The 56423-nt window shown below is 68.3% G+C and carries 54 protein-coding genes (2 of these 54 only partly in view); 27 read left to right on the top strand and 27 right to left on the bottom strand.

Features of this window, described 5'->3' with window-relative positions:
- Both AC1DBD_RS07320 and AC1DBD_RS07315 read left to right on the top strand, forming a co-directional pair.
- On the top strand, window positions 1-120 hold the 3' end of the coding sequence (locus tag AC1DBD_RS07320) for a hypothetical protein (RefSeq protein ID WP_476917263.1). Its footprint begins 690 nt before the window's first position; only the last 120 of its 810 coding nucleotides appear in the window; its start codon lies beyond the left edge, outside the window; the stop codon is at window positions 118-120.
- Window positions 121-152: 32 nt separating this feature from the next.
- Complete coding sequence (locus tag AC1DBD_RS07315; protein WP_476917262.1) at window positions 153-941, top strand: SDR family NAD(P)-dependent oxidoreductase; 789 nt, start codon at window positions 153-155, stop codon at window positions 939-941.
- An 11-nt stretch (window positions 942-952) separates the two neighbouring features.
- On the opposite strand, the gene AC1DBD_RS07310 is transcribed toward AC1DBD_RS07315, so the two are convergent.
- Together AC1DBD_RS07310 and AC1DBD_RS07305 are read right to left on the bottom strand one after the other, a co-directional pair.
- Window positions 953-2020 (bottom strand): FUSC family protein, encoded by a 1068-nt coding sequence (locus AC1DBD_RS07310; RefSeq protein ID WP_476981742.1) that lies wholly within the window; start codon window positions 2018-2020, stop codon window positions 953-955.
- Window positions 2021-2164: 144 nt separating this feature from the next.
- Window positions 2165-3754 carry an MFS transporter gene (locus AC1DBD_RS07305; RefSeq protein WP_441418089.1) on the bottom strand — a complete coding sequence of 530 codons (1590 nt, stop codon included), beginning with the start codon at window positions 3752-3754 and terminating at the stop codon, window positions 2165-2167.
- A gap of 363 nt (window positions 3755-4117) precedes the next feature.
- Between AC1DBD_RS07305 and AC1DBD_RS07300 the strand changes: the two genes are divergently transcribed.
- Together AC1DBD_RS07300 and AC1DBD_RS07295 are read left to right on the top strand one after the other, a co-directional pair.
- Window positions 4118-4363: a hypothetical protein gene (locus AC1DBD_RS07300; protein WP_441418088.1), complete on the top strand. Its 246-nt coding sequence runs from the start codon at window positions 4118-4120 to the stop codon at window positions 4361-4363.
- Between the two features lie 72 nt (window positions 4364-4435).
- Window positions 4436-4693 (top strand): hypothetical protein, encoded by a 258-nt coding sequence (locus AC1DBD_RS07295; RefSeq protein ID WP_441418087.1) that lies wholly within the window; start codon window positions 4436-4438, stop codon window positions 4691-4693.
- A gap of 29 nt (window positions 4694-4722) precedes the next feature.
- On the opposite strand, the gene AC1DBD_RS07290 is transcribed toward AC1DBD_RS07295, so the two are convergent.
- Window positions 4723-7248, bottom strand: coding sequence for an ATP-dependent DNA ligase (locus AC1DBD_RS07290; RefSeq protein WP_441418086.1), 2526 nt, complete (start codon window positions 7246-7248; stop codon window positions 4723-4725).
- 40 nt (window positions 7249-7288) lie between these two features.
- On the opposite strand from AC1DBD_RS07290, the gene ku reads away from it, so the two are divergent.
- Window positions 7289-8389, top strand: a complete 1101-nt coding sequence (gene ku / locus AC1DBD_RS07285) for a non-homologous end joining protein Ku (protein ID WP_476981741.1) — start codon at window positions 7289-7291, stop codon at window positions 8387-8389.
- A gap of 43 nt (window positions 8390-8432) precedes the next feature.
- Here ku and AC1DBD_RS07280 read toward each other — a convergent pair whose 3' ends face one another.
- The 7 genes from AC1DBD_RS07280 to AC1DBD_RS07250 form a co-directional block, all read right to left on the bottom strand.
- The gene (locus tag AC1DBD_RS07280) at window positions 8433-8720 is read right to left on the bottom strand and encodes a DUF7218 family protein (protein ID WP_441418084.1); all 288 of its coding nucleotides are present in this window, start codon (window positions 8718-8720) and stop codon (window positions 8433-8435) included.
- A gap of 2 nt (window positions 8721-8722) precedes the next feature.
- Entirely contained in the window at window positions 8723-9253 is a 531-nt protein-coding gene (locus AC1DBD_RS07275; protein WP_441418083.1) for an SRPBCC family protein, read from the bottom strand.
- 204 nt (window positions 9254-9457) lie between these two features.
- A complete protein-coding gene (locus AC1DBD_RS07270; protein WP_138767728.1) occupies window positions 9458-9736 on the bottom strand; it encodes an HPr family phosphocarrier protein in 279 nt (92 codons plus the stop codon).
- A 59-nt stretch (window positions 9737-9795) separates the two neighbouring features.
- Window positions 9796-11862, bottom strand: a complete 2067-nt coding sequence (locus AC1DBD_RS07265; RefSeq protein ID WP_441418082.1) for a PTS fructose transporter subunit IIABC — start codon at window positions 11860-11862, stop codon at window positions 9796-9798.
- Window positions 11863-11864: 2 nt separating this feature from the next.
- Window positions 11865-12851, bottom strand: coding sequence for a 1-phosphofructokinase family hexose kinase (locus tag AC1DBD_RS07260; protein ID WP_441418081.1), 987 nt, complete (start codon window positions 12849-12851; stop codon window positions 11865-11867).
- Window positions 12848-13660 (bottom strand): DeoR/GlpR family DNA-binding transcription regulator, encoded by an 813-nt coding sequence (locus AC1DBD_RS07255; RefSeq protein ID WP_441418080.1) that lies wholly within the window; start codon window positions 13658-13660, stop codon window positions 12848-12850. The genes AC1DBD_RS07260 and AC1DBD_RS07255 overlap by 4 nt, the downstream gene beginning before the upstream one ends.
- A 677-nt stretch (window positions 13661-14337) precedes the next feature.
- Complete coding sequence (locus tag AC1DBD_RS07250) at window positions 14338-14601, bottom strand: DUF6458 family protein (protein ID WP_138767724.1); 264 nt, start codon at window positions 14599-14601, stop codon at window positions 14338-14340.
- 416 nt (window positions 14602-15017) lie between these two features.
- Between AC1DBD_RS07250 and AC1DBD_RS07245 the strand changes: the two genes are divergently transcribed.
- From AC1DBD_RS07245 to AC1DBD_RS07225, 5 genes are all read left to right on the top strand, one after another.
- Window positions 15018-15635 (top strand): alpha/beta hydrolase, encoded by a 618-nt coding sequence (locus AC1DBD_RS07245; RefSeq protein ID WP_441418079.1) that lies wholly within the window; start codon window positions 15018-15020, stop codon window positions 15633-15635.
- Between the two features lie 184 nt (window positions 15636-15819).
- Window positions 15820-16830, top strand: coding sequence for a LacI family DNA-binding transcriptional regulator (locus AC1DBD_RS07240; RefSeq protein WP_476926016.1), 1011 nt, complete (start codon window positions 15820-15822; stop codon window positions 16828-16830).
- A gap of 95 nt (window positions 16831-16925) precedes the next feature.
- Entirely contained in the window at window positions 16926-17672 is a 747-nt protein-coding gene (locus AC1DBD_RS07235; protein ID WP_476981740.1) for an HAD family hydrolase, read from the top strand.
- Window positions 17673-17726: 54 nt separating this feature from the next.
- Entirely contained in the window at window positions 17727-20063 is a 2337-nt protein-coding gene (locus AC1DBD_RS07230) for a glycoside hydrolase family 65 protein (protein WP_441418076.1), read from the top strand.
- Window positions 20064-20191: 128 nt separating this feature from the next.
- Entirely contained in the window at window positions 20192-20497 is a 306-nt protein-coding gene (locus AC1DBD_RS07225; RefSeq protein ID WP_441418075.1) for a putative quinol monooxygenase, read from the top strand.
- A 19-nt stretch (window positions 20498-20516) separates the two neighbouring features.
- On the opposite strand, the gene AC1DBD_RS07220 is transcribed toward AC1DBD_RS07225, so the two are convergent.
- Window positions 20517-21239, bottom strand: a complete 723-nt coding sequence (locus AC1DBD_RS07220; RefSeq protein WP_476981739.1) for an HAD family hydrolase — start codon at window positions 21237-21239, stop codon at window positions 20517-20519.
- Between the two features lie 73 nt (window positions 21240-21312).
- Here AC1DBD_RS07220 and AC1DBD_RS07215 point away from each other — a divergent pair, with 73 nt between their 5' ends.
- On the top strand, window positions 21313-22008 hold the full coding sequence (locus AC1DBD_RS07215) for a FadR/GntR family transcriptional regulator (RefSeq protein WP_441418073.1): 696 nt from the start codon (window positions 21313-21315) through the stop codon (window positions 22006-22008).
- Here AC1DBD_RS07215 and AC1DBD_RS07210 read toward each other — a convergent pair.
- The 4 genes from AC1DBD_RS07210 to AC1DBD_RS07195 are packed head-to-tail and all read right to left on the bottom strand — an operon-like array spanning window position 22005 to window position 24879.
- A complete protein-coding gene (locus AC1DBD_RS07210) occupies window positions 22005-22664 on the bottom strand; it encodes a transaldolase family protein (protein WP_476908897.1) in 660 nt (219 codons plus the stop codon). The genes AC1DBD_RS07215 and AC1DBD_RS07210 overlap by 4 nt on opposite strands.
- 8 nt (window positions 22665-22672) lie before the next feature.
- Complete coding sequence (rbsD, locus tag AC1DBD_RS07205; protein WP_441418071.1) at window positions 22673-23092, bottom strand: D-ribose pyranase; 420 nt, start codon at window positions 23090-23092, stop codon at window positions 22673-22675.
- A gap of 10 nt (window positions 23093-23102) precedes the next feature.
- The gene (locus AC1DBD_RS07200; RefSeq protein ID WP_441418070.1) at window positions 23103-24056 is read right to left on the bottom strand and encodes a ribokinase; all 954 of its coding nucleotides are present in this window, start codon (window positions 24054-24056) and stop codon (window positions 23103-23105) included.
- A gap of 25 nt (window positions 24057-24081) precedes the next feature.
- A complete protein-coding gene (locus AC1DBD_RS07195) occupies window positions 24082-24879 on the bottom strand; it encodes a sugar phosphate isomerase/epimerase family protein (protein WP_441418069.1) in 798 nt (265 codons plus the stop codon).
- Between the two features lie 271 nt (window positions 24880-25150).
- On the opposite strand from AC1DBD_RS07195, the gene AC1DBD_RS07190 reads away from it, so the two are divergent.
- The 3 genes from AC1DBD_RS07190 to AC1DBD_RS07180 all read left to right on the top strand — a co-directional run bounded on the left by AC1DBD_RS07190 (window position 25151) and on the right by AC1DBD_RS07180 (window position 28828).
- Window positions 25151-26677: a sugar ABC transporter ATP-binding protein gene (locus AC1DBD_RS07190; RefSeq protein ID WP_441418068.1), complete on the top strand. Its 1527-nt coding sequence runs from the start codon at window positions 25151-25153 to the stop codon at window positions 26675-26677.
- Window positions 26674-27690, top strand: coding sequence for an ABC transporter permease (locus tag AC1DBD_RS07185; RefSeq protein ID WP_441418067.1), 1017 nt, complete (start codon window positions 26674-26676; stop codon window positions 27688-27690). Before AC1DBD_RS07190 ends, AC1DBD_RS07185 begins: the two co-directional genes overlap by 4 nt.
- Before the next feature lie 154 nt (window positions 27691-27844).
- Window positions 27845-28828 (top strand): ABC transporter substrate-binding protein, encoded by a 984-nt coding sequence (locus AC1DBD_RS07180; RefSeq protein WP_441418066.1) that lies wholly within the window; start codon window positions 27845-27847, stop codon window positions 28826-28828.
- A 116-nt stretch (window positions 28829-28944) separates the two neighbouring features.
- On the opposite strand, the gene AC1DBD_RS07175 is transcribed toward AC1DBD_RS07180, so the two are convergent.
- The 11 genes from AC1DBD_RS07175 to AC1DBD_RS07125 all read right to left on the bottom strand — a co-directional run bounded on the left by AC1DBD_RS07175 (window position 28945) and on the right by AC1DBD_RS07125 (window position 39056).
- Window positions 28945-29940: a phosphotriesterase family protein gene (locus AC1DBD_RS07175; RefSeq protein WP_441418065.1), complete on the bottom strand. Its 996-nt coding sequence runs from the start codon at window positions 29938-29940 to the stop codon at window positions 28945-28947.
- Window positions 29937-30851, bottom strand: coding sequence for a shikimate dehydrogenase family protein (locus AC1DBD_RS07170; protein WP_476892968.1), 915 nt, complete (start codon window positions 30849-30851; stop codon window positions 29937-29939). Before AC1DBD_RS07170 ends, AC1DBD_RS07175 begins: the two co-directional genes overlap by 4 nt.
- Window positions 30848-31483 carry a bifunctional 4-hydroxy-2-oxoglutarate aldolase/2-dehydro-3-deoxy-phosphogluconate aldolase gene (locus AC1DBD_RS07165; protein ID WP_441418063.1) on the bottom strand — a complete coding sequence of 212 codons (636 nt, stop codon included), beginning with the start codon at window positions 31481-31483 and terminating at the stop codon, window positions 30848-30850. Before AC1DBD_RS07165 ends, AC1DBD_RS07170 begins: the two co-directional genes overlap by 4 nt.
- Window positions 31483-32451, bottom strand: coding sequence for an NAD(P)-dependent oxidoreductase (locus AC1DBD_RS07160; protein WP_441418062.1), 969 nt, complete (start codon window positions 32449-32451; stop codon window positions 31483-31485). The genes AC1DBD_RS07165 and AC1DBD_RS07160 overlap by 1 nt, the downstream gene beginning before the upstream one ends.
- Window positions 32451-33953 (bottom strand): xylulokinase, encoded by a 1503-nt coding sequence (gene xylB, locus AC1DBD_RS07155; protein WP_476908903.1) that lies wholly within the window; start codon window positions 33951-33953, stop codon window positions 32451-32453. The genes AC1DBD_RS07160 and xylB overlap by 1 nt, the downstream gene beginning before the upstream one ends.
- Before the next feature lie 18 nt (window positions 33954-33971).
- A complete protein-coding gene (locus tag AC1DBD_RS07150; RefSeq protein WP_441418060.1) occupies window positions 33972-34556 on the bottom strand; it encodes a glucose-6-phosphate isomerase family protein in 585 nt (194 codons plus the stop codon).
- A gap of 125 nt (window positions 34557-34681) precedes the next feature.
- Window positions 34682-35518 carry a GntR family transcriptional regulator gene (locus AC1DBD_RS07145; RefSeq protein WP_441418059.1) on the bottom strand — a complete coding sequence of 279 codons (837 nt, stop codon included), beginning with the start codon at window positions 35516-35518 and terminating at the stop codon, window positions 34682-34684.
- Window positions 35519-35601: 83 nt separating this feature from the next.
- Window positions 35602-36453, bottom strand: coding sequence for an amidohydrolase family protein (locus AC1DBD_RS07140; RefSeq protein ID WP_476981738.1), 852 nt, complete (start codon window positions 36451-36453; stop codon window positions 35602-35604).
- Window positions 36450-37406 carry an aldo/keto reductase gene (locus tag AC1DBD_RS07135; RefSeq protein ID WP_476917257.1) on the bottom strand — a complete coding sequence of 319 codons (957 nt, stop codon included), beginning with the start codon at window positions 37404-37406 and terminating at the stop codon, window positions 36450-36452. The genes AC1DBD_RS07140 and AC1DBD_RS07135 overlap by 4 nt, the downstream gene beginning before the upstream one ends.
- Window positions 37403-37732 (bottom strand): L-rhamnose mutarotase, encoded by a 330-nt coding sequence (locus tag AC1DBD_RS07130; protein ID WP_441418056.1) that lies wholly within the window; start codon window positions 37730-37732, stop codon window positions 37403-37405. The genes AC1DBD_RS07135 and AC1DBD_RS07130 overlap by 4 nt, the downstream gene beginning before the upstream one ends.
- Window positions 37733-37736: 4 nt before the next feature.
- Complete coding sequence (locus AC1DBD_RS07125) at window positions 37737-39056, bottom strand: enolase C-terminal domain-like protein (RefSeq protein WP_476908905.1); 1320 nt, start codon at window positions 39054-39056, stop codon at window positions 37737-37739.
- A gap of 193 nt (window positions 39057-39249) precedes the next feature.
- On the opposite strand from AC1DBD_RS07125, the gene AC1DBD_RS07120 reads away from it, so the two are divergent.
- From AC1DBD_RS07120 to AC1DBD_RS07060, 13 genes are all read left to right on the top strand, one after another.
- Window positions 39250-40110, top strand: a complete 861-nt coding sequence (locus AC1DBD_RS07120; protein WP_476981737.1) for a fumarylacetoacetate hydrolase family protein — start codon at window positions 39250-39252, stop codon at window positions 40108-40110.
- Between the two features lie 111 nt (window positions 40111-40221).
- A complete protein-coding gene (locus tag AC1DBD_RS07115; RefSeq protein ID WP_441418053.1) occupies window positions 40222-40977 on the top strand; it encodes an SDR family NAD(P)-dependent oxidoreductase in 756 nt (251 codons plus the stop codon).
- A complete protein-coding gene (locus AC1DBD_RS07110; protein WP_441418052.1) occupies window positions 40974-42506 on the top strand; it encodes an FGGY-family carbohydrate kinase in 1533 nt (510 codons plus the stop codon). Before AC1DBD_RS07115 ends, AC1DBD_RS07110 begins: the two co-directional genes overlap by 4 nt.
- A complete protein-coding gene (locus tag AC1DBD_RS07105) occupies window positions 42503-44137 on the top strand; it encodes a fucose isomerase (protein ID WP_441418051.1) in 1635 nt (544 codons plus the stop codon). The genes AC1DBD_RS07110 and AC1DBD_RS07105 overlap by 4 nt, the downstream gene beginning before the upstream one ends.
- 231 nt (window positions 44138-44368) lie before the next feature.
- A complete protein-coding gene (locus AC1DBD_RS07100; RefSeq protein WP_476892962.1) occupies window positions 44369-45742 on the top strand; it encodes an NAD-dependent succinate-semialdehyde dehydrogenase in 1374 nt (457 codons plus the stop codon).
- 129 nt (window positions 45743-45871) lie between these two features.
- Window positions 45872-46462: a hypothetical protein gene (locus AC1DBD_RS07095; RefSeq protein WP_476926009.1), complete on the top strand. Its 591-nt coding sequence runs from the start codon at window positions 45872-45874 to the stop codon at window positions 46460-46462.
- A gap of 117 nt (window positions 46463-46579) precedes the next feature.
- Window positions 46580-47395 carry a hypothetical protein gene (locus AC1DBD_RS07090; RefSeq protein WP_441418179.1) on the top strand — a complete coding sequence of 272 codons (816 nt, stop codon included), beginning with the start codon at window positions 46580-46582 and terminating at the stop codon, window positions 47393-47395.
- Entirely contained in the window at window positions 47379-48128 is a 750-nt protein-coding gene (locus tag AC1DBD_RS07085) for a LamB/YcsF family protein (RefSeq protein ID WP_476917252.1), read from the top strand. The genes AC1DBD_RS07090 and AC1DBD_RS07085 overlap by 17 nt, the downstream gene beginning before the upstream one ends.
- A gap of 99 nt (window positions 48129-48227) precedes the next feature.
- The gene (locus AC1DBD_RS07080) at window positions 48228-51938 is read left to right on the top strand and encodes a nitrate reductase subunit alpha (RefSeq protein ID WP_476981736.1); all 3711 of its coding nucleotides are present in this window, start codon (window positions 48228-48230) and stop codon (window positions 51936-51938) included.
- Window positions 51938-53632: a nitrate reductase subunit beta gene (gene narH, locus AC1DBD_RS07075; protein ID WP_476981735.1), complete on the top strand. Its 1695-nt coding sequence runs from the start codon at window positions 51938-51940 to the stop codon at window positions 53630-53632. Before AC1DBD_RS07080 ends, narH begins: the two co-directional genes overlap by 1 nt.
- Entirely contained in the window at window positions 53629-54249 is a 621-nt protein-coding gene (gene narJ, locus AC1DBD_RS07070; protein WP_441418045.1) for a nitrate reductase molybdenum cofactor assembly chaperone, read from the top strand. Before narH ends, narJ begins: the two co-directional genes overlap by 4 nt.
- Window positions 54250-54251: 2 nt before the next feature.
- Window positions 54252-55085 (top strand): respiratory nitrate reductase subunit gamma, encoded by an 834-nt coding sequence (narI, locus tag AC1DBD_RS07065; RefSeq protein ID WP_476892957.1) that lies wholly within the window; start codon window positions 54252-54254, stop codon window positions 55083-55085.
- 66 nt (window positions 55086-55151) lie between these two features.
- Complete coding sequence (locus AC1DBD_RS07060; protein WP_476981734.1) at window positions 55152-56375, top strand: MFS transporter; 1224 nt, start codon at window positions 55152-55154, stop codon at window positions 56373-56375.
- Between the two features lie 33 nt (window positions 56376-56408).
- On the opposite strand, the gene AC1DBD_RS07055 is transcribed toward AC1DBD_RS07060, so the two are convergent.
- Window positions 56409-56423 carry the final stretch of a GNAT family N-acetyltransferase gene (locus tag AC1DBD_RS07055; RefSeq protein ID WP_476981733.1) on the bottom strand. It continues 525 nt past the right edge of the window, so 15 of the gene's 540 nt are visible here — the last part of the coding sequence; the start codon falls outside the window, past its right edge — the gene reads right to left on this strand; its stop codon occupies window positions 56409-56411.

Genomic DNA, 56423 nt, shown 5'->3' with positions numbered 1-56423 from the left:
GACGAGGCTGAGCTGGACGGGGTTGCGCTGGACGTTGCTGGGCCGGTAGGCGCCGCCTTGGATAGCGCTCCGGACGGCCCGGCCGAAGGCGAACTCGCCCCGGGGCCGGCCCTGGCCTGAGGCCCAGAACGCGGCGGCGCTAGGCTGTGGCTATGAACACAACCGCTCACGGCCCATCGGCCCCGGCCCTCACCGCCCTGATCACCGGTGCAACAGCCGGCCTCGGGGCCGAGTTCGCCCGCCAGCTGGCCCAGCAGGGACACAACGTGGTCCTGGTGGCACGCGATGAGGCGCGGCTCCTGGCCCGAGCGGCGGAGCTGGAAAACAATTACGGCGTCCGGGCGGAGGTGCTGGCGGCTGACCTGGCGGACGACGGCGGAGTGGCCGCCGTCGTCGAACGCCTGAGCGATCCGGCGCGCCCGGTCGAGATCCTGGTCAACAACGCGGGGATCGGCCTGCTTCACTCCTTCGCGGACAATGACATTGCGGACGAAAAACGGCACCTCAAGCTGCACGTCGAAACGGCGATGGAACTGACGCACGCCGCGCTGCAGGGCATGCTGCAACGCCGTTCGGGCCGGGTGATCAACGTGGCGAGCGTGGCGGCCTTCCTGCCGCGGGAAACCTATTCCGCCGCGAAGGCATGGCTGCTCAGCTTCAGCCGCTGGGCCAACCTCGCCTATGCCGGGCGCGGGGTAAAGGTGACAGCCGTCTGCCCAGGCTTCACGCACACTGAATTCCACGACCGGATGGGCATGGACAAAGCGGTGACCCCGGGCTGGATGTGGCTGCAGGCCGAACAGGTTGTCCGCGAAGGCCTTGCCGACAACGAAAAGGGCAAGGCCGTCTCGATCCCGAGCAAACGCTACAAGCTCCTCACGGCAGCGGCGCGCGTGCTGCCCGCGCGGCTCGTCGCGGGGCCGCCGCGGCGCGCGAAGTAGAGGCAGCCGGGCTAGGCGTTCGGCGTCGCGGCCAGCGGCCGCCGGCGCCGGATCAGAACCACGACGGCGATGCCGGTGCACGCGCCGATCAGGGTCTCCACCGCCCGTTCGGCCACGAGGAACCGGGGATCGGCGGGGAACGCCAGTTGTGTCATCAGCAGGATGACGGGCGTGAATGACACCATCGCGAGCCCGTAGTGCCGTGCCATGAAGAGCTCGGTGGTGAATTGCAGGACGATCACCAGCACCGCCAGGAGGGCGGTCTCGTGGCCGGGGAAGAGCCGCAGCGGCGAGCCCGCCCACGGAAACAGCACCACGGCCACCACGACCAGGCCCAGCAGGGTGCCGACGATCCGGTGCAGCCCGCGGTAGACGCTGCTGGGCAGGTCCGCGCCCGCCAGGGGTACCGCCGCGGCGGCCATCGCCCAGTGCGGGTGCGCGCTGCCGCTGAGCACCCCGACGCTGCCGGCGGCTGCTACCGCGGCCAGGTACCGGGCCGCGTGGATCCAGGCGGCCCGACGGCGGATCCCGCGCAGCGGCGGCACAACGCGGGCGGCGCCGCGCTCCCAGGCCCGGCCGCGGACCCAGCCGCCGAATCCGACCGCCATGGAGAAGGCGGCGGACGCCGCACCGATCAGCAGGGCGAGTTGCCACGGCACCGCGGTGGGAATGGAGGCGCAGGCACCCAACGCCAGGATGCCAAAGAACGGGCCGTTGGGCGTGAGCCCGACCTTGTCCGCGAAGAGTGATCCGGCGGCCGCGAGGGTCGCTTCCACGGCCACGAGAGTCCACGAATGGAGGTGGTTCACCGAGAGCGCCACGCCGACTCCCAGGCCGCCAACGAGGACGAAGGCCGCCTGAAGCTGGTGCTTGAGCCTGAGCTGGTGGGGTTCGGAGCGGCCGTACATCCCGGTGAGGGCGCCGAACACGGCGTAGATGATGAGGTCCGGGCGCCCGGCGGCGAGCAGCACCAGCGAAGGGACCGCCACACCGACGGCGACGCGCAGCGCGGAGACGCTGTCTCGGTTCGCCGGGCCAAGCCGGTGCAAAACACGGACATGCCGCAACAGGGACTGCACGCGGACCTCCTGGGGTTGCGGGTGGGTGGGGGCTGGGGACGCGCCAGAGGCCTGCCCCGCGCGCTTCCCCCAATGGAAAAGCGTGCGGGACAGGCCTCTACGGGCGGGGCGCTGGGCTACGCGGTCCGGACCGGCGGGCCTGGACTAGGCGCGGGCGGGAACCTTCCCGGCGTCCCCGTCGGCTGCTTCGGCCGAGGTGAGCGGCATATCCATGTGCTCAAGGTCGATCAGCGGGTTCTCATCCTGCGTCGCGACCAGTTCCCGGGCCTCGGCCTGGGTGTCCACGCTCGGCATGGAGCCCGGCAGCGGCATCTGGGCGGATTCCTTGAGGAAGTAGATCGCCACGGCGCCGATCGCCGAAGTGGCCATCAGGTAGTAAGCCGGCATCATGTCGTTGCCGGTGGCGTTGATCAGGGCGGCGACGATGAACGGGGTGGTTCCGCCGAAGATGGCCACCGAGAAGTTGTACGCGATGCCCATGGCGCCATAGCGGCTGGCCGTCGGGAACTGGGCCGGCAGGGCCGACGCCAGGTTGGCCACGTAGAACGTCACCGGGAAGGCGATCAGGGCGAGGCCGGCCAGCGTGGACCAGATTTCACCGACGCCGATCAGCAGGAATGCCGGGGTGGCCAGGACGACGGTGCTGATGGCACCGATCCACAGCACGGGGCGGCGGCCGATCCGGTCGGAGAGCTTGCCGGTCAGCGGGATGCACAGGCTCATGATGACCAGCACAGGGATGGTCAGCAGGGTCCCGTGCACCTCGTCGTAGCCCTTGGACTCGGTCAGATAGGTCGGCATGTACGACGTCAGGGCGTAGCCGGCGGTGTTGGCTGCGGCTACCAGGATCATTGCGACGATGATGGAGCGCCAGTAGGCCTTCACAATGCCCACCGGTCCCTTGGACGCAGACGTGTCAGCGGCGGTGGCGTCCTTGGCGAGGTTCTCCTGGGCATCCAGGGTGGCCTGGAACTGGGGGGATTCCTCGATCTTGCTCCGGAAGTAAACAGCGATCAGGCCCAACGGACCGGCCAGCAGGAACGGAATACGCCAGCCCCACTGCTCCATGGTGTCCTGGCCGAGGGTCAGCTGCAGCACGGAAACGAGCGCGGCGCCGGCGGCGAAGCCGAGGTAGCTGCCCATGTCCAAGAAGCTGGCGAAGAAGCCGCGCCGTTTGTCCGGGGCGTATTCGCTCACGAAGGTCGTGGCACCGGCGTACTCGCCGCCGGTGGAGAAGCCCTGGATGACCTTGAACAGGACCAGCAGGACTGCGGCCCAGATGCCAATCTGGGCGTAGCCGGGCAGGAGGCCGACGGCGAAGGTGCTGGCCGCCATGATCATGAGGGTCGCGGCGAGGACCTTCTGCCGGCCGATCTTGTCGCCAAGCCAGCCGAACACGACGCCGCCGAGGGGGCGGGCGATGAAGGTGGCGGCGAAGGTGCCGAGCAGGAAGAGGGTCTGGACGGACTTGTCCGCCTCCGGCAGGAACACCGGTCCCATGGTGGTGATCAGGTAGCCGAACACGCCGACGTCGTACCATTCCATGGTGTTACCCACGATGGTGCCGCCTAGCGCCTTCTTAAGCATCGGCTGGTCGACGACGTTGACGTCGGACTCGCGGAGTCGACGGCGACGAAGCCGTGGTTTCTTGGCGCCCCGGGGTGCGCCTTGGTTGGTTCCGCCGGCGTGAATAACGCCTGCTGAAGAGTCGGTCGTGCTTCGGTCTGTGGGCATTTGGAAAGCTCCTAGGGAGATCATTTGCTTGCGACTTGTAGCTGCCCCGCTCCGGGCAGGCTTTCAATTTTACGGGATTTCCATGGCATTTCCGATTCCGGTGGCGTATGATCAGCCGATTCCGGTGCCAATGCGGTGCCATCTGCCCCGATCCGGGGTGCGGTTTCGCCGCGCCGTTCCTAGGAAGAAGCCACATTCCGGAATTTTTGGGGAAGTTTTTTCCAAGCCGGCCCGTTTGGGCCCCTTTCCGCCCCCGTTCCGGCCGGCAGCGGGCCGTCCCCGGCTCTGTTCAAGACGCGCGGAAACTGCCTATGGTGGAGCCACCGCCAGTGCCAACACACGCCGAGCCGAGGAGCGCCTTCCATGACTGACAAATCCGGCAAGCACGAAGAGCCCGGGGCCCCGGGCGCGGAAGAACGCGGCCGCGAGGAACCCCAGGCCGCGCCAAAACCCGAGCAGGGCGTTAAGTCCCGCCTCACGGATGCCCAGAAGGAAATGCTTGCCAGCAAATCCCGCGGCGGCGCCGGCCTGCAGAGCGTCGGCCGCAGCCACAAGCCCACCCACGCCAGCGGCAAGCAGGGCCCCGCGCAGAAGAAAGTCCGCTGGTAGGACCTAGAGACATCTCACCGGCGCCGACCTACGATTGGGGGACGCTTCATTTCATCGCAGAAAGGAAGAGCCATGGCGGATCATCACTCGAACGAAGAGATCGAGCCTGAGGTTGCGAGTCACCTTGCGGAGTCCATGGACGAGGTTCCCGGGCCGGAGAGCAAGCGACCGGAACCGCCCTCGCCCGCCGACGGCCATGAGTGGCCGGACGGCAGCGGGAAGCACCGCCACCCCAAGGACCGGGACGTGGTCCGCGGGCAACAGGGACAGCAAGTGGCAGACGCGGCCATCCACCGGCAAAGCCGGCCGCAGATCCCCCATCACGACTAAGAACCATGAGGGCCCGCCACGGCGGGCCCTCACTTATGTTCGACGACGACATCGGCCGGTGTCTTGTCCAGGCGCCAGCCGCGCCAGACCGGGTGGCGGAGCTTGCCCCCTCCGGTCCAGTCGCCGAAGGTGACCTCGCCGACCAGCCTGGCGGACACCCACCGGGCGTCGGAGGCATCTTCCGCCGGGACCTCGGCGAAGGGCGAGGTCTTGCGTGGGATGGCATCGAGCTGCTGACGCAGTTCCCGGAGTTCGCGGCTGCTGAACCCGCTGCCCACCCGGCCCACGTAGCGCAGTTTCGCCCCGTCCGGGATGCCCAGCAGCAGTGAACCGACCGAGTCGCGGCGCCCGCCGTTTCCGGGCCGCCAGCCGCCCACCACCACTTCCTGGGTCTTCTCGAACTTGAGCTTGAGCCAGGACCGGCTCCGCTGCCCGACGTAGCGTCCGCCGGTGCGCTTGGCCATCACGCCCTCCAGCCCCAGCTCCTCCGCGCTTTCCAGGATGTGCCCCACTTCGGCGTCGATCACCTCGGAGAGTTCCACCGGGCAGGCGCCGTCCCGGGCGCCGTCCCGGAAGAAGGTTTCGAGGCGGTTCCGCCGCTCCCGGAGGGGGCGCCGCCGGAGGTCCTCGCCGCCCTCGGTGAGCAGGTCGAAGAGCATCAGGCGCACCGGGGTGGAGGCCTGCGCCTTCGCCACGTCGGCGGCCTTGCTCAGTTTCATCCGCCCCTGCAGAAGCCCGAAATCGGGCTTGCCGGCCGGTCCGACGGCGATGATCTCGCCGTCGGCGGCGAACTCCTGCGGCGGCCAGCAGGAGCGGTCCGTCAGCTCCGGGTAGCTGGATGACATGTCGTTGCCGTTGCGGCTGATCAGCCGGATCCGTTGAGCGTCGCCCAGGACCAGGGCCCGGATGCCGTCCCATTTCAGCTCGAACTGCCAGTCCTTGTCGGCCAGGTCGGCAGGGGTTCCCGCGCTGGCCAGCATCGGCGAGAGCTCCGCCGGGTCCGGGGCGGGGGTCAAGTCAGCCGGGCGGTCTTCAGTCGCCGGCAGGGGCCGCTCCGCGGCGGGTTGGTTGCCGTGACCGGCATCGGGCGTGTCCATCAGGTGGATGAGCCATTGATCGTTGGCCTGGCCGGTGTGGATCAGCGCGAACCTCCGGGTGCCGCCCAGCCCCCCGCCCTCCTGGCCGGTGAGGGTGGCGATGACTTCCTTGCCCGCGATCCATTTTTCGCACTCGTAGTGCCCGCGGTCCCAGATGCTGACCGTGCCCGCCCCGTACTGGCCCTTGGGGATGGTCCCCTCAAAGTCCGCGTAGTCCATCGGGTGGTCCTCGGTCTGGACGGCGAGGTGGTTTTTGGCCTTGGTGGTTGGCACACCCTTGGGCAGCGCCCAGGACACCAGCACGCCGTCGCGCTCGAGGCGGAAGTCGAAATGCAGCCGGCTGGCGTGGTGTTCCTGGATCACGAAACTCTCCCGGAGCGTGCCGCCGTCGGTCCTGCTGCGGTGCTGTTGGGCCGTGAACGGCTCCGGCGTGGCGGCCGCGTCCCGCTTGGTGCGGTAGGTCTCCAGCCGGGGGTCGGTGTCGCCGCCGTCGCCGGCGGTTGGGCCGTCGGATCCGGGCGTGCCCCCGGCGCCGGCCGCCGGCGCGCCGTGTGGAGCACCGGCGTGCCCGGCCCCGGAGATGACCGCGAACGGGTCCTTGCCCGCCTTCACCCGCTTCATCACCTCCAGGTAGTCGAGCTGGTGCAGCGAAGGCGCGTCGAGCTCCCGCCAGGTTCGCGGCGCCGCAACAGTGGGACGGAGCCTGCCCCGGAGCGAGTAGGGCACGATGGTGGTCTTCGCGGCGCTGTTCTGGCTCCAGTCCACCAGCACCTTGCCGGTGCGCAGGGTCTTCTTCATGTCGCTGACCGCCAAATCCGGGTGGTCGGCCTCCAGTGCCCGGGCCAGTTCGTGGGCAAACTCCGAGACCTGGTCCGAGCTCTGCGAGCCGTCCAGCGCGGCGTAGAGGTGGATGCCTTTGCTGCCGCTGGTCACGGGCACGGGCTCCAGGCCCACGTCCTGCAGGATGCTGCGCGCCAGTTTGGCGACTTCCACGCATTCGGCGAGTCCTGCACCGTCCCCGGGATCCAGGTCCAGCACCAGCCGATCCGGGGGCAGGGCGTTGCCGTGCGAATCCACCCGCCACTGCGGCACGTGGATCTCCAGCGCCGCAATCTGGGCCAGCCAGGTGAGCGTGGCCGGATCGTTGACCAGTGGGTACTGGATGGTCCGCTCCTTGTGCGTGATGGACGCGCGCGGCACCCAGCCCGGCGTGGAGTGGTCCAGGTTCTTCTGGAAGAACATCTCGCCGGGCGCCTCCGCGGTCCCGACGCCGTGGACCCAGCGCTTCCGGGTGGCCGGTCGGTTCGCCGCTGCCGGGATCAGCACAGACGCCACCGCGGCGTAGTAGGCGAGCACATCGGCCTTGGTGGTCCCGGTCTCCGGGTACATCACCTTGTCCAGATTGGTCAGCACCAGTTCCCGGCCGTCGACCCGGACGCGTTCCTTGCTGTCAGCCAAAACACTTCACCTCCGTGCGGCTCTGGTGTTCACTTGAGCCATGAGAGCCATCTGGAAAGGCGCAATAGCGTTCGGGCTGGTCAACGTGCCGGTCAAGGTCTACAGCGCGACCGAGGACCACGACATCAGCCTGCATCAGGTCCACAACGCCGACGGCGGCCGGATCCGTTACCAGCGCCGGTGTGAGATCTGCAGCAAGATCATCGACTACGAGGACATCGACAAGGCCTACGAGGACGAGGGCCGGACGGTGATCCTCAGCCGTGAGGAGCTCAAGTCGATCCCCGCGGAGAACAGCCACGAGATCGAGGTGGTGCAGTTCGTGCCCGCCGAGCAGCTGGACCCGATGATGTTCGAGAAGAGCTACTACCTGGAACCGGACGCGAAGTCGCCCAAGGCCTACGTGCTGCTGCGCCGGGCCCTGGAGGACACCGACCGGGTGGCGATCGTCCAGTTCGCACTGCGGGAAAAGACCCGGCTGGGGGCGCTGCGGATCCGCGGCGACGTGCTGGTGCTGCAGGGGCTGCTGTGGGCGGACGAGGTGCGCGAGGCGAGCTTCCCCGCGCTCGAGACGAGCGTCCGGATCTCGGCTCAGGAACGGGAAATGTCCGCGGCCCTGGTGGACTCGATGGCGGCCGACTTCGAGCCGGAGCAGTTCACGGACGACTATCAGCTCCAACTGCGGCAGCTGATCGACGCGAAAATCGAACAGGGCGAGTCGCTGGACACGGAGGAGACCTTCGGTGCTCCGGCGGCGGAAGCCGGAACCGGTGAGGTGATCGACCTGATGGACGCGCTGAAGCGCAGCATCGAGCGAAAGCGCGGAGCGGCCGCCGGCGGGGGCGACGACGACGGCGCAACCGCCGGAGCGGCGGCCAGCAGCAAGGCGAAAGCTGCGCCGGCCGGGAAGCCCGGGTCCAAGACGGCTCCGAAGGCCGCGGCCAAGTCCACTGCAAAGGCCGCCTCCGGCGGTGCCGGCGGGACGGGGACCGCCTCCAGAACCGCCTCCAGGGCGGCCGCCGCCAAGACCACAGCGTCCAAGACCACAGCGTCCAAGACCACAGCGTCCAAGACCACAGCGTCTAAAACCACAGCGTCTAAAACCACCGCCGCGAAGGGGGCTGCGCGCAAGGGCGCCTGAGCCCGCGTCCGGGTTCGCCCCCCGCGCTTGTGGCGTCATCGGCTCAGGAATTCCGCAGAGCGGAGATCAGTTCGCTCTTCTTCTTCGCTGAATAGCCCTTCAGGCCGATCTCCTTGGCCTTTTCCCTCAACTGCGGGACGGTCCAGTCCTCATAGTCGCCGGACTTGCCGCCCTTGCGGCCCACCGATGACCTGCCCCGCTTGGCCGCCGCGTTGGAGACGCGGGCTGCCTTCTGCTTCGAGGCGCCGTCCTCCAACAGCGCTTCATAAAGTTCCGGGTCCTTGATGCTGGGGCTCTCGGAACCCTGCGGCGCACCATTTTCCGCAGGCATGGCTACCGCGGCCCGCCGTCGGCAGTATCAGCCGGATCGGCCGGGACAACAGCATCGGCGGGGACGACGTCGTCGACCTCGCCGCGGTCCACGGAGGAGCGCCATTCGCCGGTCTCGATGCCGCGGGACTCGATGAACTCCTTGAAACGGCCGAGGTCGGCGCTGACCTGGCGGCTGTCCGCACCCAGCGCGGAGCCGGTCTTCTCCACCACGCCCTCGGGCTCCCACTCAAGTTCGACGCTGACGCGGGCGCGCTCGGCGCCGAGGGATTCAAAGGTGACGGTGCCCGCATTGCGCGGTTTGTCCTGGCTGACCCAGGCGATCCTGCGGTCCGGGGTCTGCGCGGTGATCTGGGCGAGGTAGTCGCGCCGCACCCCGGCGATGTCGGTCCGGAACTGGAGCGAGGTCTCGTCGATCTGCTCCACCGCCTCGACGCCCTTCATGAATTCCGGGAAGGTCTCGAACTGGGTCCACTGGTTGTATGCGGTCGACACGGGGACGTCGACGTCAATGCTCTCTTGCACGCTTGCCATGGTTCGTCTCCTTGAGGCCGGGAGCTGGTCCTGGCGGCTGCCCGGGGCGGCAACCACGATTCCCAAGCTATCGACGCCCGCCGGGGAAAACAAGCATCTACTAAGGCCCCTTATGAAGCGTTTCCGGCGCGGGTGCGCCCGGAAACGACGGCGGCCCGGCACCACCCCGTGGGTGCTGCCGGGCCGCCGTCCGCGCTGCTGGCGCTATTCGGCGTCGTGGTCCGTCTCGAGGATCTGGACGAGGCGGTCCAGGGCGGCGTCGGCGCCGTCGCCCTCGGCACGCAACACCACAACCTCGCCGTGCGATGCGCCCAGGCTCATCAGGGACAGGATGCTGGCGGCGTCCATGGCCTCGTCCTCCGGTTCGCCGAGCCGGGCGATGGTGATTTCGAGATCGAACTCGCCTGCAGCCTCGGCAAAGATGGCGGCCGGGCGGGCATGCAGCCCTACGCGGCTGGCAATGGTGGCGTTACGTTCGGTCATTTCTGCTCCTTGGATTCAGCTTTGGATTATCAGCTTGGGAAGGTCTGTGGTGGACCGGCTCAGACGGTTACGGGAACCGGTTCAACCGTATCAACGGTCTTCTTGACTGCCCAGCGCTTGAGTGCGATCACGGACAGCGCGGTGACCACCGTGCCGACTGCGATCGAGACGACAAACATCAGGAAGTTGTCGATCGCGAAGAAAACGAAGATGCCGCCGTGCGGTGCCTTCGAGCCGACGCCGGCCGCCATCGAAATGGCGCCGGTCACCGCGCCGCCCACCATGCTGGCGGGGATGACGCGCAGCGGGTCTGCTGCGGCGAAGGGGATGGCCCCTTCCGAGATGAACGACGCCCCGAGCAGCCAGGCCGCCTTTCCGTTTTCCTGTTCGGCGAGGCTGAAGAGCTTCTTGTTCAGGACGGTGGAAGCGAGGGCCATGGCCAGCGGCGGCACCATGCCGGAGGCCATTACGGCCGCCATGATCTGCCACGGCGCCTGGTTATCCAGCGATGCGGCGCCCAGCCCGGCGACGGCGAAGGAGTAGGCAACCTTGTTGACGGGGCCGCCGAGGTCGAAGCACATCATGAGTCCGAGGATCACGCCGAGGGCGATCGCGCCGGCGCCGGTCAGGCCCGAGAGCCAGGTGTTCAGGCCCTTGGTGATGGCGACGATCGGGCCGCCGAGGATCAGGAACATCAGTCCGGAGGCGACGATCGAGGCCAGCAGCGGGATGATAACCACCGGCATCAGGCCGCGCAGCCAGCGGGGCACCTGCAAGCGGCCGATCACGAGGGCGATGTAGCCGGCGAGCAGGCCGCCGACGATACCGCCGAGGAAGCCGGCCCCCATGAACCCGGCCACGGCACCGGAGACGAAGCCCGGTGCGATGCCCGGGCGGTCGGCGATGGCGTAGGCGATGTAGCCGGCCAGGGCCGGGACCAGGAAGCCCAGCGACAGCGCGCCGATCTTGAACAGCACGGCCCCGATGTAGGCGCCAAGCGGGCCCCAGGCGTTGTCCGGGAACTCGGTTGGCAGGTTGAACAGGCTGTTCTGCACCACGATCGTGTCCGCGTACTTCGTGATCAGGTAGCCGCCCATCAGGAAGCCGAGGGCGATCAGCAGGCCGCCGCCGGCCACGAACGGGATCATGTAGCTGACGCCGGTGAGCAGGGCTTTCTTGAGCTTCTGGCCGATGTGCTCGCCCTTTTCCTCGGCCTCGTGCTGGGCCTGTTCCTCGGCGCCGAAGTGCGGCACGCGCCGGGCGTTGGGGTTGTCGGCCGCGGCGAGGGCTTCCTGGACCATCTTGTCCGGCTCGTCGATGCCACGCTTGACCGGGGCGTTGATGACCGGCTTGCCGGCGAAACGCTCCTTGCCGCGGACGTCGACGTCGACGGCGAAGATGACGGCGTCGGCCGCGGCGATCACGGCCGGGTCGAGGGCCTTCGCGCCCGAGGAACCCTGCGTCTCCACCTGCAGGTCGATGCCGACTTCCTTGGCCGCAGCCACGAGCGAGTCGGCGGCCATGTAGGTGTGGGCGATGCCGGTGGGGCACGCCGTGACGGCGACGAGGCGCTTGGTGCGGGGAGTCCCGGGGGCCGCCGGCGCTGCCGCGGTTGAGCCGGCCGCTGCCGGAGCGGCAGTGTCGGCCGGGACGTCGGCGGCGTGGCTGGCGGGCTTGTCCGCCAGCGCGCCCTCGACAAGCTCCACGACCTCGCCCTGCGTGGCGGCTGCCCGCAGCGCTGCGGTGAAGTCCTTCTTGATCAGGGACCGGGCCAGCTTGGACAGGAGCTTGAGGTGCTCCTGGTCCGCGCCTTCCGGGGCCGCGATGAAGAAGATCAGGTCGGCCGGACCGTCCTTGGCGCCGAAATCGACCGGCTGGGACAGCCGTGCCATGGCCAGCGTCGCTTCCGTGACCGCCGTCGAGCGGCAGTGCGGGATCGCGATGCCGCCCGGCACCCCCGTGGCGGTCTTGGATTCGCGGGCGAAGGCGTCCGTGAAAAGCCCTTCGACTTCGGTGGCGCGTCCGTTGGCGGCAACTCTGCCTGCCAGGTGCCGGATCACGTCCTCGGGCGTAGTGCCTAGATTCTGGTCGAGCTCGACCAGTTCGGTAGTAATGAGCTGGGTCACTGTCAATCCTTCTTCAGGGCCGTGATGGTTACGGCGGCGGGGGTTGTTTGATGCACTGCCGGGACGGTGGAGCCGGGCAGCGAGGCAGCGGCGGCACCATGGGCCACCGCCTGACGCAGGCAATCGGCCGGGGCGGCGCCCTGGCTGGAGGCGAGCAGGTAGCCGGCAAGCGAGGAATCGCCGGCGCCGACCGTGCTGACCGCCTTGACCGGCGGGTGCGTGGCCAGCCATGCGCCGTCGGCCGTCACAAGCACCGCACCCTTGGAACCGAGGGTGGCGAGTACGGCACCCACTCCGGAACGCACGACGGCGGCGGCGGCTGCCGCGGCAGCCTCCGGATCACCCTCGAGTTCCTCGGCGGACTTATCCGTGGCGAACCCGGCCGCGGCAGCCAGTTCCGCCAGTTCCTCGGCGTTGGGTTTGAGCAGATCCGGTTTCCCCAGGGCGTCCCCGGAGATCGCGGCGGCGAGCGGTTCGCCGGAGGAGTCGACGGCGATGAGGGGTGCCTCGGTGCCGTCGTGCAGGGACCGCAGCCGCCGGGTAACGGTGGCGTAGAAGTCGACCGGGACTCCCGGGGGGAGCGAGCCGGCCAAGACGACCCAGCTGGCGCCGCGGGAGGAATCCAGCAGCAGCCCGATCAGCGCCTCCTGCTGTTCCCCGTTCAGCGCCGGACCGGGCTCGTTGATCTTGGTGGTGACGCCGCCGGGCTCGGTGAGCGCCACGTTGCTGCGCAGCGGCTCGCCGATGGGCAGGGCGGCGAACGGTACCTCGCTGTCGCGCAGGCCGGCGAGCACCGGGTCCGCAGCCGCTCCCGGCAGCACGGCAAGGGTTTGCAGGCCGGAGGCGACGAGTGCCCGGGAGACATTGACTCCCTTGCCGCCGGACTCCTGCCGGACGGAAATGGCGCGCTGCACTTCGCCGCGGAGCAGCGGGCCGGGCAGCGCCACGGTGCGGTCCAGGCTGGGGTTGGCCGTGAGGGTGACGATCATGCGACCACCACCTCCACTCCGGCGTCCGCGAGGGCTTCGGCGAGGGCCGGGCTGGGTTTCGTGTCTGTGATCACGGTGTCCAGATCTTTCAAGGAGGCGAACTGGACCAGCGTCTCTGCATCCAGCTTGGAGGTATCAGCCAGCACCACAATGCGGCGCGCTGAATGGACGAAGGCGGCCTTGACGGCAGCTTCTTCAGGATCGGGAGTGCTCAGCCCGAAGGCCGCGGAAATACCGTTGGTGCCGATGAACGCGATGTCGGGCCTTATCCGCCCGGCAGCTTCGACAGTGGACTGGCCGACGGCGGCCTGGGTCAGGCCGCGGACCTTGCCGCCGAGCAGGTGCAGGGCGATGCCGGGTTCGCCGGACAGCCTCGCCGCGATGGGCAGTGCATGGGTGATGACCACCAGTTCGGCGTCGGCCGCGGTTCCGGGGGCCGCGGCTCCGGCGGCGGCCGTGCGGGCAGCGAGCAGCTCCGCGAGGGCCTCGGTGGTGGAGCCGGCGTCGATCAGGATGCTGCCGGACCGGCCCCGCGGGATGAGGGCCAGGGCCGCCTCCGCGATCCGGGTCTTCTCGGGCTGCCGCTGCACGGTGCGCTCGAGGATGCTCTCTTCCGTGGTGCTGATGCGCTCGGGGGAGACAGCGCCGCCGTGGACCCGGCGGACCGTGCCGGCGATCTCAAGGGCGGCCAGGTCGCGGCGGACGGTTTCCGTGGTGATGCTGAAGCGCTCGGCGAGGTCGGTGACACTGGCCCGGCCGCTGGCGGCGACGAGCTCCACGATCAGTTGTTGGCGTTCCTCGGCGAACACGAGCCCTCCATTGCGACATTTACTCGAGTGCTGCTATTTCCTGTGCTGCGGCTTCCGGCTGCTTCGGTGACCCCCATCACATGAAGTGGAATTGATTGACTTTATCTTTGTTCATGTGGCTTTGTCAACGAAAAACCACATGAACGCAGACGAGGGTGTCGGAGGGCCCGGGGACATGCCCCGCCCCTGTGATTTGAAGGGGACATGCCCATTCTTCGCAGCCCGGAGTTGGGGACATGCCCATTCCCTGGGCCGAGGCTTGGGCATTTCGGGCTTATGTCCGTCGGCCGCCTCCGAGGCTGGGCATGTCCGGGCTTCGTTCCCCGCAGCCGTTGGACATGTCCATTTCCTGCGGACCAGGAGCGGGGGATATGTCCATTCCCTGGGTCCGGTAATGGGCACTTCGGGTCTATGTCCATTGGCCAACCCCGGGGGTGGGCATGTCCGGACTGCGCTCGCCCGGCGGAGCATGTCCATTGCTCGGCCCGGGGTATGGACAGTTCAGGTCTATGTCCATTGGACAAGCCCGACGTTGGGCATGTCCGGACGCGGGGCCGTGCCAGGCGGGCGTGGGAAGCTCCCCGGGCCCGCAGCTTAAACGCCCGACGCCGGGCCCGACCTGTGAGGTCCGGCCCGGCGTCCGGGTCAGTTGGGTGGCGCGTCGCAGCGCCGGGGGATCAGATGCCGGCGTCGCGGCTTTCATTGCGGGTGATGGTCTCGCCGGTGTTGGGGTCGACGACGGAACGGGTCTCGCTGACACGGCGGGTGCGGCTGCGGCCGGGGGAGGCCAGGATCAGGGACGCGACCAGCCCGATGACGCCGACCACCATCAGGATGTAACCGATCATGGTCTGGTCCACGTTGGGGATCAGGCCGGGCGCGATGGCCCAGGCCAGGATGGCGCCGATGGCGATAAGGAAGATGGAGGAACCGATTCTCATGACTTGCTCCTTGTTGTCCGGGTGGGACCGATAGGTATTGCTAAGCATGCTGTCCAGCGTCACGCTACAGCCCGGTACGTGTCCTTTCAACGATTTTGGCCGCGCCCCGCCGGGGAAATCCGCAGGTGAGGGGCCATATCGGGCCATTTCCGCGGCGTTTTCGGACAAGGGCGTCAACTCCGGGCAAGCGCGGCGCGGATCCGGGGTGCAGCTGTCCGAATCCGTAGCGGAATTCCCGGGCCGTAGCGCAAACCGTGGCAGGGTCCGGCGCAAGGACCGGTAACCGGCGCGGTAACCGGCGCGGTAACCGGCGCGGGAACCGGCGCAGGAACCGGTGCAGGGGCCGGCGTTGGACACGGGGAGCGGACGCCGTGGCGCCAAGCGGCACCACCGGCCGGGCTGGCTAGGCTGGCCCCATGAATACTGTTGTCTGGTCCAGGCCGGAGCCGGAGCGCGCCGGCACGCCGCTGCTGGTGATGTTGCACGGCTACGGCACGGACGAGACCCGGATGGCGGACCTGTTTGCCAGCCTGCCGCCCGACTTCACCTGCGCCGCCCTGCGCGGGCCGAAGGTGATCGGGGATGACTACGGCTGGTTCCTGCTGGACTACTTCCTCACCCACGACTTCGCGGACGTCATCAGCGCCACGAACTCGGTCTTCAGCTGGATCGACGCCGTCAAGGGGCGGCACAGCAGCGTCAGCCTGCTCGGCTTCTCCCAGGGCATGGCCATGGCGAGCACCCTGCTGCGGCTGCGGCCGGAGGGGTTCCGTGCCGTCGTCGGGCTGTCCGGCTTCGTGCTGGACAACGAACTGCTGGCCATGAGCGAGTCTTTCGACGCGAGGCCGCCGTTCTTTTGGGGGCGCGACAAGGCGGATCCCGTGATCAACGACGCCGCCACGGCACACACCGAGGAATGGCTGCACCGCAACACCCAACTCACGGCGCGCAGCTATCCCGGGATGGGCCACGCGATCTCCCGGGCGGAACTCGTGGATGTCGGCGCGTTCCTGCGCCACTACGTGCTGCGCTGAGCCGGATTCCGTACCTTCAGGAGCCGGATTCCGTACCCTCTGGCAATTCCATTCGATGGAAAACCGCCGCCACTTGCGCGCCGAATTTATAAGCGTTTACACTCAACTTTGGCCAATTTGATCGGCCCACTACTGCAGGGGGAAGAAAGGTCCAGGCCCGTGTCGCATGGCTAAGGCTCCACGCGTGACCATCCAGGACGTCGCAGCCCTCTCCGGGCTCTCCATTTGCACCGTTTCCCGGGCTCTCCGGCACCTCCCCAACGTGTCCGAAAAGGCCCAGGCAAAAGTCGCCGACGCGGCCGCCAAGCTCGGCTATAAGGCATCGTCCGCGGCCTCGCGCCTGGCCGGCGGAACCACCCGCGCAGTGGCGATCATCGTCCCCACCGCGACGGCCTGGTTCTTCGCCCAGGCCGTCGAGGCTGCCGAGGAAGTCCTCGCTGACAGCGGCTACGACACCGTGCTGATCAGCCTCCGCAACCGGCCCAGCGTGCAGCGCAGGCTCTTCGGCGACCTGGCCGGGCTGGCCCAGCGGGTGGACGGGGTCCTGCTGCTGAACGTTGCCCTCGACGGCGGCGAAATCGCCGCCGTCGAAGCCTCCGGCCTCGCCGTCGCGAGCGTGGGCATGCACGGCGTCCCGTGGGACAACGTGGGAATCGACAATGAAGGGGCCGCCCGGCAAGCCACGGGCCACCTGCTCGGGTTGGGCCACTGGGACGTGGCGATGCTGGCCGGTCGCGAGCCGGGGGAGCGCTCCGTGGTCACCGCGGACGCGCGGCGGCGCGGCTTCGAGATGGCCCTCGCCGAACACGAACTGACCGTTGATCCCGACCTGGTGCTGGACGCCGGATCCAGCATCGAGGGCGGACGACGGGCCATGACCGAACTGATCGAGAACCGCAGGATGCCGTCCGCCGTTTTCGCCGGCTGCGACGAGACCGCGTTCGGAGCGCTGATGGCCCTGCGGGACCTCGGTTTGTCAGCGCCCAAAAACGTCTCCATCATTGGGATAGACGATCATCAGATGAGCTGGTTCCTCGGGCTCACCACGATGGCCCAGCCGGTCGCCGACCAGGGCGCGTTCGCCGCCAACCTGCTGATCGAAAGACTCCACCGCCCCGGGCTTCCGAATCCCCTTGCCACGCACCTGCTGGAGACCAAGCTGGTCGAGCGCAGGAGCACCCGCCGCCGACGCTGATGCCGGCCACCGCCCGCAGGCAGGCCCCCGTACTCGCGAGGCCCACCAACTTTTCCAAGACTTTCCCCGCCACCGTCTGAAAGGACATTCGCCCCATGACTGAGACCTCCAACGCCGCCGGCGCACCGGCAGACGTGCTCGCCGGCGCCTCCGCCATCCTGTTCGACCTCGACGGCGTCCTGACCCCCACCGCGGTGGTGCACGAGCGTGCCTGGCAGGAACTCTTCGACGGCTTCCTCAAGAGCGTGCCGGAGGCCCCGGGCTACCGCGAGAGCGACTACTTCGACCACATCGACGGCAAGCCCCGCTTCGACGGCGTCCGTGACTTCCTGGCTTCGCGGAACATCGTGCTGCCGGAAGGCCCCGCCGACGACGATCCGGCGCACGACACCGTGCACGGCCTCGGCAACCGCAAGAACAAGGTGTTCAACGACATCGTGGCCGCCGGCGGCGTGCAGCCCTTCGAGGGCTCCGTCCGCTTCATCGACGCCGCGCTCAAGCGCGGACTCAAGCTCGCCGTCGTCTCCTCCTCCCGCAATGCCGTCCCGGTGCTGAAGGCCGCCGGGCTCTCGGACTATTTCCCGGTGGTGGTGGACGGCGTCGTCGCGGTGTCGGAGGGACTGCCGGGCAAGCCCAGCCCGGCCACCTACCAGTACGCCGCACGGCTGCTGGGACTTCCCAGTGAAGAGTGCGTCGTCGTCGAAGACGCCGTCTCCGGTGTCCAGGCTGGAAGCGCGGGGAGCTTCCACTCGGTCATCGGCGTGGACCGCGGAGCGGGCCGGAAGACCCTGTTCGATGCCGGCGCCACGATCGTGGTCAACGATCTGGCCGAACTGCTCTAGCCGGCCGCCGCCACCACCCACCCGCACAACCGTCACCGCCAAAGGACCCCAACCATGGCTCTCATCACCTCGGACCGCGCCAGGTTCCCCAATGACCCCTGGCAGCTCGTGGAAACCGTCCACCTGCCGGGCAATGCCGGAACGCTGGAGACGCTTTTCAGTCTCGGCAACGGCCACCTCGGCATCCGGGGCGCCCACTGGGCGGCCGCCGACGCCGAGCTTCCGGGCAGCTTCATCAACGGCTTCCACGAGATCTGGGACATCAAGCACGCGGAAAATGCCTATGGCTTCGCCCGCACCGGCCAGCGCATCCTTTACGTTCCGGATGCCAACAACTTCGTCGTGGTCATCGACGGCGAGATGCTCACGCTTGAGGAATCCACGGTGCTGGACTACCGGCGCAGCGTGGACTTCGCCACCGGCATCTACGAATGCCGGATTACCTGGCAGTGCCGTTCCGGCGCCACCGTGACCACCACGGAACGCCGCGCGGTGGGGTACCAGGCGCGCGGCGCCCTCGGCATCTCGCTGGAAGTTGCGGCGGACCGGGACATCTCCGCGGACGTGACCTCCGCCGTGGTGAACCGGCAGGACCAGCCGGTAGAGGACCACTCGGCGCATGACCCGCGCCGCGCCGGCCGGCACGCCGGCCGCGTGCTGCTCCCGGTAAGGCTCGACGGCGGCGACGGTTCGCTCCGGCTCTCCTGGGAGGCCGCCGAGTCCAAGCAGCGGCTCGGTATGGCCGTGGACCACTGGACCTCCGCCGGAGTCCAGCCGTTCGACACCCAGGTGGACCAGGACGACAGCAGCGTCCGCTACGTCCTGGCCGTCAGCGCGGATACACCGTTCGTGCTGGAGAAGAGCGTCTCCTACGCCGTGGGACGCGCCGCAGCCGCGGATGAAGACCTCGCCGACACCGCCGAGCGGGCCCTGTTGCCCGTCGCCGAGATCTTTGCCCAGAGCGTGGCGCATTACCGCGACTACTGGACCACCAGCGACATCGTGGTGGGCGGCCAGGCCGAGCTGCAGCAGGCCATCCGCTGGAACCTTTTCCAGCTGGCCCAGGCCACGGCCTGTGCAGACGTGGCCGGCATTCCGGCCAAGGGCGTGTCCGGCTCCGGCTACGACGGGCACTACTTCTGGGACCAGGAGGTGTACCTGCTGCCCTACCTGACCTACACCAGCCCCGCCAACGCCCGCCAGGTCCTCGAGTTCCGCCACGACCTGCTCCCTGAGGCCAGGGTCCGCGCCAAGGAGCTCAGCGTGGACGGCGCCCTGTTCCCGTGGCGCACCATCAACGGCCTGGAAGCCAGCGCCTACTACGCCGCCGGCACCGCGCAGTTCCACATCGCCGCCGCGGTCGCCTTCGCCACGAACCGCTACATCTGGGCCAGCGGTGACGCCGGGTTCCAGGAGACCCTCGGCTCCGATCTGCTCATCGAGACCGCCCGGATGTGGGCCTCACTGGGCTTCTTCGGCAAGGACGGGCTGTTCCACATCCATGGCGTGACCGGCCCGGACGAGTACACCGCCGTCGTCAACGACAACCTCTACACCAACGTCATGGCCCGCTTTAACCTGCGCGCCGCCGCGGCGCTGGACCACCCGGGCATCGACGACGCCGAGCGTGAGGTCTGGGAGCAGGCGGCGAACCGGATGCAGCTGCCCTACGACGAGGACCTTCAGGTCTACTCGCAGGACAACGACTTTATGACCCTGGAGCCGTGGGACTGGGACACGCCGCGGTCCAAATACCCGCTGCTGCTGAATTTCCACCCGCTGGTGATCTACCGGCACCAGGTGCTCAAGCAGGCGGACACGGTGCTGGCGATGTTCCTGCAGTGGCAGGACTTCACCGCGGAGGAAAAGCGCCGCGCCTTCGACTTCTATGACCCCATCACCACCGGCGACTCCACCCTGTCCGCCTGTGTGCAGGGCATCATGGCCGCCGAGGTCGGTTACGGCAAGGCCGCGCTGGACCACTTCATCCACGCGCTGTACATCGACCTGGACGATACCCACGGCAACACGATCGACGGCGTGCACATCGCCTCCACCGGCGGGGTCTGGAGCTCGCTGGTCAGCGGCTTCGCCGGCCTCCGGGACCAGGGCCAGGTGCCGTACTTCGATCCCCGGCTGCCGGCCGAATGGGATTCCCTGTCCTTCCACCTGAAACTCCGCGGCGGCCTTCTGCATGTCGAGTTGGACCACGCGGCGCTCCGGCTGACCGTCCGGGAGGGCGCGCCGCTGGACGTCGACGTGCGCGGAGAACGGTTCACCGTGGGCAGTGAACCGGTGGCCGTGCCGCTACACGCCGTGGTGAGCCCGGAGCCAACCGTGTTCCCAGGGCCGGCGACGGCGTCGATCCCGGTTGTGCGCGCCGTCAACTAACGGGTAGCGGCCGCGGCGCCCGTCCGGCGCGCAGTCATTACGGGGGGAGTGCCTGCGCCACCGCGTCAACGCTTCGCTCCGACCGCCTGGACGGCTAGAGTCGGATCCACCGAGGGAGAGGAATGCCAGTGCCTGTTGCTTTGTATGCTGAATTTACGGTCAAGGCCGGGTCCGAGGACCGGGTCGCGGAGATGATGGCTGAGTTGACTGCCAGGGTTCGCGGGGAGAGCGGGAACATTGTCTTCGATCCGCACACGCGGCGTGAAAATCCGAATGCCTACTTTGTCTATGAGATCTACCGCGACGAAGAGGCATTCCGGGCGCACATCGCCGCGGACCACAGCAAGGCCTTCAACGCCGAACTTGGCGCCCTGATCGAGGAAGACGGCTCGGAGCTCAGCTGGCTCACCCCGGTGGCGGCAACCGAACCCTAGGCGCTCCCGGCCCCAGGCGCTACGACCCTTGGGGGCCTTCGGCGCGGCCGTGGTCCGCGGCGGCGATGACCGCATGCAGGTCGGGGACGCCGCGACCTGCCAGGGTGGGCCAGATCGTCAGTCCGTCGGCGGCCGGCAACGGCGCGAGGTGCGGGACACCGACCGTCGGCAGTCCGGCTGAACGGGCCGCGCGGGTTCCGGGCAGCGAGTCCTCGATGGCGACGACCCTCCGGCGGGAGAGCCGCGGCCGGGTGCGTTCGAGGTGGCGGAACGCGGTCTGGTAGGCCTCGGGATGCGGCTTGCCCTGGGTAACCATGTCCCCGGTCACCGCGAGTTCGAAGCTGTTGGCCGGAAAGTGGTTCAGGATGTCGCCAACGATGTGGCGATGGGACATGGTCACGAGCACGCATGGCACGCCGTGCGCCCGGAGGCCGGCCAGCAGCTCCGCGGCACCCGGACGCCAATGAACGCTTTCGCTGATGCGGTCCCGGACGCCTTCCATGACCCGCCGGGCGATCTCTTCGAAGGACAGGCGGACTCCCGCGCGTTGCAGGACCTTGATCGAGTCCGCCTGGGACCGGCCCATGATCGACAGCGCCTGGGACTCTGTCCAGGTTCCACCGAAGCTCTCGACCAGTTCCGTCTGTACCGCGGTCCAGTGGCGCTCGGTGTCCACCAGCGTGCCGTCGAGATCCCAGAAGACCGCCTCGAGTTCAATCCCCTGGCTGCGGATGGGTTCCACGCGGCTCCTTGTCTCTGTGACCGGTCCGGGTTGGCGGCATCGGGCCGTTCCGGTGGTGAACTATGCTGGGCGAATGGCCCTAACGGATGATGCGATCGCCAGAATCAAGGACATGATTCTCACCGGCGAGTTGTCGCCCGGAGACAAACTCCCTCCGGAAAATGACCTGAGTGAAAAGCTGGGGCTCTCCCGCAGTTCCCTGCGGGAAGCCGTGAAGGCCCTCGAAACCATCAGGGTACTGGATGTCAGACGCGGTGACGGGACCTATGTCACGAGCCTCGAGCCGGCCCTGCTGAAGGAATCCGTGGCGTTCATGGTGGATCTCAGCCGTGATTCCTCGGTCCTGGAACTACTCGAGGTACGGCGGATCCTGGAAGCCTCGGCGGCCTCGCTCGCGGCGCAGGCGATCTCGCCGGAGCAGCTCGCGCTGCTGCACAAGGAGATCGACGACGTCGACGTCGAGTCGGCGGAAAACCTCGTCGAACACGACCTGAACTTCCATGCGCTGATCGCCGAGGCCTCGGGCAACTCCTATCTGGCGAGCCTGCTGTCCGGGCTCAACAGCCGCACCGTGCGCGCCCGGGTGTGGCGGGCCCTCACGGAGCAGGACGCCGTCGCCCGGACTCTCGCAGAACACCGGGCGATCGCGGACGCGCTGGCGAACCACGATGCCGACCTGGCCCGGGCGCTGACGATCGTCCACGTCAGCGGCGTTGAACACTGGCTCAGGCGCTCCCTGCCGGCCAAACCGGAACGGCCCGGGTCCTAGCCGCCCACCTCCATCCGCGCGGATTCGGCTTCGAAAACCTCCACCGCGGCGGCCGTCAGCGGGTCCGCGAAGAACTTATGCCACGTGGCCGGTCCGAAGGTGAAATGGGAGACCCCCAGCCGTGCCAGCGCCGAGATCTGGGCCGTCTCCCGCAGGCTTGCCACCAGGAGTTTCAGCGGCGAGGCCCCGGCGGTGATGCACTGCTGGATGGCGGCGATCTCTCCGGCCCCGTCCCGGCCGGCGTCGTTCATCCGGCCCAGGTACGGGGCCAGGAACTCCGCGCCGGCAGCCATGGCGGGCAGCGCCTGCTCCCGCGCATAGACGGCCGTGACCAGCACCCGCACACCCCGGTCCGCCAGCGCCCTGGCCGCCGCGACGCCCTCTGCGGTGGCGGGAACCTTCACCACGAGGTTGTCGCCCAGCGAGTGGATCCAGTCGCCGCGGTCCTCCAGCTCGGCCCGGGTGGAACCCCAGGACTGGACGAATACCGTGCCGGCGCCGGCCGCGGAGGCCCAGTCGACCAGCTCAGGAATCTGTCGGTTGAGCACACCCGCGCCGGCGAGGATGCTGGGGTTCGTGGTCAGTCCCGCGAACAGGCCGCTGCGCAAGAGCGGTTCGGCCTCGGCCCGCGTGGCCGTGTCCAAGTAGAAGTGCATGGCCCCGCCTAGTCCTTGCCCGGGCCGTAGGCAACACCGGCGTGCAGGATCACGTTTGCGTACGGAGTGAACTCGCCCGAACGTACGGCCGCGCGGGCTCCGGACGTCTGCGCCTTGAACTCGGTGTGCGGCACGAACTCCGGCACGACGCCCGCCGTTTCGAGGCGTTCCAGGATCTGCGCCAGCATCGCCGGACTCGCCTCGCGGAGCTCTTCGGCCAGAGTCGCACCCTCGATCACCAACTCTGCCAGCACGGCATCGAGGACCTTGAGGAACGGCGGTTCGGAGGGGAAGTAGGCCAGATCCACGCGCTCGACCCCGGCCGGGATGGGCAGGCCCGCGTCGGTGACCACCAGGGTGTCCGTGTGGCCGGTCTCGGAAACAATGCGCGACAGCTGCCCGTTCAGGATTCCTTGGTTCTTTCTCATGCGGGTACTCCTAGTAGCTCGGGACGTTGTCGGAAAGGAACAGCTCGACGTCTGCCGCGGAGGGAAGGCTGGGTGACGCCCCCTTCTTGGTCACGGCCAGTGCCCCGGCAGCCATGGCGCGCCGGATCGCGTCGTCAATGGGCAGGCCGGCAGCAAGCGAGGCGCCAAGGTAGCCGGAGAACGCGTCCCCGGCGGCCGTGGTGTCCACCGCCGTGACAGGGAAGGACTCGAAGACGGCCTGCCGGTCGGCAGTGACCAGGACCGCGCCGGCGGAGGCGAGAGTGATGATGGCGCCGCCGGTTCCCTGGGCCAGAAACCACTCTCCGGCGCGGATGGCGCTGGCCTGGTCCGTGACCGGAATCCCGGTGATCAGGCTCGCCTCCGTCTCGTTCGGGGTCACATAGTCCACGCTTGCCCAGGTCTGCTGGTCCAGCGCGGCGGCCGGCGCCGGGTCCAGAATGACCGTCAGCCCGGCCGCCCGGGCTGCCCGGACCGCGTGCGCGGCCGCTTCCCGGGGGATCTCGAGCTGGGTCAGCAGTACAGATGCCCTGGCCGCCAGCCGCGTGATCGCGGCGGTGATCTGTTCCGGCCCCAGATGGTCATTGGCGAGCGGCACCATCACAATGTCGTTTTCGCCGGAGTCGTCCACCCTGATGTGGGCGATTCCGGTGGGAGCTTCGACCACACGCAGCTCGCTGGTGTCGACGCCGTGGTCCTCCAGCCCTCCCGTGACCAACGGCCGGAAGAGGTCGTTGCCCACGCACCCCACCATGAAGGAGGGTGCGCCGGCGAGGCCGCTCGCGACGGCCTGGTTGGCTCCCTTGCCTCCCAGCAGCAGGGTGAACTCCTCGCCGAGGATGGTTTCCCCTCTTTTTGGCAGTCTTTTGGAAAAAGTCGTGACGTCCGCAGTGATGCTGCCGACGATGATGACGCCTTGTCGGCCGTTTCCGCTCTGGTTTGTCATATGTCAGTCCTTATAGATCAGATGTTTAGTGCTTTGCGATGGAGGCGACCGACTCCAGCTGGCCCCGGATAAAGTCGTTGGCGTGGGCGCCCAGGTCCGCCGAATCGTCCCACAGGTTGCGCCAGACGCCCAGGGTGTTGCTCAGGTGTTCGTCCACCACGGCGGAGGAGAAGGATTCGAAGACCACGGGGCCGTCGTAGCCGGTGAGGGCGAGGCCGCGGAAGAAGGCGCCGAAGTCCACGTTGCCGGAGCCGAGGTAGCCGCGGTGGCTCTCGCCGATGTGCACGTAGCCCAGCTTGTTGCCCGCCGCCAGCACGGGGCTCAGCAGGTCCGGCTCCTCGATGTTCATGTGGTACGTGTCCAGATGCAGGTAGACGTTGGGGTGGCCGATCTCCTCGATGAACCCCAGGGCATGCCTGCCGGTGTTGAGCAAGTTGCTTTCGTAGCGATTCACCACTTCCAGGCCGAGGCGGATGCCGAGAACTGCTGCGCGCTCCGCGAGCCGCCGCAAGGCATCGGCGCTGTTGCGCCGGCCTGCTTCAGTAGCGGGCCTGGAATACTTCTGCATGGCGCTGTAGATCACGCCGCACAGGTAGTCCGCCTCAAGATCGTGCACGATTTCCAGGCACTTGTTCAGGGTCTCTTCGCCCCTTGCGACCACGGCCGGATCCTCGCTGCTGAGGTCGGTCTGCGCGGTCAGACCTAGCGAGGCGGTGGCGGCCAGCCCTTGTTCCTTGAGGGAGCGGGAGGCCTGCTTCGGGTCGAAGGACCATGGGTCCATAAGCGGGATTTCCAGTAAGTCGAAGCCGGCTTCGGCCGTCATTCGTGCTGACTCCGCGAAAGAAATCGGGTCCAGCGAGCCGTTCCAGACTAGGCTGTGGCAGCCAATCATCATATGTTTCTCCCATAACGATTTCTAAACATCCGACCAAAGGGTGTGTTTTAGGTCATATTTGACCTTACTCTAGTTATGGACCAAGGATAGATACATCGAGATACAAGTTGAGGCCGGCAGTGTTGCCGGCCGTCGTCCGAAATCCACCGAGTACCGGCCGCAAGGCACCAGCGTTATCTCCGAAGAAGTAGGTGAGACAGTGGGTGAACCACTACTGAAGGTCGAAGGGATCAGCAAAAGCTTTCCCGGCGTCCAGGCTCTGAGTGATGTCCACTTCGACGTCCATAAAGGCGAGGTTATCGCCCTCGTCGGCGAGAACGGCGCAGGAAAGTCCAGCCTGATGAAGATCCTCTCCGGCATCTACCAAAAGGATGCCGGGACCATCTACCTCGAAGGCGTCCCGGTCCAGATCGACGGCCCGCGCCATGCCCAGGAACTCGGCATCATCATCGTCCATCAGGAAATGAACCTGATGTCCCACCTCACGGTGGCCCAGAACATTTACATCGGCCGCGAGCCGAGGCGTCTCGGCGGCCTTCTGTTGGACGAGAAGAAGCTGAACCGGCAGACCGCCGAACTGCTAAGCCGGCTTGGGATCAAGGAATTCGCCCCGACCGACCTGGTCGAGAACCTCACCGTCGCGAAGCAGCAGATGGTCGAGATCGCCAAGGCGCTGTCCTTCGACGCGAAGGTCGTCATTATGGACGAGCCGACGTCGGCCCTCACCACCTCGGAGACCGAGACCCTGTTCCGCCTGATCGGGGACCTCCGCGACCGCGGCGTAGGCGTGATCTACATTTCCCACCGGATGGAGGAGCTGAGGCGGATTACCGACCGCATCACCATCCTGCGCGACGGGAAATACATCGCGACCATGGATACCGCCACGGCCAGCCAGCACGAAGTGATCAAGCTGATGGTCGGCCGGGAGATCGACGAGAACGCCCGACCGGAGAACGTCCGCCGGGACAACGTGGACGACGTTGTCCTGCGGGTGGAAAACCTCAGCACCCGGAAACTGCTCAAGGACGTCAGCTTCGAGCTGCGGCGCGGCGAGATCCTGGGATTCTCCGGACTGATGGGTGCGGGCCGGACGGAACTGGCCCGGGCCATCATCGGCGCGGACCGGATGACCGAGGGGCGGATCTTCGTCAACGGCAAGGAAGTCAAGATCGGCCAGCCCGCCGACGCCGTCAAGCACGGGATCGGCTACCTGTCCGAGGACCGCAAGAGCCTGGGCCTGCTGCTGGACCGTGACGTGAACACCAACATCCTGCTGTCCTCGCTGGGCAACTACACGAATCCCGTTGGGTTCATGAAGTCGGGCTCGGGCAAGGGCACCTCCCAGAAGTACATCGACTCGCTCCGGATCAAGACGCCGTCGATGTTTGCGACCACGAAGAACCTCTCGGGTGGCAACCAGCAGAAGGTCGTCATCGCCAAATGGCTGGCCCGCGACTGCGACATCCTCATCTTCGATGAGCCGACGCGCGGCATTGACATCGGTGCGAAGGAAGAAATCTACCGCTTGCTCAACGACCTGGTGGCGCGGGGCAAGTCGATCATCATGATCTCCTCGGAACTGCCGGAGGTCCTCCGGCTGTCCCACCGGATCATGGTCATGGCCGGAGGCCGCATCACCGGGGAAATCGACAGCGACGGTGCTGATCAAGCAACAATCATGGACTACGCCACACGTGTGGAGCAGCAGGGAGCGGAAAAATGAGCGAAGTAAAGTCTGAACCGCGCACGGAGGCGCCCGCGGGCGCGGTCAAGCGCGAATCACCCAGGGGATCCTTCCTGCGCCAGCGGCTGCAGCAGTCGCTGGCCTTCGGAACCCTGATCGTCCTGCTTGCCTTCTTCTCCCTGGCCAGCGGCAACTTCTTCACCTGGACGAACATCTCCGGAATCCTGCTGTCCACCGCGGTGATCGGCATCCTGGCGTTCGGCACCACACTCGTGATCATCACCTCCGGAATCGACCTCTCGATCGGAACGGGCATGACGCTGTGCTCGGTGGTCACGGGCCTTTTGCTGGTGAACCTGCAGCTCCCGCTGTACATTGGCGTGCTGGGCGGCATCGCAACGGGCGCCTTGATGGGCCTGATCAACGGCCTGAACGTTTCCATCCTGAAGCTTCCGCCGTTCATCGCCACCCTGGCCATGATGCTGATCGCCCAGGGCCTTGCCCTGGTCCTCTCCGGCGTACGGCCGATCTACTTCAGCAAGGTGCAGGGTTTCAAGGACATCGCCCTGGGCCAGCTCATCCCGGGCCTGCCCAACGCCGTCCTGATCCTGGTCCTGACCGGCATCGCGGCGTACCTGGTGCTCGGCAAGACCCTGCTGGGCCGCTACATCTTCGCGATCGGCAGCAACGAGGAAGCCACCAAAATTTCCGGCGTCAACACCGGCAAGTGGAAGATCCTCGTCTACACGGTCGCGGGCATCTTCACCGGCGTGGCCGGCGTCGTCATCGCCGCCCGCCTCGACTCCGCGCAGCCGCAGCTGGGATCCGGCTACGAACTGCAGGCCATCGCCGCGGTCATCATTGGCGGAACCTCCCTCCTCGGCGGCCGGGGCTCGGTCCTCGGCACCCTTATCGGCGCCCTCATCATGAGCGTGCTGATCAACGGCCTGCGCATCATGTCGGTGCAGACCGAGTGGCAGACCGTCGTGGTGGGCATCGTGATCCTCGTCGCCGTGTTCACCGACTCGCTGCGCCGCCGCCGGGAGGCCTAGGCGGGGCCCGCCGCAGCCCACCAGGCCGGCGACCGGGCCACGGAAAAATTAGTTCCAAAAATAACTTGTATCTACCTGTACTTAACGTTCGAAACCAACAACAATGGTCAAGGGCCCGCAATGTTGCCGGCCCGCTCACTGGATGGAGATTTACATGAAACTCGGCAAAAAGACCCTCGCGGCGGGCGTCCTCGCCGCAGCTCTTTCCTTGACCGCCTGCGGCGGCTCCGGCAGCGCGACCCCCAGCGGCGGGGGCGATGGCGGTACCCCGTACGTGGCCATGATTTCCAAGGGCTTCCAGCACCAGTTCTGGCAGGCTGTGAAGAAGGGTGCCGAGGATAAGGCCAAGGAACTCAACGTCAAGATCACCTTCGAGGGCCCGGCTGCCGAAACCGAAGTCGATTCGCAGCTGCAGATGCTCCAGGCGGCCATCGACAAGAAGCCGACGGCGATCGCCTACGCCGCCCTGGACCCGGAAGCCTGTGTCCCGGCGATTGAGCAGGCCAAGGCAGCCAACATCCCCGTGGTCCAGTTCGACGCCGGCTGCAAGAGCGACTACCCGGTGAACCTGGCCAAGACCAACAGCATGGATGCCGGCGCCATGGCGGCCGACCACATGGCTGAACTGATCGGCAAGAGCGGCGAGATCGCCGTCGTCGGCCACAGCCAGATCAACAGCACCGGTGTGGAACGCCGCGACGGCTTCCTGAACGAGATGAAGGCCAAGTACCCGGACATCAAGGTTGTCGACGTCCAGTACGGCGACGGTGACCACCTGAAGTCCGCGGACATCGCCAAGGCGATGATCCAGGCCCACCCGAACCTCAAGGGCCTCTACGGCACCAACGAGGGCTCGGCCGTCGGCATCGTCAACGCCGTCACCGAACTCGGCCTCAAGCCGGGCAAGCTCACCGTCATCGGCTTCGACTCCGGCAAAGCCCAGCTCGACGCGATCCGCAGCGGTCTGATGGCCGGCGCCATCACGCAGGATCCGATCGGCATGGGTGCCGCCACGGTGCAGGCCGCGATTGACGCCTCCAAGGGCAAGTCCATGGCGAAGGTCACTGACACCCCGTTCTACTGGTACGACAAGAACAACATGGACGACGCCAAGATCGCAGCTGTCCTCTACCAGTAAGCTGCTCCACCACTAAGCAGCGGCCGCTGCACCTGGCAGCACACACAAGAGAGGCCCCGGATTTCTCCGGGGCCTCTCTCTGTGTGTGCTGCGGCCGGTCGGCGGACCGGCGTTGCCTAGTCGGGCTCGGGGCCGGTGCGCCACTGCAGCACCCGGGCGGCATTGCCCACCAGGATCCGGTCCACCGCGGCAGCGCCGACGCGGTCCGCGAGCCGCGGAACGAAGCGCTCGGAGAGGTAGGCCAGGCCGGGCATCCCGCCATAGGAGACGTACCGGGTGCGCCGGGCGACGTCGCCGCCGAGCAGCAGGCGGCCTCCACCGCCGCCGGCGATGACCTGCTCGGCGAGGGTGATGATCTCCGCGTCCGTGCGGCCCTTGGGCCGGGCCATGCCGTCGTAGCCCAGGTAGGCGCCGCGGGAGGCCAGCTCGAGGTGCAGCCCGGCGTCGGGGTTGCGGTCGGCGTGGGCCAGGACCACGCGGGACTCCGGGACGCCGGCGGCGGCCAGGAGGTCGAGCAGTTCGTGGGCTGCTGTGCAGAACTCCAGGTGGACCATGACCGGGGCGCCGGTGACGGCGTGGGCCACCGCCACGGCCGCCAGCACGCGGCGTTCGAAGGCCGTGATGGACCAGTAGCCGATCCCGGCCTTCAACAACCCAGCGCGCACCGGCGCCGGGCCGGAGACGGCAGCGCCGGCCTCCGGGCCGGAGACGGCCGCCGATGGCGCTGCGGATTCGTCGGGTGACCCGCAGCCTGCCGTGAGCTCAACGGTGAACCGCCGGGCAAGTTTCTCTTCCCGCTCCCCGCGCAACCAGTGCCCTTCGGGGTAGTGCGCCTCCCGGTGGGCACCCGTGGTGGCGACGATGTGCAGCCCCGCGGCGGCGGCGATGCGTGCCGCCGCCGCGGGATTGCGCCCCAGGCCGAGCGGGGTCGCCTCCACCATCGCCGTCATGCCGGCGCCGCGCAGCAGGGCTGCTTCCCGGCCGGACAGCGCCTCGTCGTCCAGCTCGTCCCCGGGCAACAGAGGAGAGGACTGGAACAGGTGCTCGTGGTAGTTCGTCGGTCCGAGCGACGCCGGTTCGATGTCGCCGAGGACGGTGCGGACAAAGGTCATCTTGCGCTGGCCGCGGCTTCGGCCAGCTGGTCCAGCAGCTGGTCGGTGAGTTCGACGTCGAACACCTCGGCGATGACCTGGCTCCAGCCGTGGATGAAATAGCGCCAGCCGTCTACGACGGTCAGCTGGCGCCGTTCCGCCTGTTCCCGGGCCTGGGCCAGGAACTCGAGGGAGCCGCGGTAGTTGAACTCCCACACGATCGCGTCGCGGGGAAAATCGACGCCGTCCGGGAGGGGCGATCCCGGCCGGTCCTTGCCGAGGCCGCTGGCATTGACCACGAGGCTGCCCGCCGGGGCTTCGGCCATCACCCGCGCGGTGTCCCCGGGGCCCTCGATCAGCCGGTACTCGAAGAGGGCAGCGGGGAGCTGGCCCCGGGCGTGGACGTCGGCCAGGTGCTGGAGCCGGACCGGGCTGGTGTCGGTGCAGACAATCTTCTCGGGCGCGTCCGTGTGGCCGGCCAGGTACCAGCTCAGGGCGGTTCCGGCGCCGCCGGCGCCCAGGCAGATAACGTGCGCGCCGGTTTCCTTGAAGTGGCCCGGCGGCAGGAATTCCTCGAGCGCCAGGCCCGCGGTGATGGGGTCCTTGGCGTGGCCGATGAGACGGCCGTCCCGCTTGGAGATGCTGGAGATTTCGCCGCAGAGCCGGCCGAACTCGTCAACCTCGTCGAAAAGGTCGTGGGCGGCCTGGTAAAGGTCCATCTTGTGGGTTGTGACCAGGGCGCCGCGGTGGTCCTTGTCGTCGCGAATCCGGGTGACGAGCTCCCGGTACTGTTCCCGGCTGGCCCCCAGGGGGAGGTCGTGGCCGGTGAGCCGGTCGGTGGGCAGCTGGAGGATCCGGGCCCACTGCGGAAAGATCTTCATGATCGAGGACCCCGAGGTGGTCACACCGACAAATCCCATGTAGCCGTTCATGCAAGCGTCCTTTCCAAGGCGGCGCTGAAGTTGAGGGCCTTCTCGCGGACCAGGTCGTAGCGTCCGGCAGCGAGGTCTGCGGTGGAGCAGAGGTCGCCGCCGGCCCCGACGGCGACGGCTCCGGCGTCGAACCAGTCACCGATGTTGCCGGGGGTGACCCCTCCGGTGGGCATCAGGGGAACGTCCGGCAACGGGCCGCGGAGCGCCCGGAAGTAGGAGGGGCCGCCAAGGGAGGCGGGGAAGATCTTGACGACGTCGGCACCCAGGCCGACTGCGGTAAGAACCTCGGTGGGCGTCAGGGCACCGGCCATGACGAGGGATCCGGTGGCCTTCATTGCCGTCACGGTCCCGGCGACGGTGCCGGGGCTGACGAGGAACTCCGCGCCGGCGTCGACGGCGTCCTCGGCCTGGGCCCGGGTGAGGACGGTGCCGGCGCCCAGGTAGATCTTGTCGCCGTATTCGGCGCGCAGGGCGCGGATGACGGCGGGGGCATCCGGGGTGGAATAGGTGATTTCCAGTCCGGTCACACCCCCTTCCAACAGGGCGGCGGCGCCGCGGATGGCGCTCTCGGTGCTGGGAGCCCGCACGACGGCGAGGATCCCGGTCTGCCTGAGTTTGAGGAGGTCGGCCATTAGTTCACTTTCGTAGGAGTCGGGCTGACGGGGTTGGGCGGCGTCCGCCCTTCCAGGACGGCCAGCAGGTTGTCCACGGCGATGGACCCCATGCCGTCGACGGCCTGGACGGTCTGCGCCCCGAAGTGCGGAGTGATGACCACCCGGGCCGCGAGCTGCGGATCGAGCACGGGGGAGTCCTGCCCGCTCGTGTCTCCGCGCAGGGTGTCCGCGGCGAAGGCGGCGAGCACTCCGGTGCGCAGGGCCTCGGCGACCGCCTCCTCATCCACGAGTTCCGGTCGGGCGGTGTTGACCACGACGAGCGGTTTCGCAGCGGCGGCCAGCCAGGCCGCGTCGATGAGCTGCTGGCCACCCGGGGCGTGCAGGGAGATCACGTCGCAGGTGGCCGCCATTTCCGCCAGGTCCAGGGGCTCGGCGCCGAGGCTCCTGATCAGCTCGGGTCCCATGAACGGGTCCGAGGCGTACACGGGGGAACCGAATCCGGAGAGCAAGCGGGCCACGATTTGCCCGATCCGGCCGAAGCCCACCAGGCCCACGGTCAGCGAGCCCAGCTCGCGGCCCCGGGTGACCGACCAGTCCCGGTTCCGCACCCGGCGGTCGCCCTCCGGAACGGTGCGCAGGACGGACAGCATGAGAGCCAGGGCATGCTCGGCGACAGCATTGGAATTGGCGCCGGGGGTGTTCGTGACCACCACGCCCCGCTCGGCTGCGGCCCGGACGTCCACGGCTTCGAACCCCACCCCGTAGCGGGCCAGGACTTTCAGCCGCGGCGCCGCGTCCAGGTGGGCCGCGGTGACCTCGCCGGTTCCGGCGATCCACCCGTCCGCCACCGCCAGATCGGCGCCGATGGCGTCCAGGGAGTGGTCCGAGGGGCCACGCCGAACGGTGTGGCCGCGGCTTTCCAGACGGGAGACCAGGTCTTGTTCGCCGGAGGAGAAGGAGCGGGAGGTGACGAGGATGACCGGCATCAGTGTTTCCCCCGGCGGGTGGGGAACCACGGTTCCAGCTGGCCGTAGGCGTCGAGGAATATCTGGTGGGCGGCCGTGTAGCGCTCGTGCGCTTCGCGGTCGGGCTGGAACTCGGCCGTCACCCGGGACAGGTCCCGGGCGACGCTGAAGTCGTCCACGAGTCCGAGTCCCACGCTGGCGGTCACGGCGGCGCCGAGGCTGTTGGCCTCTTCGACGATGCTCCGGCGCCGGACGGTCACGCCCCAGACGTCGGCCATGATCTGCAGCCAGGTGTCGCTGGCCGCACCGCCGCCAATGGCGTCGATCCGGCTGATGGCCGCCCCGGCGTCGTTGAAGGCGTTGACGCACGTTCCCAGGTTGAAGGCCACACCCTCGAGGACGGAGCGGATCATGTTCGCACGGCCGTGGTGCATCTCGAGGCCGACGAACGCGCCGGCGGCCTGGGGGTTCCAATAGGGAGAGCGCTCGCCGAGCAGGTGCGGCAGGAAGTACAGTCCCGACTCGCTCGCAGTTGCCCCGGCCGCTTCGGCAATGAGCCGATCAAAGCGGTCCTTCTCGCCGCGGTCGGAAAACAGTCCGACGGCCCACTGGAGGGACGCGCCGCCGGCCTGCATGGTCGCGGTCGGGACGTACTTCCCGTCAATGACATGGTCGAACGTCATGGTCCGGCGGAGCGGGTCGATCAGCGGCGCGGCCGTGACGATCTGCACCCACGAGGAGGAGCCAAGGTAGACGTACGCCTGGTCGTCCTCGGAGACGACGCCGGCGCCTACGGCCGCGACCGGGCCGTCACCGCCGCCCATCACCACCGACGTCGAGGTTCCCAGGCCGGTGGCCGCCGCAGCGGCGGAGGTGAGGGGACCGACGACGTCGGTGGACTTGAGGATTTCGGGAAACAGTGCCGGATCGATCCGGGCGGCGGTCAGCATCCGCTCGGACCAGGTTCCGGTGGTCTGGTCGTAGGCGTTCGTGGCGGAGGCGTCGGAGTGATCCGTCGCGAGCCGCCCGGTGAGACGGTGCACCACGTAGTCCTTGGCAAGGCAGACGTGGCGGACCCGGCTGAAGACCTCGGGCTCGTTGTCCCGGACCCACATGACCTTGCTCAGCGAATAGGTGGGGTTGATCCGGTGGCCGAGCATGGCGTAGGCCTCCTGCTCGTCGAAGGCCCCGGCCAGTTCGTCGGACTGGGCGACGCTCCGGTGGTCGGCCCAGATCAGGGCGGGCCGGACCGGCGCGTAGTTGCCGTCGAGGAGTACGGCCCCCATCATCTGCCCGCCGACCACCAGGCCCTGCACCGATGACGGATCGACGCCGGTCTCGGCCAGCAGTTTTTGCGTGGCCTGGACCACCGCGTTCCACCAGACGTCGGGGTCCTGCTCGGCGCGGCCGCCGGCAGCGAAGTGCGGCTCGTAGCCAATGGTGACGGCCCGCAGGAGGGTTCCGTCAGCCTCGTGCAGGGATGCCTTGTTGCCCGTCGTGCCGAGATCGTGAGCGATGATCATGGGACCGGTCCTTCCGTCTTAGGCCTGTGCTGCGAAGAAGGGTGCGAACTCGTGGCCGGAGTCCGCGGAGTAGACGCGCTGGCCCATGCCGTGTTCAAGGACCCAGCCGTAGTCGTGGCCCGCGCAGCCCGGGTAGACCGCGAGGAACTTGTAGGGCTCGGAGCCCACGTTGATACTGCGGTGCGCCCAGCCCGGCGGAATGTAGCCGATCACGCCGGGGGCCATGTCAACCCAGGAAGTGTTCTCGCCGTCGAACATCAGCAGCCCGCCCTGCCCGGAGATGCCCAGGTAGATTTCGCCCTGGTGGTTCGGGTGCTGGTGTCCCTTGGTCATCCAGAACTCCCCGGCGGTGGTGCCGGGCTGGATCGTGGTGATGGACTGCGGGAGTTCCCGGTCCGCTTCCGGCACCGGCGTGGAAACCACCGAGTAGACCACGGGGTTGCCGTTGGCGACGGCCTCGTTCCAAGCGTCCTTGTCCGCGAACAGGCCTTCAAGGTCCGACATGCGGCGTTCCAGCGTCGGGCCTTGCGGCGACAGAGTGCCGGCCTGCGCGTCGAAGCGGATGGTCATGGGCGGAACGGGGGGAGTGATGAATTCGCTCACGGGCAGAAGTCTCCTGAGGATCAGCAAATGGTCCGTTGCCGAAGCGGCAACCTGTAATTACAGGTTACATGCCCAGTGGGTCCTTGGGAATCGTCAGGAGGCGCGGCCCTGCCCGGCCCGGGCGTTCAGCCGGTGGTGACCCGGTGGAAGCCAGCCGTGCCGGAGCCCGCCGAGGCGGCGTCAATGACCACCTCAAAACGGCTCTGGTCTCCGCGGTGGTGGGCCACGAAGAATTCCAGCGGCCGGTCCGCCGCGTCGTAGACGATGCTCCGCAGCTGCATCAGCGGGGCGCCCTTCACGATGCCCAGCGCCTCGGCCTGCGTCTTGTTTGCCACCGTGGCCTCGACCGAGCGAATGCCGTGGTGCGCCCGGATGCCCTTGCTGGCCAGCAAGGCGTACAGCGACTGGTTGCGGAGGTCGGCCCCAAGCACGATCTCGGCCATGTCGCCGGGAAGGTAGGTGGTGGTGAGGGACCAGGGGGAATCCTCAACGTAGCGGAGCCGCTCAAGGGCGACGACGGGTTCGCCCGCTGGGATCCGGAGCGCCTCGGCCACCGTGTCGTCGGCCGGGACCAGCTCCTGGCGGCGGACATCGCTGTAGACGCTGCCGCCTCGGGATTCCACGTCCGCGTAAAGGCCGCGCAGGGTATGGACCAGGCTTTCGGAGACCTTGCGGGGGGCCACGAAGGTGCCCTTGCCCTTGACCCGTTCGATCACGCCGTCGTGTTCGAGCTGCCCGAGCGCCTGCCGGACCACGGTGCGGGAAACCCCGTACAGTTCGCACATCCCGTGCTCGCCAGGGAGACGGTATCCCGGTGCCAGCTTGCGGGTTGAGATTTCCAGGATCAGCTGGTCGCACAGCTGTTTGTACATCGGCAGCGATGCGTCCTTGACCATCTTGGCCGGGGAGGCGTCGCTCGGCACCGCGGTGTGCGCGGGGGCCGCGGCTGGGGGGTTTGTCATGGGAAGCGCCATTCTGTGCATCCGGCGTCGGCACGCCTGAAGAACATCTTAGACCGGGCGCCACAGGCCCCGGGCGGGAAAGATCAGGCTACCGTGCCGCGGCGATATACCCGCCGCGCCGTGGCGGCGAGGACGTTGTCCTGTTCGGCGGGGCTGAGCGTTTCGATCAGTTCCTTCAGCACCTGCCAGGTCTGCTGATAGCCGCCGGAGAGGACCGACACGGGCCAGTCGCCGCCGTACATGAGCCGTTCCGCACCGAACAGCTCGAGGGACTCATGGAACACCGGCGCCAAGGCGGAAGCGTTATATTCTGCACCGGGAATATGAAGTCCGGAGAGCTTCGCCACCGTGTTGGGGCGGCCCGCACACGCGGTCAGTTCGCGGCGCCATCGCGCCATCGCGTCCGGGTCGGTGAGCGGCGGTTTGCCCAGGTGGTCCACGACGACGGTGAGCTCCGGCAGTGCGCCGGCCAGGTCGCCCGCGGCCCCCAAATGGCGCGGGAATGCGTCGGGGACGTCGAAGGGCAGGCCGGCCGCGGCGAGCAGGGAGAGCGATTCGCGGACCGGGGCTAGGGCGAGGAAGCCGTCCCGCGGGTCGTCGTGGACCAGGTGCCGGACCCCGCAGAACTTGTCCGATTCCAGCCACTGGTCCAGCTGGGCCCCTGCGCGGGCGGGCGAGTCCAGCTGGATCCAGCCGACCACCCCGCGGATCCACGGCTCGGCATCCGCCGTTTCCAGCAGGAACCCGGTGTCCTCCAGCGTGTCGTCCGCCTGGACGAGGATCGCCTCCGCCACGCCGGCCGCATCGAGCTCAGTGCGGGCCTGCGCGGCGGTGAAGGTCCGCTTCAGCTCCGGCACCGAATCCAGCCAGCCATACCGGCTCCGGCCCAGGCACCACAGGTGCAGGTGCGAGTCCACCGTGGGCAGCCCGCTCACCGGGGAACCAGCCCCTCCGCTTCGAGCGCGTCCCAAAGGTCCCGGGGGAGCGCCCGGTCCATGCCGGCGATGTTGGCACTGATCTGCTCCGCGCCCCGCGCCCCGATGACCACATTGCACACGGCCGGGTGCCGCAGTGGGTACTGGATGGCGGCGTCGGGCAGGTCCACCCCGAACGAGGCGCAGACGGCGGCAAGCCGCCGTGCCCGGGCCAGCAGCTCTTGCGGCGCCGGTCCGTAGTTGTAATGGGCATCCGCCGGGACTTCAGCCGTGGCCAGGATGCCCGAGTTGAACACTCCGGCGGCGACGACGCCGACGCCGCGTTCGACGCATCGGGGCAGCAGCCCGGTCAGGGCGGGCTGCTCGAGCAAGGTGAAGCGGCCGGCGAGCATGACCAGGTCCAGTTCCGCGCGATCGACGAGCGTGTGCAGGGCCTCCGCGGAGTTGGATCCCACCCCGATGGCCCGGACGAGGCCCTCGGCCTTCAACCGCTGCAGGGCCGGCAGGGCCTCACTGAGAGCGGCGTCCATGTCGTAGGCATCAGGGTCGTGCAGGTAGAGGATGTCCACCCGGGAGATGCCCATGCGGTCCAGGGAGTCCTCCAGGCTTTGCCGGATGCCGCGCTCGGTGAAGTCCCACCGCCGGGTGCTCCGGGCCGGGACGGCGAAGCCCTCGGTGTCCGGTTCGCCGGGCCGGAAGGCCGGATTGGGCTCCAGCAGGCGGCCGGCTTTGGTGGAGATGACGTAGTCCTCCCGGGGGCAGGTGCGGAGGAAGTCGCCGAGCCGCCGTTCCGAGAGCCCGAGTCCATAGTGCGGCGCCGTATCGAAATAGCGGATCCCGCCAAGCCAGGCGGCCTCCAGGGTGCGGCGGGCGTCGTCGTCATCCATGCTCGAATACAGGTTCCCGAGAGCGGCGGCGCCGTAGCCCAGCCGGCCGAGGGGCAGTTGCGTCATTGCCGTGCAAGCTCCCACACCATCGGGATGCCGCGGTCCTCGCCCGAATAGTCGTCCTCGACCTCGAGGAGCTCGGCCATTTCCGCCTGCCAGGGGACGTTCGCAGGGTGCTCGGCCAGGAACTTGCGCATGGTGGCGTAGTCCTCGACCTCCACGACGTGGAAAAGTTCGCGTCCGCTGCGCCAGATCCGCCAGCTGTGGACGCCGATCCCGCGCATGGCGTCCGCGAGCTCGGCGGGAATCCGCGCATGGATCCGGTCGTAGTCGGCCTCGCGGCCGGGCTTGAGCCGGGTGTGCAGGGCGATGCGTTCCGGGGTTGTGCTCATCGGATTAGCCTGCCACAGCTTCAGCCGGAGCGGACCACGCCGGACCGGCCGGGAAGGAGAACTCAGCGAGCGAGTGCGCTCTCATTTCGCTGCCGCCGCCCGGGGCGGCCGGGGGCCAGTAGCGCCCGCCATGGACGTCGACCGGGACGACGAAGTGCTCATGGAGGTGGTCGACGAATTCGATCATCCTGCCCTCGAGCTGCCCGGAAACTGCCACGTAGTCGAACATCGAGAGGTGCTGAACGGCTTCGCAGAGGCCTACGCCGCCGGCGTGCGGGCAGACCCGGACCCCGAACTTGGCCGCGAGGAGCAGGATGGCGATGTTTTCGTTCACGCCGGCAACTCGCGCCGCGTCGAGCTGCAGCACCTCGAGGGATCCGGCCTGCAGCATCTGCTTGAACACCACCCGGTTCTGGACATGCTCCCCGGTCGCCACCGGAATCGGGGCGATGGCGCGGGCGATCGCGGCATGGGCCAGGATGTCGTCCGGGCTCGTCGGTTCCTCCACCCAGGCGAGGTCGGGGTCGCCGAGGCCGCGGATCCATTCGATGGCCTCCGTGGTGTCCCAGCGCTGGTTCGCGTCCACGGCGATCTTGATGCCCGGTCCGCAGGCGTCCCGGGCGACGCGCAGACGCCGGACGTCATCCGCCAGGTTGGCGCCAACCTTGAGCTTGACCAGCGGGAAGCCGTCCGCGACGGCCTCGCGGCACAGCCGGGAGAGCTTGGCATCGTCGTAGCCGAGCCAGCCCGGGGTGGTGGTGTACGCCGGATAGCCGGCGCGGAGCAGCTCGGACTCTCGACCCGGACGGCCGGTTTCTGCGCCCCGCAGGATAGCGAGGGCCTCTTCCGGGGTGAGGGCGTCGCTGAGGTAGCGGAAGTCCACCAGGTCAACCAGCTCTTCGGGCGACAGCCGGGACAGCAGCTGCCACAGCGGCAACCCGGCGCGTTTTGCCTTCAAGTCCCACAGGGCGTTGATGGCCGCCCCGATGGCCATGTGCATGATCCCCTTCTCCGGCCCCAGCCAGCGCAGCTGCGAGTCGTGCACCATGGAGCGCCAGGTACCGCCCATGTCATCGAGCAGCTCCTCGGCGTTCCGGTCCTGGAGATAGGGGACGAGGGCTGTCAGGGCGCTGGCCACCACTTCGGTGCCGCGCCCGATAGTGAAGACGAAGCCGTGGCCTTCAAGGTCGTCGCCGGCGTCGGTGCCGATCACCAGATAGGCCGCCGAGTAGTCCGGGTCGGGATTCATGGCATCCGAGCCGTCCAAGGACGACGACGTCGGAAAGCGGACGTCACTGACCGTGACGGCGGTGATGGTACTCACGTGGGAACTCCTCATGCTCCGGGCAGCCCCGGAATCTCGCGTCGCCCGGTCGGGCGGTGAATTCGACAGTAAACATCCGATGTATGGCTTGTCAACGACGGTGAGGTCTGTATTGTGGTGTGCGACACCTTTCCGCGCGGCCGGTCCGGCCGCCGGGTTAGCGGCGGGCAGAGTTGCCCGATTTGGAGGAAGTGTGAAGTTGGTTCGCTTGGGCCCCGCTGGTGCGGAACGCCCCGCCGTGATTGCTGCAAATGGCGCAGGTACGGAAAAGACATATGATCTATCTCCCCTGACTTCGGACATCACCGGCGAGTTCCTTGCCGGCGGGGGAATTGACGCCACGCGGAACGCCCTGGAGCGCGGAGAGCTTGAGCCGCTGGATCCCGCCGGCCTCCGGGTCGGCGCTCCGATCACCCGTCCGTCCGCGGTCATCTGCGTGGGTATGAACTACGCCGCGCATGCCGCCGAATCCGGGGCGCTGCCGCCCGAGGTTCCCATTATCTTCCTCAAGACGCCCAACACAGTCGCTGGCCCGGATGATGCGGCGTTCATCCCGCGCAATTCCACCAAGACCGACTGGGAGGTCGAACTCGGGGTGGTGATCGGCCGGCGCGCCAGCTACCTCGGCTCGCCGGCCGACTCTGCCGCGCACATCGCGGGCTATCTGGTTGCCAACGATCTGTCCGAGCGTGCCTACCAGATCGAGGAGTCCGGCGGCCAGTGGTCCAAGGGCAAGTGTTCGCCCGGGTTCTCCCCGCTCGGGCCGTGGCTCGTGCCCGCCGACGAGGTCGATCCGGGCAGGCTCCGGCTCCGCAGCTGGGTCAACGGCGAGCCCCGCCAGGATTCCAGCACGGCTGACATGGTCTTCCCGGTCGACTTCCTGATCCACCACCTGAGCCAGTACCTCACCCTCGAGCCCGGCGACGTGGTCCTCACCGGCACCCCGCAGGGCGTGGCGCTCTCCGGCAAGTTCCCGTACCTCAAAGCCGGTGACGTCGTCGAGGTCGAGATCGAGGGCCTGGGCCGGCAGCGGCAGGTCTTCGCGCAGTCCTGAACAGCCGCCGCGCCAGCCTGCCTCAGCCGCGCCAGACTGACTGCCTCACCGGGCCTGCCCGGCCCGGTGAGGCGGCGAGCAAGCAATTAAATGTCTTTGGAAAGGACAAGCATGACAACGGAGATGGATGGGCTGGTCGCGATTGTGACCGGAGGTGCTTCCGGCATCGGCGCCGCGGCAGCCGCCCGGCTCGCCGCCGCCGGAGCCTCGGTGGCGGTCCTGGACCTGAACCCGGAGGACGCCGCCAAGGGGCACTTCGCGGTGCGCTGCGACGTGGCCGACGACGCCTCCGTGGTCGCGGCAGTCCAGGGGGTCGCCGAACACTTTGGCCGGATCGACGTCGTCGTCAACAACGCCGGGATCGGCGCCCAAGGCACGATCGCGGACAACGACGACGATGAATGGCACCGCGTCCTCGACATCAACGTGCTCGGCATGGTGCGGGTCAGCCGGGCCGCACTGCCGCATCTGCGGCGCTCGCCGGCCGCCGCGATCGTCAACACGTGTTCCATCGCGGCCACGGCGGGGCTGCCGCAGCGGGCGCTGTACGGTGCCAGCAAAGGCGCGGTCCTGTCCCTGACGCTGGCCATGGCCGCGGACCATATCCGCGAAGGCATCCGGGTCAACTGCGTGAACCCGGGCACCGCTGACACCCCATGGATCGGCCGCCTGATGGCCCAAAGCGACGATCCGCAGGCCGAACGCGCCGCCCTCAACGCCCGCCAGCCCCACGGCCGGCTGGTCACCGCGGACGAGGTGGCGGCCGCCATCACCTACCTCGCATCACCGGCCGCCGGCTCCACCACCGGAACCTCCTTGGCGGTCGACGGCGGCATGCAGGGCCTGCGCCTGAGGCCGGCACAGTGACGGATCAGCCGGTCCGGGCGGTGCTCGGCGTCGACATCGGCACCAGCAGCAGCAAGGGCGTCGTCGTGGACCTGGAGGGCAAGGTGCTCCGTTCGGCCGCGCGCAGCCACGAGGTAAGCCGGCCCCGGCCGGGCTGGGCTGAGATGGACGGGGACCTGTGGTGGGAGGAATTCGCCGCGATCAGCCGCGAACTGCTGGCCGGCCGGGGCGCGGACGAACAAATCGTCGCCGTCGGCGTCAGCGGCATGGGCCCCTGCGTCCTCGTCACGGACCAGGACGGCACCCCGCTGCGCCCGGCGATCCTTTACGGCATCGACTCCCGGGCCACCGAACAGATCGAGTCCCTCACCGCTGAGTTGGGCGGCGACGAGCTCATTATGGAGCGCTGCGGCTCCGTGCTGTCCACCCAGGCCGTCGGGCCCAAGCTGGCGTGGCTGGCCCGGCACGAGCCGGACACTTTCGCCAGGAGCCGCCGGCTTTTTATGCCCTCCTCCTGGCTGGCCTACCAGCTCACCGGCGCGTACGTGCTGGACCACCACTCCGCCAGCCAGTGCACGCCGTTGTACGACACCCGGACGCTGGAATGGTATCCGCCCTTCGCGAGCAAGATCGCTCCCGGGCTGGAACTTCCGCCGCTGCTCTGGCCAGGCGACACCGCCGGGTACGTCAGCGCGGAGGCCGCCGTCGCCACCGGACTTCCGGCCGGAGTCCCGGTGATTGCCGGAACCATCGACGCCTGGAGCGAAGCCGTCAGCGTGGACAGCCAGAACAATGGCGACCTGATGCTGATGTACGGCACCACCATGTTCCTGGTCAACACCGTCCCGGACCGGGTCACCTCACCCCAGCTGTGGGGGACGGTCGGCGCGTTCGAGGGAACCCGCAACCTGGCCGGCGGGATGGCCACCTCCGGGGCGGTCACGTCCTGGCTCAAGGAACTGTTCGGCTCCCTCGACTTCCCGGAACTGCTGGAGCTGGCCGCCGCCTCGGGCCCCGGCGCCCGTGGACTCCTGATGCTGCCCTACTTCGCCGGCGAACGGACCCCGGTGGCGGATCCGCAAGCCCGCGGCATCATTGCCGGGCTGACCCTCTCGCACACCCGCGGCGACCTGTACCGCGCCGCCCTGGAGGCCACGGCACTGGGCGTCCGGCACAACATCGAGTCCATGGAGCTGGCCGGCGGAAACATCCGGCGCATCGTGGCCGTCGGCGGCGGAACCCAGGGTGAGCTGTGGACCCAGATCGTTTCCGACGTGACCGGGCAGCCGCAGCTCATTCCGAGCCAGACCATCGGCGCCAGCTACGGCGCCGCGTATCTGGCCGCGGGCACGGTTGCCGAGGTCCGGATCAGCGAGTGGAATCCGCCCGCCCGGACCGTCCACCCCAACCCTGCCGTGAGCGCGGACTATGAGGAGCTGTACGACCTCTACTTACGCCTTTACCCGGCCACCCAGGACATTGCCCACGCCCTCGCCGGACGCGAGGAACGTCTGAGCCCCCAAAACCTTGAAAGGGAAACCACACCATGAGCAGTTACACCTTCCCGTCCATCACGGAAACCCCCGACGCCGAGGCCAACACGGTCTACACCATCAGCAGCGGCGACCTGCGGCTCGCTGCCAACACCAAGTGCTGGCCCACCCAGCAGCAGCTCGAAGGGCACTTCGCGGCCGCCGTGGAGTCCCTCGGCTACCAGGTGGTCCGCGCGCACGGCGTCAACCCCGACACCGGGCATGGCTTCATCGACAGCCAGCGCATGGGTATGGAAGTTTTCAAGAACATTCCGCCGACGGCGCCGGTGGTGGTTGTCGAGGCCGTCTGGCAGTACAGCCACCACGTCCTGGCCGGCCTGCGCACGCACCGCGGCCCGATCCTGGTCGTGGCGAACTGGGCGGGCGACTTCCCGGGGCTGGTGGGCCTGCTTAACCTCACCGGAAGCCTGACCAAGGCCAAGGTCGACTACTCCGCGCTGTGGAGCGAGGACTTCACCGACGAATGGGCGGTGGGCAAGCTCAAATCCTGGCTCACCTCCGGCAGCATCACCCACGACACGAGCCACGTCCGCGAACTGCCGCCGCTGGCGGATACGGAGGAGGTCCGGCTGGGACGCGCCCTGGCGCAGCAGCTGATGGCCGACAAGGCCATCATCGGCGTCTTCGACGAGGGTTGCATGGGCATGTACAACGCCATCATCGACGACGAAATGCTCAATCCGCTGGGCATCTACAAGGAGCGGCTCTCGCAGAGCGCCCTCGTGGCCGAGATGCTGAAGGTCCCGGACGCAGAGGCCGACGCGGTGAAGAGCTGGCTCGACGACGCCGGCCTGACCTTCCACTTCGGCACCGACCCTGCGACGGAGCTGACCCCCGACCAGGTCCACAGCCAGCTCAAGATGTACATTGCCGCGCTGCGCATCTCGGACGATTACGGCGTCGACGCCGTCGGCATCCAGTACCAGCAGGGCCTCAAGGACACCGTCCCGGCGTCCGACCTGGCCGAAGGCCTGCTCAACAACGTCCAGCGCCCGCCCGTCTACTCCCGCGACGGCGGCCGGGAACTGTTCGCCGGAAAGGCGCTGCCGCACTTCAACGAGGTGGACGAGGGGGTCGCCGTCGACGCCCTCATCACCAACCGGATTTGGACCGCGATGGGGCTCGATCCTGCCACCACGCTGCACGACGTGCGCTGGGGTGCCGACTACGACGGCGAGTTCGTCTGGGTCTTCGAGATCTCCGGCTCCGTGCCGGCCTCCCACAATGGCGGCTACGACAAGTCGTACTCCATGCGACAGCCCGAGATGTTCTTTCCGCTGGGAGGCGGCACCCTCAGCGGTGTCTCCAAGCCGGGGGAGATCGTCTGGTCGCGGGTCTTCATCATGGACGACCGGCTGCACGTGGACCTGGGCCGCGGCCACGTCGTCGAGCTTCCGGCGGAGGAGACCCAACGCCGGCTGGACGCGACCGACCCGCAGTGGCCGATCATGCACGCCGTCCTCGACGGCGTCAGCCGAGATCAGCTGATGGCCCGCCACAAGGCCAACCACGCCCAGGTGGTCTACGCCCCGGACGCCGCCACGGCGGACAAGGCGCTGGAAGCCAAGGCCGCATTCTTTGCCGAGCTAGGGGTGCAGGTCCACCTCTGCGGCGACGTGGCACTCTAGGGGACAGGTGGCGGCGGCTGGCCGTCCCTGAGGTCTGGGGACGGCAACGGCCGCGGCTGGATGGAATACTCCCGGGGACACCTCGGTTGGCGCCTAAGGGACTTGGCCCGCCTTTGCAGGCAGGCCGGCCCCGCGCAATGGGCGGGAACCGCCGTCGACGCCGTATCCGGCGCCAACGGCGGTCCGCGTCCGAACCGGCTCTAACCAGCCAGAAACGGAGATGGTGGACCAATGACTGCCTACAAGACAGTGAACCCCGCGACCGGAGAAACTCTGAAGGAATTCCCGCTCGCTACCGCGGGCGAGGTGGAAGAGGCGCTCGCAGCCGCGCAGCAGGCGTTCCAGGCCTGGCGCGCCGCCCCTGTCGAGGCCCGCGCCAAGGTGATCGCCCGCGTCGCAGAACTGTACCGAGAACGCCAGGACGAGCTCGCCCGGCTGATCAGCACCGAGATGGGCAAGCCCCTGGCACAGGCCCGCGGCGAAGTGCAGCTCGTGGCCGATATTTACGACTACTACGCCGCGGAAGGCCCGGGCTTCCTCAAGGACGAGCCGCTGGAGGTCAAGGGCGGCGGCTCCGCCGTCGTCCGTTCGGCTCCGGTCGGACCCCTGCTCGGCATCATGCCGTGGAACTACCCGTACTACCAGGTGGCGCGCTTCGCGGCGCCGAACCTGGTCCTGGGCAACACGATCCTGCTCAAGCATGCCGGCAGCTGCCCGCAGTCTGCCCTCGCGATCGAGGAAATCTTCAAGGATGCCGGACTCCCACAGGGCGCCTACACCAACCTCTTCCTCAGCAACGAACAGGTCGCCGAGGTCATCGCCGACAGCCGGATCCAGGGCGTCTCCCTGACCGGCAGCGAGCGGGCCGGTTCGGCCGTGGCCGAAGTGGCCGGCCGGAACCTGAAGAAGTACGTGCTGGAACTCGGCGGCAGCGACCCCTTCATCGTGCTGGATTCCGATGACCTCGACGCCACCGTCAAGGCCGCCGTGGGCGGCCGGATGGGCAACGCCGGGCAGGCCTGCACCGCCTCGAAGCGGTTCATCGTGCTCGAGGACCTCTACGAGCCCTTCGTGGAAAAGTTCACCGCCCGGATGGCCGGGATCAAGCCCGGGGACCCGCTGCTGGAGGACACCAAGTTCGGTCCGCTCTCCTCGCAGAGCGCCGCGGACGGCCTGATCGAACAGATCCAGGACGCCGTGGACAAGGGCGCCACGCTCCGCACCGGCGGCCACCTCGTGGACGGCCCGGGTGCCTTCGTGGAGCCCACCGTGCTCACCGACGTCACGCCGGAGATGCGCGCCTTCTCCGAGGAGCTGTTCGGCCCGGCCGCGGTCATCTACAAGGTGGCCAGCGCCGAGGAAGCAATCGAACTCGCCAACGGGTCCCCGTACGGGCTCGGCGGCTCGGTCTTCAGCGCCGACCCGCGCAAGGCCCAGGACCTCGCGGACCGGCTGGACACCGGCATGGTCTTCATCAACTCGGTGGCCGTAACGCAGGCGGACCTGCCGTTCGGCGGCGTCAAGCGCTCCGGCGTCGGGCGTGAGCTGGGTCGGTTCGGCATGGACGAATTCGTGAACAAGAAACTGATCCGCACCCCGCGCTAAGCGGGAGCGCCCCGGGCGGGAACGCTTCAGTGGGGACCGCTTCAGACGGGAAACCCAGCCAGGACACGGCTGCGGCCGGAGGTGAAGACCTTCCGGCCGCAGCCGTTGCCGTCCCGTTAGGCTCCTCACATGGAGAAAACGGCCACCGCAGCGGCGCGGCGCAGCCTGGCATTCGTGGGAATCAACGCGGGCCTGGCGCTGCACCCGGCGGACTCCCGGGGCGCCCAGGTCCCGGGCGAGCCGGCCAGCTGCTTCGCCACGTTCTGGCAGGCCGACTGGTCACGCTGGGGTGCCGGGAGTGCCCTGCTGGTTGCGACCCTGCAGGGCTGGCGCAGCTACGGCACCAATGAGGCCCTCGCGAAAACCCTGGCCACCGAACTTACCCGCTATTTCCCGGAAGCGTCCCGCTTCCCGCTGACCGGGATCGGGCACACCCACGACGAGTTCACGGTGGAAGTGGACCCGGCGACCGGGTTCCGCGCAACCGGCCACAAGGCGGAGCTGGCAATCAGCGGCATCCTGGACCGAAGGCAGTTCACCGCCCCCAACTTCCAGCTCGGCGAGGGCAGCGCCGCGCTGAGCAACGTTTATCTGCCCTGCAGCACCGGTCGGCTCGCGGAATTCGGGGTGGAGTGGCCGGGCACGCCGGCGGTCTATCCCGGTCCGCTGGGACCGTCCTCCTCGGCGTTCATCGCCTTGGCCGAATCCTGGGTGCTCTAGCGTCCCTGCCCGGCGGCGGCACCGGCCCGGGGCTGCGCAAGAGCGGCCAGGCGGCACGTGGCCTAGTGTTAAGGCTGGACGATGTTCAGCACACTTACGGTTCACGGAGAGGCGATGATGGCCAAGCGCAGCAACCCGGCAATGAGAATTGCCCAAAAGACCGCCCACAGCGCAATGTTCGACGCCGACGGCAAGCCCAAGCCCGGCGTCCACAACATGCTCCTGCGCGCGGTGGAAATCCAGCGGCCGCTGGTTCTGGCGAACCTGCGCCGGCTGCAGCGGAAGCACCCGAACGCCACCGCGGCGCAGCTCGCCGCCATCCTGGAACGCAACTACCTGACCGCCGTTACCGGCGGCGGCGCCCTCGTCGGCGGCTCGGCCGTTATCCCCGGCGTCGGCACCGTTGCCGCGCTGGGTCTTTCCGCCGCCGCGACCGTCGGATTCCTGGAGGCTACCGCGCTGTTCGCCACCTCGCTGGCGGAACTGCACGGGGTGCGAATGGTCGACCCGGAGAGGGCCAGCACGTTGGTCATGGCCATCATGCTCGGCGAAGAAGGCACCGCCCTGCTGAGCTCGCTGAGCGGCCACGCCGCCGGGCAGGGCAAGGGGCCAACCCAGGCCTGGGGCACGCTCTTCGCACGCAGGGCGCCGATGATCGGCTTCGGGTCGGTGCGAGAGCGGATCCAGCGGGCCTTCCTGCGGAACCTGCTCAAGCGCCAGGGCACCGCTCTGCTGGGCCGCGCCCTGCCCTTCGGCATCGGCGCCGTGGTGGGCGGCGTCGGCAACCGGATGATGGGACGCGCCGTCGTCGAAAACGCCAAGGAGGCCTTCGGCCCGATGCCGGTGACCATCCCCGGCGAGCTGAAGCCCGGCGCCGGTACCGCGGAAGCCGGCCCGGACCTGGAAGGCGGAACCCGTGGATCTGAACGCTGACCTCGGGGAGTCCTTCGGCTCCTGGACGATGGGCGATGACGCGGCGATGTTCCCGCTCGTCACCAGCGCCAGCGTGGCCTGCGGTCTGCACGCCGGGGACCCCGTCACCATGCTGGACACCTGCCGCGCGGCCTACGAACTCGACGTCAGGGTCGGCGCCCACCTGGGCTATCCCGACCTGGCCGGCTTCGGGCTCCGCGCCATGGACATGAGCTTCGACGACTTGTTCGGCGCGGTTCTCTACCAGCTCGGCGCGCTCGACGGCGTGGCCCATGCGGTGGGCGCCTCGGTGGACTACGTCAAAGTGCACGGCGGCCTCTACGACCGCACGATGCACGACGACGAACAGGCCTCCGCCGTGGTCGCCGCCATCCAGGCCTACGATCCGGGGCTTCCGATCCTGGGCCTGGAGGGTTCGGCCTTGCTCAGGATTGCCCGTGAGGCCGGCAATCCCGTGTTCCACGAGGCTTTCGCCGACCGCGCCTACCTCCCGGATGGCTCGCTGGTGCCGCGGCTGGAGGAGGAATCGGTGATCGAGGACCCGGACGAGATCGTCGAGCGCGCGCTCCGGCTGGCCCTCAAGGGCGAAGTCCTGGCGGTCGACGGAACCGTCGTCACGCTCACACCGCATTCGCTGTGCCTGCACGGTGACACCCCCGGCTCGGTGCAGGTGGCCGCCGCCGTCCGCGCCGCGCTGGAGAAGGCCGGCGTCGAACTCGAGTCGTTCGCCTGAGTCCCGTTTCGCAGTCCGCGCTGAGACTAAAGTGGCGGTTGTGACACTAGTGCCGTAGGGCCCTATCGGGGGAGCAGGGTGCCCCATAGCTTTGGGGGCATGACTGCCGGAGGCCCCGCGGGGTTGGATGGACCCGCCTCGGACGCAATGTTGAAGCTTGGCCGCTTTTTCACGAAATGGGACCAGACCGAGGACGGCAGGGCGGTGTTCCGGGAAGGCGGCCGCAAGGGCGACATCTTCTACCGGGACCGCTGGAGCCACGACAAGGTGGTCCGCTCCACCCACGGGGTGAACTGCACCGGCTCCTGCTCCTGGAAGGTGTACGTCAAGGACGGCATCATCACCTGGGAATCCCAGCAGACCGACTACCCTTCGGTGGGCCCTGACAGTCCCGAATACGAGCCGCGCGGCTGCCCGCGCGGAGCCGCCTTCTCCTGGTACACCTACTCGCCCACCCGGGTCCGCTTTCCCTACGCCCGGGGTGTGCTGGTGGAGATGTACCGCGAGGCCAAGGCCCGGCTGGGCGACCCGGTGCTCGCCTTCGCCGACGTCGTGGGGGACCCGGAGCGACGCCGCCGCTACCAGCAGGCCCGCGGCAAGGGCGGCCTGGTCCGTGTCTCCTGGCAGGAAGCGATCGAGATCGCGGCCGCCGCGCACGTCAACACGATCAAGAACTACGGGCCGGACCGCTGCGCCGGTTTCTCCCCGATCCCCGCCATGTCGATGGTCTCGCATGCCGTCKGCACCCGTTTCATCCAGCTCATCGGCGGGGTGATGACGTCCTTTTACGACTGGTACGCCGACCTGCCGGTGGCCAGCCCGCAGGTTTTCGGCGACCAGACCGACGTCCCGGAATCCGGTGACTGGTGGGACGCGCGCTACCTAATGATGTGGGGCTCCAACGTCCCCGTGACCCGGACCCCGGATGCGCACTGGATGGCCGAGGTGCGGTACCGCGGAACCAAGGTGGTCACGGTCAGCCCGGACTACGCGGACAACACGAAGTTTGCCGACGAATGGCTGCCCGCCCAGGCCGGCACCGACGCCGCCCTGGCGATGGCGATGGGGCACGTCATGCTCAGGGAGTTCTTCGTTGAGCGCGACGTGCCGTTCTTCTCCGATTATGTCCGGCAGTACACCGACCTGCCGTTCCTCGTCCGGCTGGAACGGCGCGACGACGGCACCCTCACCCCGTCCAAGTTCCTCACCGCCAGGGACCTCAAAGCCGAGTCGTTGGCTGAGGACGCGGCGTTCCGGACCGTGCTGTTCGACAAGAAGACCGGCCTGCCCGTCGTCCCCAACGGCTCGATGGGGTTCCGCTATTCCGGCAGCGGCGAGGGCAAATGGAACCTGGACCTCGAGGGCATCGAGCCGGCGCTGTCGCTGCGGGAGGTCTCCGCTGAAAACGCCGAGATCCTGCTGCCATGCTTCGAGGACGCCGGCGGCGAGGGCAGCGTGCTCCGACGCGGCGTGCCCGTCCTCGAGGTGGAGGGCCAGTTGGTCACCACCGTGTTCGACCTGATGCTGGCCCAGTACGGCGTGGGCCGCGAGGGTCTGCCGGGGGACTGGGCGGCCGGCTACGACGACGCCGCGACGCCCTACACCCCGGCCTGGCAGGAGGAGATCACCTCCGTCCCGGCGCAGGCCTGCATCCGGGTGGCCCGGGAGTTCGCCCGCAACGCGGAGCAGTCCAAGGGCCGGTCCATGATCATCATGGGCGCCGGCATCTGCCAGTGGTTCCACGGCGACACCACCTACCGGGCCGTGCTGGCCCTGGTCATGCTGACCGGCTGCATGGGCCGCAACGGCGGCGGCTGGGCGCACTACGTGGGCCAGGAGAAGACCCGCCCCGCCACCGGCTGGGTGTCGCTGGCGAACGCGCTGGACTGGTCCCGGCCGCCGCGGACCATGATCGGCACCGGCTACTGGTACATGCACACGGACCAGTGGCGGCAGGACGGCTACTCCGCCGACGCGCTGAAGTCTCCGCTGTCCACCGGAGCCCTGGATGGCATGCACACCGCGGACGCGATGGCCCAGTCCGCGCGACTCGGCTGGATGCCGTTCTACCCGCAGTTCGACCGTAACCCGCTGGACATCGCGGACGAGGCGGAAGCCGCCGTCGCCGCCGGCACCGCGAAAGACACCCCGGGCTACATCGCCGACGCACTGAAAAACCGCACCCTGAACCCGGCGATCGAGGACGTGGACGCCCCGGAAAACTGGCCGCGGACCCTCGTGCTGTGGCGCTCCAACCTGTTCGGCTCCTCGGCCAAGGGCAACGAATACTTCCTGCGCAACCTGCTGGGCACCCACAACAACGTGCTCGGCAAGGACCACGCGGAAGGCCTCAAGCCGCGGGACGTGAAATGGCACGAGCAGGCGCCGGAAGGAAAACTGGACCTGCTGGTCTCCGCGGACTTCCGGATGACCTCCACCACGCTGCTCTCCGACGTCGTGTTCCCGGCCGCCACCTGGTACGAGAAACACGACCTGTCCTCCACCGACATGCACCCCTTCGTGCATGCCTTCACCCCCGCGATCGACCCGCCGTGGGAGACCAAGACGGACTTCGACACCTTCCACCTGCTGGCCCAGGAGTTTTCCCGGCAGGCCAGGACACACTTGGGGGTCCGCCGGGACCTGGTCAGTGTGCCGCTGCAGCACGACACCCCCGGCCAGCTCGCCCAGCCCGGCGGGATAGTCCGCGACTGGCGGCACGCGTCCATCCCCGCCGTGCCGGGACAGAACATGCCCATCTTCTCCGTGGTGGAACGCGACTACACCGCCATCGCGGACAAGCTGGCCGCCGTCGGTCCGCTGGCCGACAAACTGGGCTTCACGGTCAAAAACGTCACCTACAAACTGGCAGGGCCGTTGGAGCGGCTGAGCCGGTCCAACGGGGTGATGCTCGGCGGCGCCGCGGACGGCCGCCCCGCGATCGACACCGACGCGAAGATGGCCGAGGCGATCCTGGCTTTCTCCGGCACCACCAACGGCGCCCTGTCCGTGCAGGGCTTCAAGGACCTGGAAGTCCGCACCGGCCGGAAACTGGCGGACCTGTCCGAGGGGTCCGAGGAAAAGTTCATCACCTTCGCGCAGACCCAGGCCGGCCCGGTCCCGGTGATCACCTCGCCGGAATGGTCCGGCTCCGAGACCGGCGGCCGGCGCTACGCACCGTTCACCATCAACGTGGAGCGGCTCAAGCCGTGGCACACCCTGACCGGCCGGATGCACTTCTTCCTGGACCACGACTGGATGCTGGACATCGGTGAAGCGCTGCCGATCTACCGGCCGCCGCTGGACATGCACCGGCTCTTCGGCGAACCCAAACTCGGCCGGGACGGGTCCATGGAGGTGGTGGTCCGCTACCTGACGCCGCACTCGAAATGGTCCATCCACTCCGAATACCAGGACAACCTGCTGATGCTCTCGCTCTCCCGCGGCGGACCCACGGTCTGGATGAGCCCGGCCGACGCGGACGCCATCGAGGTCAAGGACAACGACTGGGTGGAGTGCGTGAACATCAACGGCGTCCTGGTGGCCCGCGCGATCGTCAGCCATCGGATGCCGGCCGGCGTCGTCTACGTCCACCACGCCCAGGAACGCACCATCGACGTGCCGAAGTCCGAGGCCACCGGGCGGCGCGGCGGTATCCACAACTCCGTGACCCGGCTGCTGGTCAAACCCTCGCACCTGATCGGCGGCTACGCCCAGCTGGCCTACGCGTTCAACTACCTTGGCCCCACCGGAAACCAGCGCGACATGGTGGCCACCGTCCGCCGTCGCTCCCAGGAGGTGCAGTACTGATGCGTGTCATGGCCCAAATGGGCATGGTCATGAACCTGGACAAATGCATCGGCTGCCACACCTGCTCCGTGACCTGCAAACAGGCGTGGACGAACCGTGCGGGCACCGAATACGTTTGGTTCAACAATGTCGAAACCCGCCCCGGGCAGGGGTATCCGCGCCGCTACGAGGACCAGGAAAGGTGGCACGGCGGCTGGGTGCTGAACAAACGCGGCAAGCTCGTGCTCAAGGCCGGTGGCCGGGTCAAGAAGCTCCTGGGGATCTTCGCCAGCCCGGTCCAGCCCGAGCTCAAGGACTACTACGAGCCGTGGACCTATGACTACAAGACCCTCGTGGACGCACCGCTGGGCGACGACTTCCCGGTGGCGCGGCCAAAGTCCCTGATCACCGGCGAGGACACCAAGATAACCTGGTCCGCGAACTGGGACGATGACCTGGGCGGCTCCACGGAGAACGGGCACCTGGATCCGATCGTGGAAAAGGTCCGGCGCGAATCCGAGGACAAGATCAAGTTCGCCTACGAGCAGACCTTCATGTTCTACCTGCCGCGGATCTGCGAGCACTGCCTGAACCCGTCCTGCATGGCCTCCTGCCCCTCCGGCGCGATCTACAAGCGGGTGGAGGACGGGATTGTGCTGGTGGACCAGGACAAGTGCCGCGGCTGGCGGCAATGCGTCACCGGCTGCCCGTACAAGAAAATCTACTTCAACCACAAGACCGGCAAGGCCGAGAAGTGCACCTTCTGCTACCCGCGGGTGGAGGTAGGACTCCCGACGGTCTGCTCGGAGACCTGCGTGGGCCGGCTGCGGTACCTGGGGCTGGTTTTGTACGACGCCGACGCCGTCACCGCGGCGGCCGCCGTGACGGACCCGCAGGAGCTCTACGACGCACAGATGGACGTGCTGCTGGACCCCAGCGACCCCGCCGTGCAGGCCGAGGCGCGGGCCCAGGGCATCCCGGAAGACTGGATCGACGCGGCCCGGCGCTCGCCGGTCTACGCCCTGGCCAAGGTCTACAAGGTCGCCCTGCCGCTGCACCCCGAATACCGGACGATGCCGATGGTCTGGTACGTCCCGCCGCTCTCACCCGTGGTGGACCTGCTGCGGGACCAGGGCCACGACGGCGAGGACGCCGGCAACCTGTTCGGCGCCATCGACGCGTTGCGCATCCCGGTGGAATACCTCGCCGAACTCTTCACCGCCGGCGACGCGGACCGGGTCACCGCGGTGCTAAAGAAGCTCGCCGCGATGCGCTCCTTCATGCGGGGCATCAGCCTCGGCAACGACCCGGACGACTCCATCCCGGAAGCCGTGGGGATGGACAGCCAGACCATGTACGAGATGTACCGGCTGATGGCGATCGCGAAGTACGAGGAGCGCTACGTGATCCCCAAGGCACACGTGGAGCAGGCGCACGACCTCGAGGAAATGGGCTGCTCGCTGGATTTTGAGGGCGGCCCGGGCATGCAGGACTCCTCGCCGTTTGGCGAGGCCAGCGGCAGGCCCGTCCCGGTGGCGGTGGAGACCTTCAACGCCCTCCGGGACCGGCAAACCTCCGGCGCCGCACCCGGCGAAACGACGCTGCGCGGACGGGTGAACCTGCTGAACTGGGACGGCACGGGAGCGCCGGCCGGGCTGTTCCCGGACAAACGGGCCGAACCGGGCACCCTGGCGGCGGCGGAGGACCAGCCGTGAGCCGCCGCGAACAGGTCGTCTACCTCGCCGCGGCCTGGTGCCTGTCCTACCCGGACGAGGAACTGATCGGCCGGGTGCCGCTGATGCGGGCCGCGCTGGCCGAGTTTCCCGGCGCCGGGGCGGACTTCGCCGAGGTGCTGGACCGGCTGGACGCCACCCCGCCGCTGGAACTGCAGGCCCACTATGTGCGCGAGTTTGACCTCGGCAAGCGCCACGCCCTGCACCTGTCCTACTGGACCGACGGAGACACCCGGCGCCGCGGCGAAGTGCTGGGGAACTTCAAGAAGACCTACCGGCAAAGCGACATCCTGGTGGACACCCACGGTGAACTGCCCGACTACCTCCCGATGGTGCTGGAATACGCCGCACTGGTGGACCTGGCGGCCGGCCGCGAGCTGCTGAGCCGGTTCCGGGCCAGCCTGGAGATGCTGCGCTTCGGCCTGCTCCGGGACGACCTCCCACACGCCCGGATCCTGCGGGCCGTCTGCGCCACCCTGCCCGGGAAATCACCCGCGGATGAGCAGGCCGTGATGCGGATGGCCGGCTACGGGCCGCCCACCGAGGCGGTGGGCCTGGACCCGTATGATCCGCGACTGTTGCCCGTGAAGGGGGCGTGACCATGCTGGCATTCGAGGCCGAGCCCGGATCCGCCGTCGAAATCTCCGCCCTGGACATCGTGCTCTGGGGCGTACTGCCCTACGTCATGGTCGTTGTGCTGGTGGGCGGCCTCATCTGGCGCTACAAGTACGACCAGTTCGGCTGGACCACGCGGTCCTCCCAGCTCTACGAATCCCGGCTGCTGCGGATCGCCTCGCCGTTGTTCCACTTCGGCCTGCTCGCCGTGATCGCGGGGCACTTCTTCGGCCTGGTCATTCCGATGGCGTGGACCCAGGCCGTGGGCATGAGCCAGGAGTTCTACCATTTCAACGCCCTCCTGGTTGGCGGCATCGCCGGGGTGGGGACCCTGGGCGGCATCATCCTGCTGATCTACCGGCGCCGCACCACCGGTCCGGTCTTCATGGCCACCACCAGGAACGACAAAACCATGTACGTCGTGCTCACCGGCGCGATCGTGTTCGGGCTCTGGACCACCCTGGCGAGCGTCTTCGAGGGCGAACACGGGCACAACTACCGCGAGACCGTGGCGCCGTGGTTCCGTTCGCTGTTCATCTTCCAACCCGACATCGCGGCGATGGCGGCGGCGCCCTTCTCCTTCCACCTGCACACCCTGGTGGGCATGGCGCTGTTCGTCATCTGGCCCTTCACCCGCCTGGTCCATGCGTTCACGGCGCCGTTCCACTATCTCTTCCGGCCGTACATCGTTTACCGCTCCCGCGACCGGGACCGGGACGGCAGCCGGGCCGGCGCGGCCGCCACGCGGTCCTCCGGCACCGCCGCCCGCCGCGGCTGGTCCGCCGTCGGGACCCGCGACCGGGACACCCGCAACCGCTGAGGTGCCGGCTATGCCGCAGCTTCCCGAAGCCTTCCCGAACCCTTCCCGAACCGAAAGGAGACCTCCGTGGCCGGAGCAGCGACCCCGTCCGCAACCGCGCCGGCAGGCCAGACGCTCAACCTGGTGCTCGCCACCGCGGCCTCGGTGGCCGGATTCTGGGCCTGGAATTCCGTGGCCACGCTCGGGGCCTTCTACACCCAGAACCTCCAGCTCAACCCCGCCACCACGGGCATCCTCGTCGCCATGCCGGTGTTCGTCGGCTCGCTGGGCAGGATCGTCGTCGGCGCCCTGACAGACAAGTACGGCGGCCGCGCCCTCTTCAGCTTCGTGCTGCTGGCGGCCATTGTCCCGATTCTGCTGGTGGCCGTCGGGGGCACCATCCGCTCCTTCGCGCTGGTGCTCGGCGCCGGGCTGCTGCTCGGGGTGGCCGGCACCGTGTTCGCCGTCGGCATCCCCTTCGTCAGCGCTTGGTACGAACCGTCACGGCGCGGCTTCGCCACCGGGGTGTTTGGTGCCGGGATGGGCGGCACCGCCCTGGCCGCGTTCCTGAACCCGCGGCTGGTCGCCTGGATCGGTTACTTTCCGACGCACCTGCTGATCGCCGGAGTCCTGGCCGTCATGGCCGCGCTGGTCTGGTTCCTGATGAAAGAGTCCCCGGCGTGGAGCCGCCAGGACGCGCCGGTCATGCCCAAGCTGCTCGACGCCGCAAAAACCCCGGTCACCTGGAAGATGTGTTTCCTCTACGCCGTCGTATTCGGCGGATTCGTGTCCTTCGCGACCTACCTGCCGACGTACCTGCGGGACATCTACAGCTTCGACCCGAGCGCCGCCGGCGCGCGTACCGCCGGCTTCGCCCTGGCCGCCGTGCTGGCCCGGCCCATCGGGGGAGTGCTCGCGGACCGGTTCGGCCCCAAGCCCGTGGTGGTGGTCTCGCTCGCCGGCGTCGCCGTGCTCGCCTGGGTGGTGAACCTGCAGCCCGACGGCGATGTGCCCGCCGGCCTGACGTTCGTCGCCATGGCGGCCGCCCTGGGGCTGGGCACCGGCGGCGTCTTCGCCTGGGTCGGGGTGCTCGCCCCGGCCGGCAAGGTCGGCAGCATCAGCGGGGTGGTCAGCGCCGCCGGCGGCCTGGGCGGCTACTTCCCGCCGCTGGTGATGGGAGCCACCTACGACGCCGCGACCCGCAGCTACTCGATCGGGCTGATGCTGCTCGTGGTCACGGCGCTCGCGGCGCTGGCGTTCACGGTCTTCGCCCTGCATGGCCGCGTCAAGGCCACAGTCGCGCACGCCTGACGGCCAAGCGGGCCGCCGAGCTGACCGGTGGGCTCAGAGCGTCTTCCG

It is taken from the genome of Arthrobacter sp. 10T419 (genome assembly GCF_056394105.1).
This window is presented reverse-complemented; position numbering and strand designations above follow the sequence as displayed.

Bases quoted from the DNA above. Each gene is read 5' to 3' on its own strand.
- AC1DBD_RS07115 (WP_441418053.1), top strand. From the start codon at position 40,222: ATGACAACGGAGATGGATGGGCTGGTCGCGATTGTGACCGGAGGTGCT.
- AC1DBD_RS07100 (WP_476892962.1), top strand. From the start codon at position 44,369: ATGACTGCCTACAAGACAGTGAACCCCGCGACCGGAGAAACTCTGAAG.
- AC1DBD_RS07170 (WP_476892968.1), bottom strand. From the start codon at position 30,851: ATGAACGGCTACATGGGATTTGTCGGTGTGACCACCTCGGGGTCCTCG.
- AC1DBD_RS07245 (WP_441418079.1), top strand. From the start codon at position 15,018: ATGAATACTGTTGTCTGGTCCAGGCCGGAGCCGGAGCGCGCCGGCACG.
- AC1DBD_RS07105 (WP_441418051.1), top strand. From the start codon at position 42,503: ATGAGCAGTTACACCTTCCCGTCCATCACGGAAACCCCCGACGCCGAG.
- AC1DBD_RS07145 (WP_441418059.1), bottom strand. From the start codon at position 35,518: ATGACAAACCCCCCAGCCGCGGCCCCCGCGCACACCGCGGTGCCGAGC.
- AC1DBD_RS07180 (WP_441418066.1), top strand. From the start codon at position 27,845: ATGAAACTCGGCAAAAAGACCCTCGCGGCGGGCGTCCTCGCCGCAGCT.
- AC1DBD_RS07305 (WP_441418089.1), bottom strand. From the start codon at position 3,754: ATGCCCACAGACCGAAGCACGACCGACTCTTCAGCAGGCGTTATTCAC.
- narH (WP_476981735.1), top strand. From the start codon at position 51,938: ATGCGTGTCATGGCCCAAATGGGCATGGTCATGAACCTGGACAAATGC.
- AC1DBD_RS07095 (WP_476926009.1), top strand. From the start codon at position 45,872: ATGGAGAAAACGGCCACCGCAGCGGCGCGGCGCAGCCTGGCATTCGTG.
- AC1DBD_RS07195 (WP_441418069.1), bottom strand. From the start codon at position 24,879: ATGACGGCCGAAGCCGGCTTCGACTTACTGGAAATCCCGCTTATGGAC.
- AC1DBD_RS07130 (WP_441418056.1), bottom strand. From the start codon at position 37,732: ATGAGCACAACCCCGGAACGCATCGCCCTGCACACCCGGCTCAAGCCC.
- AC1DBD_RS07295 (WP_441418087.1), top strand. From the start codon at position 4,436: ATGGCGGATCATCACTCGAACGAAGAGATCGAGCCTGAGGTTGCGAGT.
- AC1DBD_RS07135 (WP_476917257.1), bottom strand. From the start codon at position 37,406: ATGACGCAACTGCCCCTCGGCCGGCTGGGCTACGGCGCCGCCGCTCTC.
- AC1DBD_RS07090 (WP_441418179.1), top strand. From the start codon at position 46,580: ATGGCCAAGCGCAGCAACCCGGCAATGAGAATTGCCCAAAAGACCGCC.
- AC1DBD_RS07215 (WP_441418073.1), top strand. From the start codon at position 21,313: ATGGCCCTAACGGATGATGCGATCGCCAGAATCAAGGACATGATTCTC.
- AC1DBD_RS07275 (WP_441418083.1), bottom strand. From the start codon at position 9,253: ATGGCAAGCGTGCAAGAGAGCATTGACGTCGACGTCCCCGTGTCGACC.
- xylB (WP_476908903.1), bottom strand. From the start codon at position 33,953: ATGATCATCGCTCACGATCTCGGCACGACGGGCAACAAGGCATCCCTG.
- AC1DBD_RS07200 (WP_441418070.1), bottom strand. From the start codon at position 24,056: ATGACAAACCAGAGCGGAAACGGCCGACAAGGCGTCATCATCGTCGGC.
- AC1DBD_RS07260 (WP_441418081.1), bottom strand. From the start codon at position 12,851: ATGATCGTCACCCTCACGGCCAACCCCAGCCTGGACCGCACCGTGGCG.
- AC1DBD_RS07280 (WP_441418084.1), bottom strand. From the start codon at position 8,720: ATGCCTGCGGAAAATGGTGCGCCGCAGGGTTCCGAGAGCCCCAGCATC.
- AC1DBD_RS07250 (WP_138767724.1), bottom strand. From the start codon at position 14,601: ATGAGAATCGGTTCCTCCATCTTCCTTATCGCCATCGGCGCCATCCTG.
- AC1DBD_RS07300 (WP_441418088.1), top strand. From the start codon at position 4,118: ATGACTGACAAATCCGGCAAGCACGAAGAGCCCGGGGCCCCGGGCGCG.
- AC1DBD_RS07230 (WP_441418076.1), top strand. From the start codon at position 17,727: ATGGCTCTCATCACCTCGGACCGCGCCAGGTTCCCCAATGACCCCTGG.
- AC1DBD_RS07270 (WP_138767728.1), bottom strand. From the start codon at position 9,736: ATGACCGAACGTAACGCCACCATTGCCAGCCGCGTAGGGCTGCATGCC.
- AC1DBD_RS07165 (WP_441418063.1), bottom strand. From the start codon at position 31,483: ATGGCCGACCTCCTCAAACTCAGGCAGACCGGGATCCTCGCCGTCGTG.
- ku (WP_476981741.1), top strand. From the start codon at position 7,289: ATGAGAGCCATCTGGAAAGGCGCAATAGCGTTCGGGCTGGTCAACGTG.
- AC1DBD_RS07185 (WP_441418067.1), top strand. From the start codon at position 26,674: ATGAGCGAAGTAAAGTCTGAACCGCGCACGGAGGCGCCCGCGGGCGCG.
- AC1DBD_RS07235 (WP_476981740.1), top strand. From the start codon at position 16,926: ATGACTGAGACCTCCAACGCCGCCGGCGCACCGGCAGACGTGCTCGCC.
- narI (WP_476892957.1), top strand. From the start codon at position 54,252: ATGCTGGCATTCGAGGCCGAGCCCGGATCCGCCGTCGAAATCTCCGCC.
- AC1DBD_RS07315 (WP_476917262.1), top strand. From the start codon at position 153: ATGAACACAACCGCTCACGGCCCATCGGCCCCGGCCCTCACCGCCCTG.
- AC1DBD_RS07160 (WP_441418062.1), bottom strand. From the start codon at position 32,451: ATGCCGGTCATCCTCGTCACCTCCCGCTCCTTCTCCTCCGGCGAACAA.
- AC1DBD_RS07175 (WP_441418065.1), bottom strand. From the start codon at position 29,940: ATGACCTTTGTCCGCACCGTCCTCGGCGACATCGAACCGGCGTCGCTC.
- rbsD (WP_441418071.1), bottom strand. From the start codon at position 23,092: ATGAGAAAGAACCAAGGAATCCTGAACGGGCAGCTGTCGCGCATTGTT.
- AC1DBD_RS07210 (WP_476908897.1), bottom strand. From the start codon at position 22,664: ATGCACTTCTACTTGGACACGGCCACGCGGGCCGAGGCCGAACCGCTC.